Source organism: Myxacorys chilensis (assembly GCF_059505265.1).
Window position 1 is genome coordinate 1 of record NZ_JCACKG010000197.1, and the last position, 57,671, is coordinate 57,671.

General features: G+C 49.2%; 51 protein-coding genes, 2 tRNA genes and 1 pseudogene (1 of these 54 running past the window's edge). 30 read left to right on the forward strand and 24 right to left on the reverse strand.

Translation table 11 applies throughout. The features are described 5' to 3' along the window. The 3 genes and pseudogenes from AC5JLB_RS18295 to hisD all read right to left on the reverse strand — a co-directional run. Window positions 1–176, reverse strand: a pseudogene (locus AC5JLB_RS18295) (hypothetical protein); the annotation flags it as partial. A gap of 186 nt (window positions 177–362) precedes the next feature. Further along, window positions 363–497, reverse strand: coding sequence for a hypothetical protein (locus tag AC5JLB_RS18300; RefSeq protein WP_495875259.1), 135 nt, complete (start codon window positions 495–497; stop codon window positions 363–365). A gap of 21 nt (window positions 498–518) precedes the next feature. Continuing rightward, the gene (gene hisD / locus AC5JLB_RS18305; protein WP_495875260.1) at window positions 519–1,832 is read right to left on the reverse strand and encodes a histidinol dehydrogenase; all 1,314 of its coding nucleotides are present in this window, start codon (window positions 1,830–1,832) and stop codon (window positions 519–521) included. Window positions 1,833–2,061: 229 nt separating this feature from the next. Here hisD and rpsT point away from each other — a divergent pair, with 229 nt between their 5' ends. From rpsT to AC5JLB_RS18365, 12 genes are all read left to right on the forward strand, one after another. Further along, window positions 2,062–2,361, forward strand: a complete 300-nt coding sequence (gene rpsT / locus AC5JLB_RS18310; RefSeq protein WP_495695436.1) for a 30S ribosomal protein S20 — start codon at window positions 2,062–2,064, stop codon at window positions 2,359–2,361. A gap of 73 nt (window positions 2,362–2,434) precedes the next feature. Beyond that, window positions 2,435–3,226 carry a TatD family hydrolase gene (locus AC5JLB_RS18315; RefSeq protein ID WP_495875261.1) on the forward strand — a complete coding sequence of 264 codons (792 nt, stop codon included), beginning with the start codon at window positions 2,435–2,437 and terminating at the stop codon, window positions 3,224–3,226. Window positions 3,227–3,617: 391 nt separating this feature from the next. After that, window positions 3,618–6,941: a DNA-directed RNA polymerase subunit beta gene (rpoB, locus tag AC5JLB_RS18320; protein ID WP_495875262.1), complete on the forward strand. Its 3,324-nt coding sequence runs from the start codon at window positions 3,618–3,620 to the stop codon at window positions 6,939–6,941. An 88-nt stretch (window positions 6,942–7,029) separates the two neighbouring features. Further along, window positions 7,030–8,904 (forward strand): DNA-directed RNA polymerase subunit gamma, encoded by a 1,875-nt coding sequence (locus AC5JLB_RS18325; RefSeq protein WP_495875263.1) that lies wholly within the window; start codon window positions 7,030–7,032, stop codon window positions 8,902–8,904. Between the two features lie 76 nt (window positions 8,905–8,980). After that, a complete protein-coding gene (locus AC5JLB_RS18330; RefSeq protein ID WP_495875264.1) occupies window positions 8,981–12,970 on the forward strand; it encodes a DNA-directed RNA polymerase subunit beta' in 3,990 nt (1,329 codons plus the stop codon). Window positions 12,971–13,137: 167 nt separating this feature from the next. Further along, a complete protein-coding gene (locus AC5JLB_RS18335; RefSeq protein WP_495875265.1) occupies window positions 13,138–14,775 on the forward strand; it encodes an alpha/beta hydrolase in 1,638 nt (545 codons plus the stop codon). 92 nt (window positions 14,776–14,867) lie between these two features. Continuing rightward, the gene (locus AC5JLB_RS18340) at window positions 14,868–15,602 is read left to right on the forward strand and encodes an ABC transporter ATP-binding protein (RefSeq protein WP_495875266.1); all 735 of its coding nucleotides are present in this window, start codon (window positions 14,868–14,870) and stop codon (window positions 15,600–15,602) included. A gap of 45 nt (window positions 15,603–15,647) precedes the next feature. Further along, window positions 15,648–16,274, forward strand: a complete 627-nt coding sequence (locus AC5JLB_RS18345) for an ABC transporter permease (protein ID WP_495875267.1) — start codon at window positions 15,648–15,650, stop codon at window positions 16,272–16,274. Beyond that, window positions 16,271–17,170 carry a glycine betaine ABC transporter substrate-binding protein gene (locus AC5JLB_RS18350; protein ID WP_495875268.1) on the forward strand — a complete coding sequence of 300 codons (900 nt, stop codon included), beginning with the start codon at window positions 16,271–16,273 and terminating at the stop codon, window positions 17,168–17,170. Before AC5JLB_RS18345 ends, AC5JLB_RS18350 begins: the two co-directional genes overlap by 4 nt. A gap of 370 nt (window positions 17,171–17,540) precedes the next feature. After that, the gene (locus AC5JLB_RS18355) at window positions 17,541–17,819 is read left to right on the forward strand and encodes a hypothetical protein (protein WP_495875269.1); all 279 of its coding nucleotides are present in this window, start codon (window positions 17,541–17,543) and stop codon (window positions 17,817–17,819) included. A gap of 35 nt (window positions 17,820–17,854) precedes the next feature. Next, complete coding sequence (locus tag AC5JLB_RS18360; RefSeq protein WP_495875270.1) at window positions 17,855–18,145, forward strand: hypothetical protein; 291 nt, start codon at window positions 17,855–17,857, stop codon at window positions 18,143–18,145. A 9-nt stretch (window positions 18,146–18,154) separates the two neighbouring features. Further along, window positions 18,155–19,474, forward strand: a complete 1,320-nt coding sequence (locus tag AC5JLB_RS18365; protein WP_495875271.1) for a hybrid sensor histidine kinase/response regulator — start codon at window positions 18,155–18,157, stop codon at window positions 19,472–19,474. A gap of 244 nt (window positions 19,475–19,718) precedes the next feature. Here the strand turns inward: AC5JLB_RS18365 and AC5JLB_RS18370 are convergent, their stop codons facing one another. The 5 genes from AC5JLB_RS18370 to AC5JLB_RS18390 all read right to left on the reverse strand — a co-directional run bounded on the left by AC5JLB_RS18370 (window position 19,719) and on the right by AC5JLB_RS18390 (window position 24,460). Next, window positions 19,719–22,190: an ATP-binding protein gene (locus tag AC5JLB_RS18370; RefSeq protein WP_495875272.1), complete on the reverse strand. Its 2,472-nt coding sequence runs from the start codon at window positions 22,188–22,190 to the stop codon at window positions 19,719–19,721. 438 nt (window positions 22,191–22,628) lie between these two features. Next, a tRNA-Arg gene (locus AC5JLB_RS18375) sits at window positions 22,629–22,702 on the reverse strand. Window positions 22,703–22,797: 95 nt separating this feature from the next. Further along, window positions 22,798–23,049, reverse strand: coding sequence for a hypothetical protein (locus tag AC5JLB_RS18380; protein WP_495875273.1), 252 nt, complete (start codon window positions 23,047–23,049; stop codon window positions 22,798–22,800). Between the two features lie 15 nt (window positions 23,050–23,064). Beyond that, complete coding sequence (locus AC5JLB_RS18385) at window positions 23,065–24,177, reverse strand: tocopherol cyclase family protein (protein ID WP_495875274.1); 1,113 nt, start codon at window positions 24,175–24,177, stop codon at window positions 23,065–23,067. Beyond that, window positions 24,152–24,460, reverse strand: a complete 309-nt coding sequence (locus tag AC5JLB_RS18390; RefSeq protein ID WP_495875275.1) for a DUF6464 family protein — start codon at window positions 24,458–24,460, stop codon at window positions 24,152–24,154. Before AC5JLB_RS18390 ends, AC5JLB_RS18385 begins: the two co-directional genes overlap by 26 nt. A gap of 294 nt (window positions 24,461–24,754) precedes the next feature. On the opposite strand from AC5JLB_RS18390, the gene AC5JLB_RS18395 reads away from it, so the two are divergent. The 3 genes from AC5JLB_RS18395 to AC5JLB_RS18405 all read left to right on the forward strand — a co-directional run bounded on the left by AC5JLB_RS18395 (window position 24,755) and on the right by AC5JLB_RS18405 (window position 27,754). After that, window positions 24,755–25,144, forward strand: coding sequence for a hypothetical protein (locus AC5JLB_RS18395; protein WP_495875276.1), 390 nt, complete (start codon window positions 24,755–24,757; stop codon window positions 25,142–25,144). A 188-nt stretch (window positions 25,145–25,332) separates the two neighbouring features. Beyond that, window positions 25,333–26,730 (forward strand): radical SAM protein, encoded by a 1,398-nt coding sequence (locus AC5JLB_RS18400; RefSeq protein ID WP_495875277.1) that lies wholly within the window; start codon window positions 25,333–25,335, stop codon window positions 26,728–26,730. Beyond that, window positions 26,723–27,754 (forward strand): hypothetical protein, encoded by a 1,032-nt coding sequence (locus AC5JLB_RS18405; RefSeq protein WP_495875278.1) that lies wholly within the window; start codon window positions 26,723–26,725, stop codon window positions 27,752–27,754. Before AC5JLB_RS18400 ends, AC5JLB_RS18405 begins: the two co-directional genes overlap by 8 nt. Window positions 27,755–27,785: 31 nt before the next feature. Here AC5JLB_RS18405 and aspS read toward each other — a convergent pair whose 3' ends face one another. Continuing rightward, complete coding sequence (gene aspS / locus AC5JLB_RS18410) at window positions 27,786–29,573, reverse strand: aspartate--tRNA ligase (protein ID WP_495875279.1); 1,788 nt, start codon at window positions 29,571–29,573, stop codon at window positions 27,786–27,788. A gap of 153 nt (window positions 29,574–29,726) precedes the next feature. Between aspS and AC5JLB_RS18415 the strand changes: the two genes are divergently transcribed. Further along, window positions 29,727–30,776 carry a cysteine peptidase family C39 domain-containing protein gene (locus tag AC5JLB_RS18415; protein WP_495875280.1) on the forward strand — a complete coding sequence of 350 codons (1,050 nt, stop codon included), beginning with the start codon at window positions 29,727–29,729 and terminating at the stop codon, window positions 30,774–30,776. A gap of 17 nt (window positions 30,777–30,793) precedes the next feature. Here AC5JLB_RS18415 and AC5JLB_RS18420 read toward each other — a convergent pair whose 3' ends face one another. Beyond that, the gene (locus tag AC5JLB_RS18420) at window positions 30,794–31,186 is read right to left on the reverse strand and encodes a DUF4359 domain-containing protein (RefSeq protein WP_495875281.1); all 393 of its coding nucleotides are present in this window, start codon (window positions 31,184–31,186) and stop codon (window positions 30,794–30,796) included. A gap of 114 nt (window positions 31,187–31,300) precedes the next feature. Between AC5JLB_RS18420 and AC5JLB_RS18425 the strand changes: the two genes are divergently transcribed. Then, a tRNA-His gene (locus tag AC5JLB_RS18425) sits at window positions 31,301–31,373 on the forward strand. 64 nt (window positions 31,374–31,437) lie between these two features. Here AC5JLB_RS18425 and AC5JLB_RS18430 read toward each other — a convergent pair. From AC5JLB_RS18430 to AC5JLB_RS18455, 6 genes are all read right to left on the reverse strand, one after another. Beyond that, window positions 31,438–32,349: a pentapeptide repeat-containing protein gene (locus AC5JLB_RS18430; RefSeq protein WP_495875282.1), complete on the reverse strand. Its 912-nt coding sequence runs from the start codon at window positions 32,347–32,349 to the stop codon at window positions 31,438–31,440. A gap of 9 nt (window positions 32,350–32,358) precedes the next feature. Beyond that, window positions 32,359–33,000 (reverse strand): beta-carboxysome protein CcmP, encoded by a 642-nt coding sequence (gene ccmP / locus AC5JLB_RS18435; protein WP_495875283.1) that lies wholly within the window; start codon window positions 32,998–33,000, stop codon window positions 32,359–32,361. Window positions 33,001–33,103: 103 nt separating this feature from the next. Beyond that, entirely contained in the window at window positions 33,104–33,535 is a 432-nt protein-coding gene (locus tag AC5JLB_RS18440; RefSeq protein ID WP_495875284.1) for a hypothetical protein, read from the reverse strand. A 91-nt stretch (window positions 33,536–33,626) separates the two neighbouring features. Then, a complete protein-coding gene (locus AC5JLB_RS18445; RefSeq protein WP_495875285.1) occupies window positions 33,627–35,012 on the reverse strand; it encodes a TIGR03279 family radical SAM protein in 1,386 nt (461 codons plus the stop codon). A gap of 72 nt (window positions 35,013–35,084) precedes the next feature. Continuing rightward, entirely contained in the window at window positions 35,085–35,363 is a 279-nt protein-coding gene (locus AC5JLB_RS18450) for a hypothetical protein (protein WP_495875286.1), read from the reverse strand. Window positions 35,364–35,387: 24 nt separating this feature from the next. After that, window positions 35,388–36,266: an undecaprenyl-diphosphate phosphatase gene (locus AC5JLB_RS18455; protein ID WP_495875287.1), complete on the reverse strand. Its 879-nt coding sequence runs from the start codon at window positions 36,264–36,266 to the stop codon at window positions 35,388–35,390. A 226-nt stretch (window positions 36,267–36,492) separates the two neighbouring features. Between AC5JLB_RS18455 and AC5JLB_RS18460 the strand changes: the two genes are divergently transcribed. The 4 genes from AC5JLB_RS18460 (at window position 36,493) to nadB (ending at window position 40,812) form a co-directional block, all read left to right on the forward strand. Continuing rightward, window positions 36,493–37,233: a DUF3120 domain-containing protein gene (locus AC5JLB_RS18460; RefSeq protein WP_495875288.1), complete on the forward strand. Its 741-nt coding sequence runs from the start codon at window positions 36,493–36,495 to the stop codon at window positions 37,231–37,233. A gap of 168 nt (window positions 37,234–37,401) precedes the next feature. After that, window positions 37,402–38,403 (forward strand): FHA domain-containing protein, encoded by a 1,002-nt coding sequence (locus AC5JLB_RS18465; RefSeq protein WP_495875289.1) that lies wholly within the window; start codon window positions 37,402–37,404, stop codon window positions 38,401–38,403. 163 nt (window positions 38,404–38,566) lie between these two features. After that, window positions 38,567–39,007, forward strand: a complete 441-nt coding sequence (gene psbU / locus AC5JLB_RS18470; protein ID WP_495875290.1) for a photosystem II complex extrinsic protein PsbU — start codon at window positions 38,567–38,569, stop codon at window positions 39,005–39,007. Between the two features lie 149 nt (window positions 39,008–39,156). After that, a complete protein-coding gene (gene nadB / locus AC5JLB_RS18475; RefSeq protein WP_495875291.1) occupies window positions 39,157–40,812 on the forward strand; it encodes an L-aspartate oxidase in 1,656 nt (551 codons plus the stop codon). Here the strand turns inward: nadB and AC5JLB_RS18480 are convergent. Both AC5JLB_RS18480 and AC5JLB_RS18485 read right to left on the reverse strand, forming a co-directional pair. Further along, the gene (locus AC5JLB_RS18480) at window positions 40,809–41,234 is read right to left on the reverse strand and encodes a DUF4079 domain-containing protein (protein ID WP_495875292.1); all 426 of its coding nucleotides are present in this window, start codon (window positions 41,232–41,234) and stop codon (window positions 40,809–40,811) included. The genes nadB and AC5JLB_RS18480 overlap by 4 nt on opposite strands. Before the next feature lie 217 nt (window positions 41,235–41,451). Next, window positions 41,452–41,763, reverse strand: a complete 312-nt coding sequence (locus tag AC5JLB_RS18485) for a DUF1830 domain-containing protein (RefSeq protein WP_495875293.1) — start codon at window positions 41,761–41,763, stop codon at window positions 41,452–41,454. A 496-nt stretch (window positions 41,764–42,259) separates the two neighbouring features. On the opposite strand from AC5JLB_RS18485, the gene AC5JLB_RS18490 reads away from it, so the two are divergent. The 3 genes from AC5JLB_RS18490 to AC5JLB_RS18500 are packed head-to-tail and all read left to right on the forward strand — an operon-like array spanning window position 42,260 to window position 45,989. Then, the gene (locus AC5JLB_RS18490; RefSeq protein ID WP_495875294.1) at window positions 42,260–43,825 is read left to right on the forward strand and encodes a photosystem II high light acclimation radical SAM protein; all 1,566 of its coding nucleotides are present in this window, start codon (window positions 42,260–42,262) and stop codon (window positions 43,823–43,825) included. A 51-nt stretch (window positions 43,826–43,876) separates the two neighbouring features. Next, window positions 43,877–45,280 (forward strand): DICT sensory domain-containing protein, encoded by a 1,404-nt coding sequence (locus AC5JLB_RS18495; protein ID WP_495875295.1) that lies wholly within the window; start codon window positions 43,877–43,879, stop codon window positions 45,278–45,280. Window positions 45,281–45,323: 43 nt separating this feature from the next. After that, window positions 45,324–45,989 carry a pentapeptide repeat-containing protein gene (locus AC5JLB_RS18500; RefSeq protein ID WP_495875296.1) on the forward strand — a complete coding sequence of 222 codons (666 nt, stop codon included), beginning with the start codon at window positions 45,324–45,326 and terminating at the stop codon, window positions 45,987–45,989. A gap of 29 nt (window positions 45,990–46,018) precedes the next feature. On the opposite strand, the gene AC5JLB_RS18505 is transcribed toward AC5JLB_RS18500, so the two are convergent. The 3 genes from AC5JLB_RS18505 to AC5JLB_RS18515 are packed head-to-tail and all read right to left on the reverse strand — an operon-like array spanning window position 46,019 to window position 49,261. Continuing rightward, complete coding sequence (locus AC5JLB_RS18505; protein ID WP_495875297.1) at window positions 46,019–46,444, reverse strand: acyl-CoA thioesterase; 426 nt, start codon at window positions 46,442–46,444, stop codon at window positions 46,019–46,021. Then, entirely contained in the window at window positions 46,444–47,730 is a 1,287-nt protein-coding gene (locus tag AC5JLB_RS18510; RefSeq protein WP_495875298.1) for an ATP-binding protein, read from the reverse strand. Before AC5JLB_RS18510 ends, AC5JLB_RS18505 begins: the two co-directional genes overlap by 1 nt. Window positions 47,731–47,746: 16 nt before the next feature. Continuing rightward, window positions 47,747–49,261: a site-2 protease family protein gene (locus AC5JLB_RS18515; protein ID WP_495875299.1), complete on the reverse strand. Its 1,515-nt coding sequence runs from the start codon at window positions 49,259–49,261 to the stop codon at window positions 47,747–47,749. A 393-nt stretch (window positions 49,262–49,654) separates the two neighbouring features. Between AC5JLB_RS18515 and AC5JLB_RS18520 the strand changes: the two genes are divergently transcribed. Continuing rightward, entirely contained in the window at window positions 49,655–50,344 is a 690-nt protein-coding gene (locus AC5JLB_RS18520) for an MBL fold metallo-hydrolase (protein WP_495875300.1), read from the forward strand. Here AC5JLB_RS18520 and AC5JLB_RS18525 read toward each other — a convergent pair. Next, on the reverse strand, window positions 50,341–51,009 hold the full coding sequence (locus tag AC5JLB_RS18525; RefSeq protein WP_495875301.1) for a Crp/Fnr family transcriptional regulator: 669 nt from the start codon (window positions 51,007–51,009) through the stop codon (window positions 50,341–50,343). The two genes, AC5JLB_RS18520 and AC5JLB_RS18525, sit on opposite strands and share 4 nt — an antisense overlap. A gap of 425 nt (window positions 51,010–51,434) precedes the next feature. Between AC5JLB_RS18525 and AC5JLB_RS18530 the strand changes: the two genes are divergently transcribed. From AC5JLB_RS18530 to pgsA, 3 genes are all read left to right on the forward strand, one after another. Beyond that, window positions 51,435–52,667: a hypothetical protein gene (locus AC5JLB_RS18530; RefSeq protein WP_495875302.1), complete on the forward strand. Its 1,233-nt coding sequence runs from the start codon at window positions 51,435–51,437 to the stop codon at window positions 52,665–52,667. Window positions 52,668–52,872: 205 nt separating this feature from the next. Then, window positions 52,873–53,577, forward strand: coding sequence for a sugar transferase (locus AC5JLB_RS18535; protein WP_495875303.1), 705 nt, complete (start codon window positions 52,873–52,875; stop codon window positions 53,575–53,577). A gap of 49 nt (window positions 53,578–53,626) precedes the next feature. Next, window positions 53,627–54,214: a CDP-diacylglycerol--glycerol-3-phosphate 3-phosphatidyltransferase gene (pgsA, locus tag AC5JLB_RS18540; protein WP_495875304.1), complete on the forward strand. Its 588-nt coding sequence runs from the start codon at window positions 53,627–53,629 to the stop codon at window positions 54,212–54,214. Here pgsA and AC5JLB_RS18545 read toward each other — a convergent pair. Next, window positions 54,205–55,149 carry a ChaN family lipoprotein gene (locus AC5JLB_RS18545; protein ID WP_495875305.1) on the reverse strand — a complete coding sequence of 315 codons (945 nt, stop codon included), beginning with the start codon at window positions 55,147–55,149 and terminating at the stop codon, window positions 54,205–54,207. The genes pgsA and AC5JLB_RS18545 overlap by 10 nt on opposite strands. A gap of 115 nt (window positions 55,150–55,264) precedes the next feature. Here AC5JLB_RS18545 and AC5JLB_RS18550 point away from each other — a divergent pair, with 115 nt between their 5' ends. Both AC5JLB_RS18550 and AC5JLB_RS18555 read left to right on the forward strand, forming a co-directional pair. Further along, window positions 55,265–55,567 (forward strand): hypothetical protein, encoded by a 303-nt coding sequence (locus tag AC5JLB_RS18550; protein ID WP_495875306.1) that lies wholly within the window; start codon window positions 55,265–55,267, stop codon window positions 55,565–55,567. A 143-nt stretch (window positions 55,568–55,710) separates the two neighbouring features. After that, window positions 55,711–57,024: a homoserine dehydrogenase gene (locus AC5JLB_RS18555; RefSeq protein ID WP_495875307.1), complete on the forward strand. Its 1,314-nt coding sequence runs from the start codon at window positions 55,711–55,713 to the stop codon at window positions 57,022–57,024. Between the two features lie 24 nt (window positions 57,025–57,048). Here AC5JLB_RS18555 and AC5JLB_RS18560 read toward each other — a convergent pair whose 3' ends face one another. Further along, window positions 57,049–57,671 carry the 3' portion of a UbiD family decarboxylase gene (locus AC5JLB_RS18560; RefSeq protein WP_495875308.1) on the reverse strand. Its footprint extends 889 nt past the window's final position, so only the last 623 of its 1,512 coding nucleotides appear in the window; its start codon lies off the right edge, out of view — the gene reads right to left on this strand; its stop codon occupies window positions 57,049–57,051.

Genomic DNA, 57,671 nt, shown 5'->3' on the forward strand with positions numbered 1-57,671 from the left:
TTTATTTCACTGCCTTGCTGATTGAACTTCGCTGAAATGTCAACACAACCTAGTGTCTCAGGATGGAACCAAAAATATTCTGGGGTACGGAACGTGTTTTGGTAAAGCAGTTTCTTAGCAGTACGGTCAACATCCTGAGTGCTGTCAGACAGCATCTCAATAATGACGTTCGGATATTTTCCGTCTTCACCCTACACGACCCAACTCTTGCGAGGATGTGGATCACTATCTAGTACTACAAAGAAATCAGGGCCGCGAAAATCACGAGACTTGATCTGGTTTTCGTTGTAGTAAATCGTTAGATTACCAGAGACATAGAAATCGTTGCGCGATCGCCACCACCATTTAAGACAAGAAATCAATCATTCAATTTGTTCGCGATGAAAATCAGTTTCTACAGGAGGCTCGTCGCTGTACAAATCGGTTGGCGGAAAAGCAATCACCTCCCCAGCAGACGTCGTCATCAGGGTACTCGGCGGGATATTCATTAAAGACATGGCAACGACCACTCCAATGAGTTAGGCTTCAGGGTTCAAATTGCCCCGCATCCGAATCCGCACAGAATTAGCGTGAGAGTGCAGTCCTTCTGCCGTTGCCAGCGTATCAATGGCGTTCGCCACCTTCTGCAAAGCCGTCGGAGAGTATTGAATCAAACTAGAGTGCTTCAGGAATGTTTCGACACCGAGCGGAGATGCATAGCGAGCAGACCCAGACGTGGGTAACGTGTGATTAGGTCCGGCTAAATAATCTCCCACCGCTTCAGGCGTCGAATCTCCCAAGAAAATTGCCCCAGCGTGGCGAATATCTTGAAGCAAACTCCACGGATCTTCCACTTCGAGTTCTAAATGTTCGGGAGCAAAATCATTCGATAGCTCCGCCGCCGCCTTGAGTGAATCAACGGTGATGATCAGGCCATAGTGCGCGATTGCTTTCTCGGTCAGCAGTTTTCGGGGATGATCAATTAGCTGCCGCTCCACTTCATCCACCACCTTCCGAGCGATCGTGGCATCTGTTGTAATTAAAATTGCCGCTGCCATCGTATCATGCTCGGCTTGGGCTAATAGATCCGCCGCCACATGACTTGGCTCTGCCGTATGGTCAGCAATCACCAAAACTTCAGAAGGACCTGCTAGAGAGTCAATGCCAACTGTTCCGTAGACTAATTTTTTTGCCAACGTGACGTAAATGTTTCCTGGGCCTGTAATCACGTCCACTTTAGGAATCGATTCCGTTCCATAGGCAAGGGCAGCTACCGCTTGCGCCCCGCCGACTCGATAGATCTCACTAATTCCTGCTTCTTGTGCCGCAACCAAAACGGCGGGATTAACCGTTTTATCTTTTCCTGGAGGCGTCACCATGACAATTCTTGGAACCTGAGCAACCTTAGCCGGAACTGCATTCATCAGAACCGTACTGGGATACGCCGCTTTTCCGCCTGGAACGTATAAGCCTGCTCGATCCACAGGTGTGTAACGCTTTCCTAAAACAATTTCATCATCCCCAAAATGAACCCAACTTTTGGGCACACGCTGCTTATGAAACGCTTCGATTTGCTGTTTTGCTAGCCGAATTGCCTCAACAAACTCCTGAGACACCTGCTGATAAGCGGCATCGATTTCAGCAGAACCCACCCGCAAATCTTCAGGCGCGAGTTGCTGCTGGTCAAACTCTAGGGTGTACTCTAGCACTGCCCGATCGCCTTGCCGCTTCACAGCTTGCAGCACCTCTCGGACAGTCGCTTCCTTGTGCATAACTTGATCGTCATGAGTGCGATCGCAAATCCGTCGCAGTTCGGCTTTCGCCTCAGTCCACTGAGTAATGATTCGCAGCATGGAGTTTTGCAATGTCCGTCTTGAGAAAAAACTCGTCTGAAGAATTAAGCGGTCTTGATTGTGCCCTGAGTTAGCCCACAGCTACTATTGTATCTAGCTTTATCTGGATATGCTGTCTAGCCTAACTCGGATTTTTAAGGGATCACACGATCGCTTGCGCCAGATGTTATAGTATTTTATCTGACGATTTTGTATCCACCTACATTTTAAGTAGAGTTCTGAGATAACCGTGGCTAATATTAAGTCTGCAAAAAAACGTGTCCTGATTGCGGAACGCAATCGCTTACGCAACAAGGCGTACAAGTCGGCTGTCAGAACGCTGACAAAGAAATATCTGACGGCAGTGAGTCAATACTCCGCTCAACCGTCTCCTGAAGCGATGCAGGAAGTTCAGTCTACGATGTCTGCGGCTTTCTCCAAGATTGATAAAGCTGTGAAGCGTGGTGTGCTGCACACGAATAATGGTGCGCGCAAAAAGTCGCGTTTGGCCAGCGTATTGAAGCAGCACGAAGCGACAACCGCTTCCTAAGTTTTGATAGGGTTGGGTTTCAAGCGCCCGTCTCCACACTTTGCTTCTTGACACCCGTTTCTAATGCACTTGAATGCACTTGATTGACACCCACGTTCACATTAATTTCGAGGCGTTTCAGCCGGATTTAGACGCGATCGCGTCTCGTTGGCGTGAGGCAGGCGTTGTCCGGTTGATTCATTCTTGTGTTGAGCCGTCTGAATTTTCTACCATTCAGAGTCTTGCCGATCGCTTCTCCGAACTCTCGTTTGCGGTGGGATTGCATCCACTCGATGTCGAGGAAAAGTGGTCGCCCGACTCAACAAAGGAAGAAATTCTGACGTTGGCTCAATCTGATATGCGGGTTGTTGCTCTTGGCGAAACGGGGCTGGACTTCTTTAAAGCGGAGAACCGAGACCAGCAAATTGAATCCTTTCAAGCCCACCTTGCGATCGCGCATCAACTGAACTTGCCTGTCATTATTCACTGTCGCGATGCTGCTGAAACTATGGCAGAGGTGTTGCGGCAATGGTGGCAGGATCATGGATCGGTGAATGGCGTCATGCACTGCTGGGGCGGCACGCCAACCGAAACTCAGTGGTTTCTCGATCTGGGGCTGTATGTCAGTTTTAGCGGGACGGTCACCTTTAAAAATGCTAAGCAGATTCACCAGTCGGCTAGGATTGTTCCGAGCGATCGCATCTTGATCGAAACGGACTGTCCCTTCCTCTCGCCAGTGCCAAAACGAGGGGAAAAGCGAAATGAACCATCTTACGTTCAGTACGTGGCTCAACAAGTGGCAGCGTTGCGCGACGTTCCCCTAGAACAACTTGCAGAACAGACCACTCAAAATGCCTGCGCTCTGTTTGGACTAGCCGCTCCCTAAAATTGCAGCATCTTGTTCTAGATTTTGAACACTCTGATCACATAAGTTTCCTGATTCGTCAACCCACAAATTGTAAATTCTGCGCCATAATGGGAGGAGTGCAGCCAAATGTCCGAATGCCAACCGTTTTTTTAGCTTTATCTCTTCCATCAAAGCTTGATCTTCCAAAGCGATTAGCTTCGCAAGTGCCAGTGGCAACGATGCTCAACTCACATTTTTCTTCCAAACTTGTTGGAAATCTTGGAGGCTCACCTGGCTACTGACCACCTGAAATTGAATATTTCGTAAATTTGGAATTCATTAGGAACTCCAAACTTTTTGCATTGACATATTTTTGCAAATACCGTAAAATCTGGGATTCGCGCTGGGCGTGACCCTTCAGAGGAGACGCATGACTGAGCAGACCTACACCACCCCCGCTTTTGTTCTACCTGACTTGGTTGAAATTCAACGGGAGAGTTTCCGTTGGTTTCTTGAAGAAGGCTTGATCGAAGAACTCGATAGTTTTTCACCCATTACAGACTACACCGGGAAGCTAGAGCTTCACTTTATTGGAAAAGACTATAAGCTGAAGCGCCCGAAATACGACGTTGATGAAGCGAAACGCCGGGATAGCACCTATGCGGTACAGATGTATGTGCCCACTCGCCTGATCAATAAAGAAACTGGAGAAATTAAAGAGCAAGAGGTCTTCATTGGCGATCTGCCGCTGATGACCGATCGCGGTACGTTTATTATCAACGGTGCTGAGCGAGTCATCGTCAACCAAATTGTTCGTAGTCCTGGCGTATACTACAAATCGGAGACAGACAAGAACGGACGCCGCACCTACAACGCGAGTCTGATTCCCAACCGTGGCGCATGGCTAAAGTTTGAAACTGACAAGAATGATCTCGTTTGGGTGCGGATTGACAAAACTCGTAAGCTGTCAGCTCAGGTGTTGCTCAAAGCTCTAGGTCTAAGCGATAACGAAATCTTTGACTCACTGCGTCACCCTGAATATTTTCAGAAGACAATTGAGAAAGAAGGTCAGTACGGTGAAGAAGAAGCGCTACTAGAGCTTTACCGAAAACTGCGTCCGGGTGAACCTCCAACGGTCAATGGCGGTGCTCAGTTATTAGAGTCTCGATTCTTTGATCCGAAACGGTACGACTTAGGCAAAGTTGGGCGCTACAAGCTGAATAAGAAGCTTCGTCTAAACGTGGCGGAAGCTATTCGCGTTCTGACGCCGCAAGATATTCTCACCTCGATCGACTATTTGATCAACTTAGAGTTTGACATCGGCATGATCGACGACATCGATCATTTGGGCAACCGTCGCGTCCGCTCAGTCGGTGAACTGCTACAAAACCAAGTCCGGGTTGGTCTCAACCGTTTAGAGCGGATCATTCGCGAACGAATGACCGTTTCGGATTCTGACTCACTAACACCTGCTTCGTTGGTAAACCCAAAGCCGCTAGTGGCAGCGATCAAAGAATTCTTTGGATCTTCGCAGTTGTCGCAGTTCATGGATCAAACCAATCCATTAGCCGAGTTGACACACAAGCGACGCATTAGCGCTTTAGGTCCGGGTGGTCTGACTCGTGAACGGGCAGGATTTGCCGTTCGAGACATTCACCCGTCCCACTACGGACGCATTTGCCCGATCGAAACGCCTGAAGGCCCAAACGCAGGTCTAATCGGTTCATTGGCAACTCACGCTCGCGTAAATGCCTACGGATTCATTGAGACTCCCTTCTACAAAGTCGAAAACGGGTGTGTGCTAAAAGATCAAGCCCCGGCTTATATGACAGCGGATGAAGAAGATGATCTGCGGGTGGCAGCAGGGGATATCACCACCGATGAAAACAATAAAATTCTTGGTGACTCGATCGCTGTTCGCTATCGCCAGGACTTTACGACAGCATCTCCCGAAGAGGTAGACTATGTCGCTGTCTCACCCGTACAGATTATTTCTGTTGCGACGTCACTGATTCCGTTCTTAGAGCACGATGACGCAAACCGTGCCTTAATGGGGTCGAACATGCAGCGTCAGGCAGTTCCTTTGCTCCGCCCTGAGCGCCCTCTTGTGGGAACGGGACTAGAAGCACAAGCAGCGCGTGACTCTGGCATGGTCATTGTGAGTCGCTCTAATGGAGAAGTGACTTATGTAGACGCTAACACTATCAAAGTTCGTAGTGCGGATTCGGGCAAAGAACTGAGCTACTCGCTTCAAAAATATCAGCGATCGAACCAAGATACTTGTCTCAACCAGCGCCCGATCGTCTTTGTCGGTGACAAGGTTGTTGCAGGAGAAATCTTGGCAGATGGTTCTGCTACTGAGCGAGGTGAACTCGCCCTTGGTCAGAACATTCTTGTGGCCTACATGCCGTGGGAAGGCTACAACTACGAGGACGCCATTCTGATTAGCGAACGGTTGGTTTATAACGATGTTTATACTTCCATCCACGTTGAGAAGTTTGAGATCGAGGCTCGTCAAACCAAACTTGGCCCTGAAGAGATTACGCGCGAAATTCCGAACGTTGGGGAAGACTCCCTACGCCAGTTGGATGAGAATGGCATTATTCGGATTGGAGCGTTTGTCGAATCAGGCGATATTCTCGTCGGTAAAGTGACTCCGAAAGGAGAATCGGATCAGCCGCCAGAAGAAAAGCTGTTGCGTGCCATCTTTGGTGAAAAAGCACGAGATGTGCGAGACAATTCGTTGCGCGTTCCCAACGGTGAGAAAGGTCGCATTGTCGACGTACGGGTGTTTACTCGTGAGCAAGGTGATGAATTGCCGCCAGGAGCTAACATGGTCGTCCGCGTCTATGTGGCTCAGAAACGGAAGATTCAAGTCGGCGATAAGATGGCAGGTCGTCACGGCAATAAAGGGATTATTTCCCGGATTCTGCCGATCGAAGACATGCCTTACTTGCCCGACGGCACGCCGATCGACATTGTATTGAATCCTCTTGGTGTACCGAGCCGGATGAACGTCGGTCAGGTCTACGAGTGCTTGCTGGGGTGGGCAGCAGAATGTCTCGATTCTCGCTTCAAGGTTATCCCTTTCGATGAGATGCACGGAGAGCAAAAATCGAGAGAAACCGTTCACGGCAAGCTGCAAGAATCACGGGATTCTCGGCTTGCGACGAGTGAAGGGCGGGATGGAGAGTGGCTCTACAACCCTGACAACGCAGGCAAGATCCAGGTGTATGACGGACGAACCGGCGATCCGTTTGATCGTCCTGTCACCGTGGGTAAAGCCTACATGCTGAAGCTGGTTCACCTGGTAGACGACAAGATTCATGCTCGCTCGACAGGCCCTTACTCGCTCGTGACTCAACAGCCGCTTGGTGGTAAGGCTCAGCAAGGCGGGCAGCGCTTTGGAGAAATGGAAGTGTGGGCACTCGAAGCCTTCGGTGCGGCCTATACGTTGCAAGAATTGCTTACAGTGAAGTCTGATGACATGCAGGGACGAAACGAGGCACTCAATGCGATCGTGAAAGGCAAAGCGATTCCCCGCCCTGGCACACCGGAATCGTTCAAGGTACTGATGCGAGAGTTGCAGTCCCTCTGTCTCGACGTTGCTGTTCACAAAGTTGAAACCAAGGACGATGGTAGCAGCAGCGACATGGAAGTTGATCTGATGGCAGATGTCAACAATCGCCGCGCACCGTCTCGCCCAACTTATGAGTCGATCTCTAGGGAATCTTTAGAAGACGACGAAGACTAGGAAGGGATGAGGGATGAAGTTTTTTCTCCCTCGCCTTTTCTTCTCACTCCCCTTTTTCGCTGCACTCGGAATATAAGGAAACGACGCGATGCCAAAGCTAGAGCAACGGTTTGACTATGTAAAAATCGGTCTGGCATCTCCCGAACGAATTCGTCAATGGGGAGAACGGACTTTACCTAACGGGCAGGTTGTAGGCGAAGTTACCAAGCCAGAAACGATCAACTATCGCACCCTCAAGCCTGAGATGGATGGCTTGTTTTGCGAGCGCATTTTTGGACCTGCAAAAGATTGGGAATGTCACTGTGGTAAGTACAAGCGCGTACGCCATCGGGGGATTGTGTGTGAACGATGCGGCGTAGAAGTGACCGAATCGCGGGTTCGCCGCCATCGCATGGGCTTTATCAAACTGGCAGCTCCAGTGGCGCACGTTTGGTATCTCAAGGGAATTCCCAGCTACATGGCAATTTTGCTCGATATGCCATTGCGCGATGTGGAGCAAATTGTCTACTTCAACGCTTATGTCGTACTGAATGCGGGCAACGCTGAGAATTTGACCTACAAACAACTGCTGACGGAAGATCAGTGGATTGAAATTGAGGACGAACTCTATAGCGAAGATTCTCAACTGACTGGAGTCGAGGTCGGAATTGGAGCAGAAGCGCTGAAGCAGTTGTTGCAGGACATCAACTTAGACGAAGAAGCAGAGCGACTGCGTGAAGAAATCGCGGTATCTAAAGGGCAGAAGCGAGCCAAGTTAATCAAACGGCTGCGGGTTTTGGATAACTTTATTGCCACCGGATCGCTGCCGGAGTGGATGGTATTGGATGTGATTCCGGTGATTCCGCCCGATTTGCGTCCGATGGTACAGCTTGATGGTGGACGATTTGCCACCTCTGACTTGAACGATTTGTATCGTCGAGTAATTAACCGCAACAATCGTCTAGCTCGGTTGCAAGAGATTCTTGCGCCTGAAATCATTGTGCGAAACGAAAAGCGGATGCTGCAAGAAGCGGTGGATGCGCTGATTGATAACGGTCGTCGCGGTCGAACCGTGGTGGGTGCAAACAATCGTCCGCTCAAATCGCTCTCTGACATTATTGAAGGAAAGCAGGGCCGCTTCCGTCAAAACCTCTTAGGTAAGCGGGTTGACTACTCGGGTCGTTCCGTCATCGTGGTCGGTCCGAAACTCAAAATTCACCAGTGCGGGCTGCCTAAGGAAATGGCGATCGAGCTATTCCAGCCGTTCGTGATTCACCGTTTGATTCGTCAAGGCTTGGTCAATAACATCAAAGCTGCGAAGAAGCTGATTCAGCGCAACGATCCGACCGTGTGGGATGTCCTCCAAGAGGTGATTGAAGGACATCCGGTGATGCTCAACCGTGCGCCAACGCTGCACCGTCTCGGTATTCAAGCCTTTGAGCCAATTTTAGTCGATGGGCGTGCTATTCAACTCCACCCCTTAGTTTGTCCTGCGTTTAACGCGGACTTTGACGGTGATCAAATGGCGGTTCACGTGCCGCTCTCGATTGAGTCCCAGTCGGAAGCGCGACTGTTGATGTTGGCATCGAATAACATTCTCTCACCGGCAACAGGTCGTCCGATTATCACGCCTAGCCAAGATATGGTGCTGGGCTGCTACTATCTCACCGCTGAAAATCCTAAAGCGACCAAGGGCGTGGGTCGTTACTTCGGGAGTTTGGATGATGCGATCAATGCGTATGAGCAAAATATCGTTGATCTGCACGCTTATGTCTGGGTGCGCTTTGACGGCAAAGTCGAAATGGACGTTGACGATAACGAGGTGATTGAGGAAGAGCGATCGCCCGATGGTATCGTGACCAAACTCTATAACTATCGTCGGGTGCGGGAAGACCAAGACGGCAATCTCATTTCTCAATATGTCAAGACTACGCCAGGACGCATCATTTATAACAAGACAGTTCTGGATGCGGTAGTGGGTTAGAGCGAATTGGGATTTTGGATAGAGTATAGAGCCAAAATTCCAACTCCAAAATCATAAATCTAGAGGCGGGCAACCGATGGCAGAGCAAACAGAAAAGCAAGTGTTTCGCAATCAGGTAATCAACAAGAAGCAGTTGACCAACCTGATTTCATGGTCATTCACGCAATATGGAACGGCGCGAACGGCTCAAATGGCGGATTTGATCAAAGAATTGGGCTTCCGATATGCGACGAAAGCAGGCGTATCGATTAGCGTTGATGACTTGCAAATTCCTCCCAGTAAGCGCAAATTGTTAGATGCCGCCGAGGAAACGATTCGGGAAACAGAAGAAAAGTACACGCGCGGCGAGATTACAGAAGTCGAGCGTTTCCAGAAAGTTATCGATACATGGAACGGAACGAGCGAAGACCTAAAAGATGAAGTGGTGCGTCACTTCCAGTCAAACGACCCCTTGAACTCGGTTTACATGATGGCGTTCTCTGGAGCGCGGGGTAATATCTCTCAAGTTCGTCAGTTAGTCGGAATGCGCGGTTTGATGGCAAACCCGCAAGGGGAAATTATTGACCTACCGATTAAGACCAACTTCCGGGAAGGCTTGACCGTTACTGAGTACATCATCTCCTCGTATGGGGCGCGGAAGGGTCTTGTGGATACGGCCCTCCGAACAGCAGACTCTGGCTATCTCACTCGTCGATTGGTCGATGTCTCTCAGGACGTGATCATCCGTGAGGTGGATTGTGGCACTGAGCGCGGCATTCCGGTTCGTCCAATGATGGACGGCGATCGCACCCTTATTCCCCTCAAAGATCGGCTGTTGGGACGGGTTGCGGCGGCTGATGTGCTACATCCTGAAACTGGCGAAGTCATTGTGGCTCGCAACGAAGCGATCTCCAACGAGATTACTCAGCAGATCGGCAAAGCCAAAGTGAAAGAGGTAGTGGCGCGATCGCCGCTGACCTGCGAAGCGGCGCGATCGGTCTGTCAGCACTGCTATGGCTGGAGCTTGGCACACAATCAGATGGTTGACATCGGCGAAGCGGTGGGCATCATCGCGGCGCAGTCGATTGGTGAACCGGGAACCCAGCTTACGATGCGGACATTCCACACGGGTGGTGTGTTTACCGGAGAAATGGCGCGTCAAGAAAAAGCTAGCTTTGCGGGCACCATTAAATTACCGAAGAAATTGAGAACTCGTCCGCTCCGCACCCGTCACGGAGAAGATGCGCTGATCGTTGAAAGCGTCGGATCTGACCTCAAGATTTTGCTCGACAGTAAAGACGGACAGCAGCAAACTTTCACGGTTGCTCAAGGTGCAACCCTGCTGGTTAGAGACGGACAGCATGTGAAAGTCGGTCAAATCTTGGCCGAAGTGCCATTGACGGGTCGAGGTCGCAAGACGACTGAGAAAGCAGCAAAAGACGTTGCCTCTGACCTAGCAGGGGAAGTCCGATTTGCAGATGTTGTGCCCGAAGAGAAAAAAGACCGTCAGGGCAACACCACCCGGATTGCTCAGCGGGGTGGCTTAATGTGGGTTCTCTCTGGAGAAGTCTACAACTTGCCGCCGGGAGCTGAGCCGATCGTGAAGAACGGCGATCGCGTGGTGGCAGGCGGGACGATCGCCGAAACAAAGGTTGTGACCGAAAACGGCGGTATCGTTCGACTGCCGGAAACGAGCGAAAACAGCAAAGGTGGACGGGAAATTGAAATCATTACCGCTTCAGTGATGCTCGATCAAGCCAAGGTGCGCGTGGATAGCAACCAAGGACGCGATCAGTATTTCCTCGAAACGACCAACAACCAAATCTTCTTGCTGAAAGCCACGCCCGGAACCGAGGTCACAAGCGGTCAGGTGGTCGCCGAGTTAGTTGACGATCGCTACCATACTCAAACGGGTGGCATCATCAAATACTCTGGAGTTGAAATTGGCAAAAAAGGCAAAGCCAAGCAAGGGTACGAAGTCGTCAAAGGCGGTACGCTGCTGTGGATTCCAGAAGAAGCGCATGAGGTCAACAAAGACATTTCCTTGCTGATGGTCGAAGACGGTCAGTATGTGGAAGCTGGCACAGAAGTGGTAAAAGATATCTTCTGCCAGAGCAATGGGGTCGTCGAAGTGACCCAGAAGAACGACATTCTGCGGGAAATCGTAGTTAAACCTGGCGATCTGCACATGATCGATAACCTCGATGATGTGATTACTAAGGGAGAAGCCGTTCTGGTTAATCCTGGTCAGCAGGTGATGCCCGGATTGATCTCCGAAGAACTGCGCTACGCAGAGTACATTGAGACACCTGAAGGTCCGGCAATTTTGCTGCGCCCAGTAATGGAATTTGCCGTACCCGATGAGCCATCTGTGCCGAGTCAAGAATCGAGCGCTGAGGAATCTGGACGGGCAATTCGCCTGCGGGCCGTCCAGCGTTTGCCTTACAAAGACGGTGAGCGCGTCAAGTCGGTCGAAGGACATGACCTGCTACGGACTCAACTGGTGCTAGAGATCGATCAGGATTCTGCTTTGGCCGCCGACATCGAAGTGGTAACCGATACCGACGATCCGGATGTTAATCGCTTACAGTTGGTGATTCTTGAATCGTTAGTGATTCGTCGGGACATCTCAGCGGATACTACGCAGGGCAGAACCAGCACACAGATCTTGGTACAAGACGGTGACCAAATTGCACCGGGAGCTGTCGTCGCTCGAACTGAAATTCAGTGTAAGGAAGCTGGGGAAGTTCAGGGGATTCGCCAAGGGGCGGAAGCGATTCGTCGCATTCTCGTGGTGCGTGAAGCAGATACGGTCACGCTAGAAGCCAAAGGCACACCGTCCGTCAGTCCAGGTGATCTGATGGTTGCTGGCATGGATCTCTCGCCTAAGCAACCGCTCGAAGACTCGGGTCAAGTGCTGCAAGTGGACGGAAATCAGGTGACGCTGCGAGTGGCACGTCCATATCGAGTGTCTCCAGGAGCCGTGTTGCACGTAGACGATGGCGACTTGGTACAGCGGGGTGACAACCTGGTACTGCTGATTTTTGAGCGCACCAAGACCGGAGACATCATTCAAGGTTTACCGAGAATTGAAGAACTGCTAGAAGGTCGCAAGCCGAAGGAAGCGTGCGTCCTGGCAAAACGACCTGGAACCGCACAAGTGGTTTATGGAGAGGATGATTCGGTTGAAGTGAAGATTATCGATCGCGATGGTCTGATCACCGAGTATCCCTTGGGGCCGGGCCAGAACGTGATCGTGTCTGACGAACAAAAAGTGCTGGCGGGAGAGCGCCTCACCGACGGCCCAGCGAATCCGCACGAATTGCTGGAAGTGCTCTTCCAAGCTAAGAGTGAGGAATTGGGCAGTCTTGATGCCTCCGCCTTTAGTTTGCGCGAGGTGCAGACCTTCCTGGTGAACGAAGTGCAAGCGGTGTATCAATCTCAAGGGATTGACATCTCGGATAAGCATATCGAAGTCGTTGTGCGTCAGATGACCTCGAAGGGGCGGGTAGATGACGGTGGTGACACCACCATGCTGCCTGGAGAATTGGTCGAGCTGTACCAAATCGATCAGGTGAATGAAGCCATGTCGATTACGGGTGGTGCGCCTGCCCAATATACTCCGGTACTGTTGGGAATCACGAAGGCATCGCTCAACACCGATAGCTTCATCTCGGCGGCGAGTTTCCAAGAGACGACTCGCGTCTTGACTGAAGCGGCGATCGAGGGCAAGTCCGACTGGCTGCGCGGTCTCAAAGAGAACGTGATCATTGGTCGCCTAATTCCGGCTGGAACGGGATTCAATGCTTACGAAGAAGTGGGTAGCCCGGATCTCGATCCGGTGTACGACCCGACGATCTTTGATGACGATACCGATTTTTCGGAAATGGTACTCGACGATCGCACCGCTCGTACTTACGGCTTAGATAGCATCGAGGATCGCCCCAGCTTTAGCTTCGAGAGCTTTGGAGCGGCGGAGACGCCAGATGTATTAGAGGATGAAGGTGCCCCCAGTCCATCGTTCTCACCGGTTTTGGATGATGATGATGACGATTTGATTGATGACACTCTAGATGACGATCTGTAATCGTTAGTTTCTCTACGGCTATCTGTCTTTATGATCAACCCTCTCAGTTTTGCGTAAACTGAGAGGATTTTTTGTATGTATTGTTAACGCAAGTTTAGTGTTGTCCGAGAGCCACGTTATGATTGCGACGCACTATTCACTGTTCTTTTAGCCCCCTAGAACAAGCCATGAGTCATCATCTACTAAATATTCGTCCCCTATACGTGCAGGACGCTGTTTGTCCAGGGTATTTCGTCATGAGTACGGCTCCGCTCAATGTTGAGGATCGGATCGAAGAAGATGTGTCGGGGGAACCTAATACATCAATGAGCGATATTGCTCGATATCTTAGAGAACACGAGAGTGATGCACAAGTTTTAGTTCTGACTCATGGTTACAACACCGATCGTAACGGGGCAAATACCTGGTATACAACCGCGTGTGAATATTTGCGCGATCAGTATCGCGATCGCGTTCCGAAAGGATTGGTCGTGATTGGGTATCGATGGTCATCGGAGAAATTTAACAACGATGAATCGGGCAGCTTTTGGGACAAACTGCGTTATACGTTGAACTCAATTCCATTGCTAATGGGAATCTTTCTGGCAGTTAGCATTTTCGTTAGCCTGTGCAGCTTATTTGTCGCTTCTCTGAAAATTTTTTTGTTTTTGACCGTTCCAATTATTCTGTTTATTGCAACACTCATTGTGTTGAGACTCACGGTTTATTTCAGAGATACGTGGCGAGCAAATCATTACGGTGTGCCTGACTTGGTTGAGCTTGTGCGTCAACTCGATCGCGCGATCGTTGAGTCGGCATCACCTCAGCCGGACGCAGGAGCGAACTACTGGAAGAACAAGCGCATTCGGCTTTCGTTTATTGGTCACAGTATGGGCGCATTTGTTGTCACCCAGGCCGTACGCATTCTATCGGATGTGTTTGATCGAGAGTCGATTGGCAGCCTTAGCATGAACGCGCAAAATAAGACTCCCTCGCCCGACATCGGCAACGTTTTTCGGTTGAGCAAACTGGTGTTAGTTGCGCCTGATATTCCAGCCGATACAATTATTTCAGGTCGCGCAAATACCTTGCGATCGTCCCTGCGTCGATTTGAGGAAGCTTACTTGTTTGTCAACAAACACGACACTGTTCTCAAACTGGCTTCAACGATCGCCAACTACTTTAGTTTTCCGGCTAGAACGCGGGAAGGGGGCTATCGGCTCGGCAATGTTTTTGTATGTGCTCAGACTGTTCAGAACAATTTAGGAAAGCGCTACAAGATGAGGTTTGGCATTGTCAACCTGGAAACAGCGTGCAGCGTTGATCTTAAGCGTCCCAATTATCTAGATTATTTGTCAATTAGTAGAAACATTCCGCTCTCGCATCGGCAAGAGATGGTGAATGCGGGCGGCAAATCGATCGCAGAACTATTTACCTGTTTTGACTGCACAGACTACACCGAGATTAACAAGAAAACAGGTAAAGAAGTGGGCATTGTGAGCTACGCCAAGGGTAAGCCCAACAAGCGAGTTGGCGACTACTTTTCTCGAATCGTTTCGACTAAAAATTTAGACACGCACGGCGGCTGCATTTATAACGAACATGCTGATTTAAGCAAACGGCTGATTTATGGGTTAGCGTGCTTAGGGTTTAAGGGATGTTTAGATGCATTGCATCCCGAACTAGATTCCTCAAGCGCCGCAACTGTTGCCCAAGTTGCAGCCTTGTCCCAACGCTGTCAAGAACGAGGCATTCAAGTGCTATTAGCGGCAGAGCGTTATGAAGTGGATATTTTAGGTCAGGAGCGCGATCGCAACGGATATTAGCCACGACTCATCTAGAAGCTGTGTCAATCGGTTTGCTCACTCCATCTAATATCCGACATCGGCTTACCTTCACGAATCATGAATGACAGATTATGGTTGTTGAGTTCCGTCACGTCTACTACTCTCTAGAACGCCGCCCCTTACTCTCTGACCTCAGTTTTAGCATTGGTCAAGGTGAGACATTAGTATTATTGGGACGAAGCGGCTGCGGCAAAACAACAACCTTGCGATTAATCAATCATTTGCTAACCCCAACCGCAGGCGAAATCCAAGTTGAAGGCGTTTCCACCCAAACGTGGAATCCGATTCACCTACGGCGGCGAATTGGATATGTGATTCAGGAGGTCGGTCTATTTCCTCATTTGACTATTGAGCGCAACGTTGGTGTTGTTCCGGCACTAGAGAAATGGCCTTCCCAGCGCATCAAATCGAGAGTAGACGAATTACTTCATCTTGTTGGGTTAGATCCGGCTCAATTTGCCCGTCGTTATCCTCACGAGCTTTCTGGGGGGCAGCGCCAGCGCGTGGGAGTTGCCAGAGCCTTAGCGGCCGATCCGCCGCTCCTGCTAATGGACGAGCCATTCGGCGCGCTTGATCCGATTACGCGAGTCGAACTTCAACGGGAGTTCAAACGCTTGCAGCAACAGTTAGGCAAAACCGTTGTCTTCGTTACTCACGATATTGGAGAAGCCTTTACTCTCGGTTCTCAGATCGGCTTAATGCAGGCGGGGCAACTGGTAGAACTGGCAACCCCTCAAGACTTTGCGCGATCGCAGCATCCCGAAGCCCAAGCTTTTCTCAGCACTCGCAAATCAGAGTACCCTTAGGCTCACGTCTAGGTTTAATGGATTTAAGTTCAATGGATTAGCCGAATGAATTTTCTCACTCGTTACGCCAACGAAATTTTGCAATCTACTGGAGAACATTTAACGTTAGTGTTAGTGGCGACTGCGATCGCCATCCTAATCGGCATTCCGCTGGGCATTTTGATCACGCGTAAACCTCAACTGAGAACGCCAATTTTAGGATTCGCAAACGTGATGCAAACCATTCCAAGTTTGGCACTGTTTGGATTTCTATTACCGATTCCCATCATTGGTGGCATCGGAGCGCGAACCGCGATCGTCGCGCTCATTCTTTACTCTCTACTGCCGATTATTCGCAACACATACGTTGGGATTATGAGCGTCGATCCAGCCATTCGAGAAGCGGGACGAGGGCTAGGCATGACCGACAGACAACTCCTGCTACAGGTCGAACTGCCGTTGGCTCTGGGCGTGATTTTGGCAGGCGTGCGCGTAGCAACCGTGATTAGTATCGGACTCGCAACGATCGCGGCGGCTGTAGGGGCAGGAGGGTTAGGGACGTTTATTTTTCGGGGGGTCGCCGTGGTGGATAATCAACTTATCCTCGCGGGAGCGGTTCCGGCGGCGATTTTAGCACTCGTCGCTGATTTTATTCTGGGTTGGGTTGAACGTCGTCTTACGGTGAAGAAATGAAGGTTAAGAAGTTTGTAGCGTTGTTCTTGCTGATGGTGGGATTACTCAGTGCGATCGCGGCTTGCCAACCGACACAAGACAAAGTTGTTATCGGTACTAAGAATTTCACTGAACAAATTATTTTAGGAGAAATCCTAGCGCAGCAGATTGAGAGCAAAACAAAGTTACAAGTCGAGCGAAAGTTTAATCTCGGTGGAACCTTTGTCTGTCACAACGGCATCGTGAATGGACAGATTGATCTGTACCCAGAATATTCTGGAACGGCTTATACAACGATTCTGAAGCTACCTGTCATCACAGATCCAAAGCAGGTTTTTGAAACCGTAAAAGATGAATATGTTCGACGGTTTCAACTGGCATGGAGCGCACCCTTTGGCTTCAACAATGGATTTGCGATGGTAATTCGTGGTGCAGATGCCCGTCAATACAAATTAAAAACGCTTTCTCAGGCGGCAGCACAAACCCCAAAATGGACGGCTGGATTTGGATTTGAATTTCTCAATCGCGAAGATGGCTTTCCGGGTCTATCAAAAACATACAATCTAAAATTTTCAGGACAACCCAAGGTGTTAGATCTCGGTCTGCTCTATCGGGCGCTTCAAGACAAACAAGTAGACCTCGTTGCAGGCAATACAACAGATGGATTGCTGTCGGCGCAAGATCTAGTAGTGCTTGAAGACGATAAGCGCTATTTTCCGCCTTACCAAGCTGCCGCCGTGGTGCGTCAAGACCTGTTTCAAAAACATTCCGACTTGCGTCAAGTTCTCGATCAACTCGGTGGCAAAATTTCTGAACAGAAAATGCGCGAGTTGAATTATCGCGTGGATGGCAAAAAAGAAGATGTGAAACAAGTGGTGAAAGAGTTTTTGCAATCAAATTCGGGTAGTGCCATTTAGGATTTGCTTTCCGTAGCGAGTCGTAGCACTATTCTCTCAAACTGATCAATCTTCTCCGATTGAGTCACCTCGACTGAACAGCGCTCCTTCCGTTGATCGCATTCCTCTCAGCAACCGAATCTTTGCAGTACCGTCAATGCAGCAGGCATCCCAGCCCTCTTCCTACAAATCCATTCCCGCTAGCTTCCTGTGAGACTAGCGGGGCATTTTTTGGGTTGTGGCGCAGGTGGAGAAGAACGAGAAGCTTCATCACATTTTTTTTAGCTCCACGGTTGACACACAGATTGCTCTCGCGAGATTGCCTGTAGATCTACTGAGATTATTAAAAGCAGGTACGGGAATTCTGACATGTGACGATCAGCAAACCACCATGCCTCTCATGAAGAATCATTCTACTGAGCAGCAGTCTTGCCCTCCGGAAAACCCTTCGCGCAAGATTCCTTTGCACCTCATCCTCGTCGTTCCCTTCGTTATGCAAGTCTTTACAGCCGTTGGGTTGACTGGATATTTATTGCTGCGCAATGGGCAGCAAGCGGTAAGTGATTCGGCATCTCAACTGCGGGGCGAAGTGAGCGATCGCGTTGATCAGCAGTTGGATAGCTATACGGCTGCCTCACGCAACTTGGTAGAAATAAATCGTCAACTCTAGCGAAGCCTGTCCAAGCCGATCAATTACTAGAACTATTGCAAGATCATTTGGGCTTAGAGTGGAGCTACAAAAAAGATGACGTAAAAGCAAATGCTGGAATAGATGTAAATGAAGTAAATTCAGCAACGCTTATTCCGCCCGACCTGAAAATTCTGTTACGGCTTCAAGATCTCATTAAACGCGGCAACCTCAATGCTGTTGCTAAAGAAGCGGAAACGCTGAGGCAGAATCCTCAATTTGTTCTCTTTGCACAAACATTAACCCGGTTTGCAAAAGATTTTGAAGTCAAGCAACTCGAAATTTTATCCAAAAATTTATTTAGTTAAGTAGAAAAGATGAATCACTATCAGGATGAGGAATTTGTTCTAATTGTAGATGACAGTCGGACGAATTTGGCTATTCTAGCTCAAACTTTAGGAAGCATAGGACTAAAGATTCGAGTCGCTGTTGATGGCCAAAGTGCTCTTGAAGCGGTGGAGTGTGAATTGCCTGCTTTAATTTTGTTAGATGTAGAAATGCCTGGAATCAATGGCTTTGAAACCTGTTCTCGTCTTAAGGCAAATTCTGCAACGCAACACATTCCAATCATCTTCATGACGGCCCTTTCAGATACTGCTAATAAAGTTAAAGGCTTGTCTCTCGGCGCGATCGATTACATTACCAGGCCATTTGAGCAAGAAGAAGTTTTAGCACGAGTTCGAGTCCATTTACAACTCCACCACTTGACTAAAACATTGGAGGAGAAAAGCAAAGTTCTACAGCAACAAAATCATTTACTGGAACAGCTTACGGATCAGTTAGAACAACGAGTAGAAGAGCGCACAGCTGCCCTGCAAAGCACGCAAGTGCAAATGGTTCAACAAGAAAAACTATCAATGCTAGGGCAATTGGTCGCCGGGATTGCTCATGAAATGAATAATCCAATCGCCTGCATTGTCAGCAATATTACTCCTGCAAAACAATACATTGCAGACTTAGGTAAAATTATTCAACTGTATCAGCAGCATTACCCTCAGCCTGCGCTTGCGATTCGACAAGCGCTAGAGGATCTAGAAATTGAGTTTGTTCTAGAGGACTTGCCAAAGCTACTCGATTCGATGCGGTTGAGTAGCGATCGCATTAAAGATATCTCTGTTTCGCTCCGAAACTTTTCTCGTTCTGACTCAATTAGCAAAGTTGCAGTTAATCTGCATGATGGACTCAACAGTACGCTAGTGATTCTTGGGCATCGTCTGAAAGCGAATAGCGATCGCCCCGCTGTCACCATTGTGAAAGCCTACGGAGAATTGCCTCAAGTTGAATGCTATCCGGGTCCGCTCAATCAGGTGTTTATGAATATTCTTGCCAATGCCATAGATGCGATCGAGGAAACTGCACCACCAGCCCCCCAAATTCAGATTCAAACAGAACTTGTCGAGAACACTGCGATCATTCGCATCAGTGACAATGCGGGTGGCATTCCAGAAGCAGTTCAGGCAAGAGTGTTTGACCCTTTGTTTACCACGAAGCCTGTGGGCAAAGGAACAGGGCTAGGACTCTCGATCGCGCGTCAGATTGTTCAAGATCAGCATGGCGGAACCTTGCGGGTTGTCACAGAAATTGGCAGTGGCACTGTATTTGAAATTGCTTTGCCAACCAGCGCAATCTTCACCTAAATGTTCGGACTGCAATTCTCTTGCTCGCCTTTAGCCTTTGTTCAGAGGTCAGGCTAAATCCTAGAAATATCGCAGAGACGATTGCCACTAATAAACCGCCTACACTCCGTCTAGACTTCTGAATTCACGGTCTTCTGAATTTGCGTCAGCGTCCCATTGCCTATAACTGAGCCAGCCATGGCAGAGTGATAGCTGAACTCCTATACATCTCGCTGACCGCTGAGCCTTGATCAAAGCTTATTTTTTAGCGGGCACTCTCGCACACGGGTTGCCGAACTGGAATTTGAATCACGAACTCGGCTCCAGCCCCAAGACTAGAGATGCACTTCAGCTTACCGCCATGTTTTTCGGTAATAATTTGATGGCTAATAGACATTCCCATACCTGTTCCCTTGCCTACGGGTTTAGTTGTAAAGAATGGGTTGAAAATGCGTTGTTGAATCGTTTCGGGCATGCCCGATCCATTGTCGGCGATCGCAACTTCTATCCACTCAGCATTCTGCACTGATGATGTACGAACCGTAATCTGGTTAGGCTTTGATTCAATCTCCTGATAAGTTCGTTTCGCGTTACTCTCCTCCAATGCGTCGATCGCATTTGCCAGAATGTTCATCAACACCTGATTCAACTGTCCGGGATAGCATTCTACTTGCGGTAAATCACTGTAGTTTTTAATGATCTGAATCTCTGGACGATCTGATCGCGCTTTCAAACGATGTTGCAAGATTAACAAGGTACTGTCAATGCCTTCGTGGACATTGACTTCTTTGAATTCAGCTTCATCCGTGCGGGAGAAGTTGCGTAAGCTCAGCACGATTTGACGGATGCGATCGGTACCAATTTTCATGGAATCGAGCGTTTTGATCAAATCATCTTGCAAAAATTCTAAATCGACCGCTTCAGCTTCGGCTTGAATTTCGGGTGCGGGGTTTGGATAGTACTTCTCATAAAGTTGAATCAGATTGAGCAGATCTTGAGAATACGCTCGCACATGGATTAGGTTGCCGTGAATGAAGTTGACCGGATTGTTGATTTCGTGAGCAACGCCTGCAACCAATTGTCCTAAACTCGACATTTTCTCCGCCTGCACCAGTTGCGTTTGCGTCCGCTGTAAATCACTCAAGGTACGTTCGACTTCTTCTCGCGCTTCAGTAATGGCAGCGATTTGGGGCAGGCTTGTCCAGCACGCGATCGCCACACCCACAAAGGCAACAATGATCAGCAAAATGCTAAATAACGCCATGTGGCTCCCCACGCCTTGGCGTTCCAATCCAGCTCTAACTAACCAGCCTACACTGACCGCACCACACACTAAGATGATGAGAATTGTCACTTGCAAGGCAACCCAATCAGCTTTAAGCGTGCGGAGTGGCTCGCGATCGCGTTGTTGCCACCAAGCGAGATGGAACGGTGCAACGTGCAGACGAGGCAGCCACACTGCTGCTGACCCAACCGCTAAAGGCAGCAGTAAGCCAATCAATAAATCTAGCCAGCCCCATGCCAACCCGCCGACCACTAAAACAACAGCCTCTAGACTCAAGCAGCCGAGCGAGAACCAAGACCACCGAGTTTCTGGCTGCTTGCGGCAGACCCATAACCCCCAATGCATTGCCATCATCGACGTTAAGTAGCCTGTTCCCGTAACCATGACCACACGGGAAATGTCGCCCCACCCAAGGCAAAGCAGACTCAGCAATAGTATGAAAATCAAGCTGGGTTCAAGCACACCCCGACGGGAAACGGCAGAGAATAGGGGCGGCAGGTATCCATCTTTTGCCAATTGATACAAAATGCGGGGACAGTTAGAAACGGCTGTTGTAGAACTCAGTAGACAACCAGACGTAATCAAGAAGGTTACCAGCGCGGGGGCTAACCCACCCCAGAATGGCTGGGCGGCTGCAATCAGGTTGAGATAAGCACTATCCCCTAATCCAGATGCAGTCGCTAACCGCATGACGACCCAAGACCCTGCGAAATAAACGATCGGAATGATCCCAGCCGTTACACTTAAACAACGGAGAGTAGCCGTCGGTTGGCGGCTATCGGCCACAAACGAAGAAGCAGTCTCGCAGCCATAAACGGCATAAATGGCAATAAAGAACCACTTCATCCAATCGATCGCGGCAACGCCCGACCATGTATCTGGCAGCAAACCGGGGCTAGTAGGGGCAAAACTGAGCCAGCCGATGCCTTGCAGACAGAAGGTAACGAGAAAACCGATCGCTGGAAACACAAAGAAGGTATGCAAAATCCCCAACGTCCGCGTACCGCTAAACGCAACAATAAAGGGCAAAATAGCAAAGCCAATGCGGAACAGCAGTACTGGACAAGCAATTCCCAAGGGTTCCAGATTGGCCTTGATCAGGTCAGTCAGGATGATGGCATTCATTGGCGGCACAGAGACCCAGCCCAACAGGTAGCCGATCGCGCCATACCGAGCTACTGCTGGAAAGCGCTGAAGCAGGCGGGTCATGTAGTTGGGTGTACCACCAGCAACGCTCGGAAAATACGTCCCCAAACGTTTGACTTGCAGATTCAGTAAAATTCCAACGATCGTTCCAGGTAACCAAACCCAGATGGCTTGAGGCCCCAAAGCGGCGTGCATTGCAGGTGCAGTGCCTAACCACAAAAGCAAACCGCTAAAACCAAACCCCCAAGTTTCGACTGAAGTTAAACTGCGGGGGAGTGAGGCAGCAGGAAGCGATGGCTGATTCATTTTTGCCTAGAGAAAGGGAGCTATTGTCTCTGTCAATGTTCCCTAAGACATAACTTGATACTCGCTCTTCTATAATGAAGTCTTTAGCCCTGCTAATACAGGATGCCTAGCGCGATCGCTTCAGAATGCAGAAAAGATTTTAGAGCAAAACATCATTGGTACATAATCAAAAATCAACTTCACGCCTTTGCATCGTCAGACGTGCGATCGCAGTAATTGACTTTCATGCCGTTCCTATTTGACTGAGCTACGCCAATAGTGCACTAGTCTTGACCCAGGAAAGCACAGGGAGAAACTCGCGATCGCCAACGTGTACTCAATCTTTGACTTTGTGCTTAAAACTCTGGAAACTTATAACCATTTTCGGCTATTTCAGAGTTTGCCAGAGTTTGCTGCACATTTGCTTCAACCTTTGATACTGCTTGCCTTCAGAGGCTACGGGACTGGCGGGATTCGAACCCTCGACCTACCGCTTAGGAGGCGGTCGCTCTATCCAACTGAGCTACAGCCCCAAACGTATCGAAATTATGATAGCAAACTATCGAAATTATGATAGCAAACTTAGAACGAAGGATCGCTCTTTCAGTTAGTGATGAAAGAGGTGTAGTTAGTGATGAAAGAGGTGAGCAATTGCACTCACAACATATTCACCCACCTGACCAAAGAAATGCTCAGGCTGCCCCCCGTGTTCGCCCATGCCTGACAATCCACTTGCCGTCGCATCAATGACGCCGCTATAGTCCACAGGCTCAACTTGATCAGGTTGACGAGGTTTGAACCCGCGAACAACCATCTCTCCTAGAGTAATAACGCCTAACATCATCAGTGTAATGACCGTGAGCGCAAATAAGGTCTGCATAAGCCTCCACTCAATCTAATAACTCCCACCGCACCCAGATGCCCAAATTTCGTTCCACGGTCCGCCACCAGTCTCTAGGCCGCAGAGTGAACTTTTCGCTTGAAGGATCAGTTGGTAGCTGCGATCGCGCACTTCTACCATAACGTCTCCTCGCATCGTATCGCGACAGGCAAACGCTAATCCTTCTAACGTTGGCGCACGTAAAGAAGTTCCCGGTAGCTCAGTTGTGCCTCTCACAATCACCGTGTACTCATCACTTTTAGCCGTCATTTCCCAGAATCCCCATGGCTGCATGACCCAATTAATTTCAGAATTCCAGGGAACAAACTCATAGAATTTGCCCCGGTAATGAATACCAATCATAGCGACCGATTCCATCCACCACAACACTCCTCGCCGTCCACCGCCTGCGGTCAATGCTAAATCTGGTTCATTGTCAAAGGCATTGCAATTTAACCAAAACCATTTTGTCGGAAATGCTCCACCCCAATTCTTCTCGCCGTAAGCAGGAGCGTTGGTAAATTCATATCGTTTGCCATTCCAATCAATGTAACCTGTAGCGTGTCCGTGCGCCATCAGAACCTGCCAGCCGGGTTCAAAAATCTGTAAAGACGAGAGAAAACCAGCCGTGGATTGCTGAGGCTTGTTCGCATCACCCCACCCATAAATCGGTTGAATTGAGTACTGCCATTCTGCAACGTTGCCGTTCGGTTCTCTTAATTTGCCTTGATGCCAAGTTGCGGTAGCTTGGTATCCTTCATCAACCGTGCGATCGAAGTCTTCGGGCGATAACAGGTGCGGAATGCGGGAATCAGTAGAACGCCAATGCCCTAATGCTAGTGTGTCTTTTGCTGCCCAAAATCGTGAAACATCGGGAAAGGTGCGGCAGAGGTATTCATCATCTGCCCCAAGAATCTGAGCCGCGCCGCCACTGTGAGATTGACCGCCGATCGGATCTTCGATCGAATACATGAAGGCGAATGTTTGACCGCAATTGGTTTGATCACAGTCGGGTAGAGTGACGCGATAGTACCAGCCCTCGAAAAAGCGGCGGTTTGACCCATCCCAGTGATAGCCACTGTGGGGAGTTTGCAAAGAAAAATTAGGAGATTTGAATAGTCGATTCATAGTAGCGGCAGGAATCACAGGGACCCATAGGATTGGTCGCACAACGAATATAAGGGGAGCGGGCATTGTAGCGGCAGGAGAAATCGCCAATGAGTGCGCCAATGCCCTCGACGTATTGGTAATCACGAGGAAGAGCAAGCAAGCGTTGCACTTGACGCCTTTCAGCCGCCGCGATCGCGGCGCGAAGCTGACGTTGTGCCCTAAGTTCCATCCGGTGGCGGAGAAAGAACGTCAGCAGTGAGGGAAGGAGTCCGATCGCAAGAATTAAAAGAACTTCCAGCATAAATTCACTTTCAGCATAGATTCATTGTGCTAGATCCGTGCGATCGCTGCCATGTTCCTTTCGTTTATTTTTGAATCAAAAATTTTCTTCCCTGACAAACTACCCGTCTGGGTATCCCTACGATCGCAGTTTGTCTTCAACAATAAGTTATCAGAGAAACGATACTCAACCACCTATAACTCGCTCCTAAACTGCCTTTCATCGCTTAATGAAGGCCGCTCAAGAGGGAGTAAAGATGGACGGTTGGATGACAGTGATCTGTTTAGTAAGCACTCATCTTCTAAGGAGAAATTCATGGCTACGAACAAATTAGGTCAGGTCAAATTTGTACTCGGTCTGATTGCAATGACTGGGTTTGCTGCGATCGCGCCCTCTGCTCAATCCGCCCCTGTTCCGGGTGCAATGAGCAACCTCCTCAGCCAAGCCAACCTTAACCTGGATGCTCCCTCCAAAACAATGATCGCTCCAGTTGCGCCAGGCAACTTTCAAGCCCGTCCTTTGGGTGGAACTCGCGTGTTAGAACAACTGCCAGGAATCAAAAAAAATCCAATTACAGGAGCCGCTGATAATGGGGTCTGTAACGGGGGAGGATGCGCGGCTGATTCGCTACCGTTAACCGATAAACTTATCAACCCTGCAATCAAGCAGCTTCCCGTCATTCGCCCTGTGAGTCGTCCGCAGTAAAGGTAGAAAGACAGTAGTGCAGAAGACAGAACTCGTGAATCAGTAAGCTGTGGGAGAGAGGAGCAAAGCTCTTAGGACTTTTCCTCTCTCACGACGACTCAGACGTTTCGCCGGTTCGTCTTCTTTATTCGCTTACTTCATGCGATCGAGTTGTTAAATTGTGCAATCCGCAAAATTGGGAAAACCATATGGATATTAAACTGTCTCGTTATCACGTCGTCACACAGCCCTTTTTTGATGAAATCGCAACGCAGTTTAAGCGAGTTTTGTTTGCAACTCGGACTGCGAATGTCCGAGTAATTGATGATTCAAGCTGGACTCTATTGGAAAGCGGTGCATTAGAGCAACTGCCGAAAAATATGCTCCTTGATCTCGTTGATATGGAACTTCTAGTTCCAAGCGATGAGGATGAATTGGCAACGATTCTCGATCGCAATGATGCTGCTACATTAGACGATGACACGCTCTTCTTCAGCATCCAACCTACTGCCTATTGTCAACTCGGCTGTCATTACTGCGGACAAGAACACCGCAATAAGCAAATGAGTGAGGAAGATCAGCAGCAATTGCTGAAACGTGCCCGCACAAAGCTGGCCACTAAAGCATTTCGGACCTTTGAAATTGGCTGGTTTGGGGCTGAACCATTGGTTGGTTTGCCCGTTATGAGACAACTTGCACCTCAGTTTCAAGCGTTAGCCGAGGAGTTTGGCTGTCGCTACGGATCAAAAATTGTCACTAACGGGCTGGCGTTAACGGATCGGGTCGCAACCGAGCTTTTCTATGATTTGGGGGTCAGAACGGTTGAAATTACGTTGGATGGCTTGGCAGAATTTCATGATGTTCGCCGGATGCAAAAAAGCGGATTACCGACTTTTGACAAAATTTTCGCGAATGTTATCTCATTAGCTCACCGTGCTGATCTCAATGATATTCACATTATTATTCGCTGCAATGTTGATGCTCAGAATTACGAATCTGTATCTTCGCTGATGATTAAATTAGCAGAAGAAGGCGTTCAGGAGCGGATTCAGTTCTATGTTGCTCCAATTCATTCTTGGGGTAATGATGCTCACAAGCGATCGCTCTCTGCCGATGAGTTTGCCGCTTGGGAAATTAAATGGCTCAGCGAGAAAGTGCAGTTAGGATTTCCGACCAGCTTTATTCCCTCACGCAAAGCCATCACCTGCATGGCAACCCGCCCCCATGCTGAATTAATCGATGCAGATGGCTTGGTGTATAACTGCACCGAAGTGTCGTATGTCCCGACCTATGGCACTCCCAATGAGTATGCGATCGAACACCTTTCTGGTCAGCCAATGGCAGGAAAGCGCGATCGCCTAGGTGACTTCAACAGTCGAGTGCGCCGGGGTGAGTATGGGTGTCCATCCTGCCCGATGTTGCCCGTGTGTGGTGGCTCGTGTCCGAAGGCATGGCAGGAGGGGTTAGATCCGTGCCCCAGTACGAAGCGCAATATTGAGCAGCGATTGCTGTTAAGCTATGCCGTCTCGCGGATTCAACAGCAACAGGCAATGAGTGCTACAGATGCAGCTATCCCTGATACAGAGGAGGCTCTATCCTATGTCTGAGATCTACGATGATTTGCTAGAAAACGTGTTGCATCAATATCAGAAAAGTTGTATTCAGCCTGCGGTGGTTCGTCAAGGAGACGCTTTCAGTGATGAACTGTACGCCCGGATTGAGAACCGATTATCACTGTCGGAGCAGTTGTTGCTGCATCGAGCTTTGAGCGATCGCGATGCTGCACTGTTAGCGGTGCGGAGTGGACAATTGGCAATGGCAGGCCAATTATTTACCGAGGCACGGCGGGTATTAAGCTCTTCAGCGCTATCGCAGGAAGGAAAACTGTTGCATCAATCGCTGTTGTACCAGTCAGAGACTTACCTCGATTACTGTCAGGGTGAGTTTGCGCTGGTGCGAAGCAAAACGGAGAACGCTCTCTCGATCGACATTGTTCTAGAAGATCAATATGGATACGATCTGTTTCATCTTCATCGAATTCAGCTTTTACATAATTTGGTTCGCACCGATGCCCGTTGTCAAAACTATGATCACGCCCTTGAGTTAGCCAGTCAAATTCTGAGCTATCTCGAAGGACAAAGAGAGGCGCTGCCGATTGGCACAGCTTGGGGGTTCGAGCGAATGGCGCGTCAGCCTATAGAACTAGTGAGGATGATGATTGCTCAAATTACCAGTGAGATCGCTGTGATTTTGGCGGCTCAAGATTTTGATAAGGCGTATGCCTTATTTCAGGTAGCAACCTGTGATCCGTTGGAGCGCGCCAGTATCCAATGTGTGCCGATTGATCAGCACTCCCGTGAGTGGCTCTATCTCAAGCAGTCATTTTTGAGCCGCGATCGCAGTACTTTCTTGAAGCAAACTTGCAGTTTCTTAGAAATTGGGCGAAGTCAGCTTTCTTTGTTATGGTACGCCGTGGTAGTCGATCTACTGCGACTGTGTGATGAATTAGAGTGCCCAGCGGCTAAGCGTCTTCAGCAAGCAATTGTCAGGGATACCCTAGAGCAAGAGCAGATGATTCCGTTTAAGTTCCGCTCGTTGCTCCTTGCCAGCTATCAGCCAGTCGCCGTTTAGAACTTTTGGATAAGCCTGTCTTCTAAAAATCTTAGGTTTTCGGCTTGTACGTCGAGGCAACCTGCAATTCTTTAAGCTGCTTGTCATCCACACCAGCGGGTGCCCCTGTGAGCAAACACCGCGCCTGCTGTGTCTTCGGAAACGCAATTACATCGCGGATCGAGTCTTCGCCAGAGAGCAGCATCACCCAGCGATCGATGCCATAGGCAATGCCTCCATGCGGCGGCGCACCATACTCGAAGGCTTCAATTAAGAATCCGAATTTGTTTTGGGCCTCTTCGTCTGAAATGCCGATCGTTGAGAACACCTTTGCCTGTAAGTCTGGCTGATGAATGCGGACGCTGCCGCCACCGACTTCAAAGCCGTTGAACACTAAATCGTAGGCCTGGGCACGAGCAGTTTTCAGGTCATCAACATCTTCTGGATGAGGCGCAGTGAAAGGATGATGTAAGGCTTCTAGGCGCTTCTCATCGGCATTCCACTCGAACATCGGAAAATCTGTCACCCACAGCAAATTGATCTTGTCCGGGTCAATCATGCCGAGTTCGTGACCCACGTATTGCCGCAAGCGATCGAGGGTTTTGTGCACCGTTGCCGAATCGCCTGCACCAAACAATAGCAAGTGTCCTGGCTTGGCATTAGTACGCTTGAGGAGTTCTTGTTTCTGCTCTTCACTCAGGTTGTCTTTGATTGCACCGATCGTATCAATATCGCCATCATCCCGCACTCGAATGTAAGCCAGTCCTCGCGCTCCGGCTTCCGAGGCTTCTTTAAATAGGTCTCCACCCGGCTTAATCCGCACGTTAGAAATAGCGGCGTTGCCGTTGGGAATCGGCAGAATTTTTACGATTCCGCCTTTAGAAACGGCGTCTGCAAACACCTTGAAGCCAGAATCTTTCAGAACATCTGACACATCGACTAGCTCTAGCCCAAACCGGGTATCTGGCTTATCGCTCCCGTAACGCGCCATCGCCTCGGCATAGGTCAGGCGAGGAAACGGACGTGGGATCTCGATGCCTTTTACGGTTTTGAAAATATTACAAACTAGATTTTCGTTCAGTTCCAAAATTTCTTCTTGAGACATGAAACTCATTTCCATGTCCAACTGAGTAAATTCTGGCTGACGTTCTGCCCGCAAATCTTCATCGCGAAAACAGCGAGCAACCTGATAGTAGCGATCGCACCCTGACACCATCAACAGTTGCTTAAATAACTGCGGCGATTGCGGCAAGGCATACCATTCCCCTGGATTCACCCGCGACGGAACCAGATAATCCCGCGCGCCTTCCGGTGTAGATTTTGTCAGAATGGGTGTTTCAACTTCTATAAAGCCTTCTGCATCTTCTAGATAGCGCCGCATGGATTTAATAAGGCGATGGCGCAATTGCAGATTTTGACTCATGCGATCGCGCCGCAGATCCAAATAGCGATACTTCAACCGTAACTCTTCTCGCACAGGTTCTGCGTCCGCCGATGAGACCTGAAATGGAAGCTGCTTCCGCACCGGATTGAGAATCTCAATTTCATCGGCGTAAATCTCAATTTCACCTGTCGGAATTTTTGTATTGAGCGATTCATCCGGGCGCTTCGTGACCCGTCCCACAATTTTAATGACATACTCATTTCGCAGATCACCCGCTTGATCATGCGATTGTGGCGTCCGTTCAGGATCGCTGACCACCTGCACCGTGCCAGAGCGATCGCGCAAATCCACAAAAATTACATACCCATGATCTCGCCGCCGATCCACCCATCCAAACAAAGTGACCGTTTCTCCAATGTGGCTGGCTCGAACTTGACCGCAGTAGTGGGTACGCATAGCAGAACGTGAGAGTAAAAGGGGACTTCTAGATTTAAGTCTAGCGATGGTCAGAACAATTGCGACATCCTTCCAACAAATCGCGAAAACTTCCCCATTATGCCAGCAATTGCGCGGGGAATCATAGAGAAGACGTGTCGGGAAACCAAGTTCATGATGTTAGAGGTATTGGCGACTCTCGTGCTGGGAGGATTGTGCTTTTGGGGAGGAACAAAGATTGGGCGATCTTTAGGCGATCGCGGCGTTACTGCTGAAAACATTTTTCAAGGTAAAAATGCGGTTTCTCTCCTATTTTTGGGACTCTACATTCTGCTCATTGTGTTCGCGCTCAATATTCCTCAACTCCAACTCTTTCCGCAAGACTGGCGCGTCTACGGGCTGCAAACAAGCTGGACGTTCATTCGGATCAGCTTTCTAGGCTTTTGCGGCATTGCCTATGCAATCACTCAAAAGTCAGCGCGTCGTCAACTCCTCAGCATTGTTGCCCTCACTATTGTGGGAATTGGCGGATTCAGCAGTGCTGAAAGTTATATTTTGTCTCCCATCTACGGAGAATTAGCCAACAATTTGCAGCCCAATGGAGTATTTAAACAAACCTCTATGACAAGCTGTGCACCGTCAGCACTGGCGACCGTCCTGCGTCGTTGGAAAATTCAAGACGCGACAGAAGTGAGTGTGGCCCAATACGCCAGAACCAGTCGCTTAGGAACAACCATGCCTCAAGTGATCGAAGCGGCACAGCACTTTGGGTTAGAGGGCATCGAGCTATCGCCCACGTGGGAGCAGATGCAACTGATCAATCGTCCGGGGGTACTAGCGGTTTGGCTGATGGATGGCGATCGCAAATTGCCTCATGCGGTTGCTTTACTAGGCATGGATGCAGAACGCGCGGCGATCGGCGATCCGTCGAGTGGAAAAATCTATTTGCTCAATCGCTTAGAATTTGGCAAAATTTGGCGTCATCAATACGTGCCGATCTATCGTCCGCAAGAAGTGATGTTGTTGAGCGATACTCAGGCGGGCGACTACCTCAAACGATTGGGGTATGAGGAACAGGACTTCAAACTTGCTGTGAAAGCGTTTCAGCGATCGCACAATATTACCCCTACCGGGACTTTAAATCCTTACACATCGTTACTGCTGATCGGAGGATTTTTGAAAGACGTGCCAACTCTGCAAGATTTAGAACTGCCGCCCGCCTGAACCACGCAAAACGGCTCTTACCGAGCCTCCTGTTTCTCCGCATCATAGATATAAAACTTGCCAAACATGCCAACCGTCTCTAGCTGAAACGAGGGCAACTTGATAAAGAACGGGACACCTGGAAACAGAGAACGGGCAGATAAATTAGTGCTGTAAATGCTGAAAAAGAAATAATTCTGGCGATCGCTATTGCGAGTAATCAGTTTCTTAATCTCCGCTTTATTCGTCTCCACAAATCCCGGACACTGCTCCCGCAGCATCGACGGAATCTCTTTACAGCCGTCTGTTTTTAGCTTACGCACGGCAAATTCCTCAAACGCGGCTTCTTTGGGATTCAGGAGTGCCATCACTGCTCCCAAACCCGCCAGTCCGGCTCCCAACACACCTAAACAGATTTGAAATGGTTTCATATCACAACCGAACACGTCTCATTTCTAACGTTCTTCCCATCTTAGGCACCCAACAAAATCTGGCTACATTTTGGATCAAATTGTTAGCAAGATGCTATGATCACTAAGGTGATGGCGAGCGTAGCCAAGTGGTTAAGGCAGTGGTTTGTGGTACCACCATCCGGGGGTTCGAGTCCCCTCGTTCGCCCTTTTAGCGATTACAGTTTGGATTGAAACGCTCTATTCCAAAGGATAGAGCGTTTCTGTTCTGTTTAAGGATGAATGCTACCATCGGGCATAAGCGCCCCTCGAAGAATAGCTTGGCTGAAATTGACCTCTTTTAACTCGACTTCAGTTAATGTTGTGTAGCTCAAATCTGCGCGAGTTAAGACAGCACCCCTCAGACAAGCTTTGCTTAAGTTTGCACCTACGAGGTTTGCCCCAGCTAGATTTGCGCCTCTAAAGTTTGTGCCTGTGAGGTTTGCGCCTGCAAAATTTGCTTTGCTGAAATTTGCCCAAGTGCAATCTGCCTTAGAAAGATTAGCTTCGCTCAAGTCAGCGCCAACTAGATAGGCAGCGCCCAGATGAGCTTGAACTAAATTTGCTTTTTGCAACTGCGATCGATATAAGTGCGCTTGAGCCAGTTCCGCTTCATATAATGTTGCTGCCGAAAAATTGGCTTGGGCCAAATTTGCTTCAGTTAGATTGGCATGGCTCAAATCGGCTCGTCTCAAATCAGCATCACTCAGGTCAGCTTTTCGAAATGTTGCGCCTCTCAGCTCAGTTCCAATCAAATTGACATGGCTTAAGTCAGCGTGGTTGAACGTTGCACCCTTTAGATCTGCGCCAATAAAGTTTGCAAAACTCAAATCTGCGCCGCGAAAGTCAGCGCCAATTAAACTCGCATCTATGAATTCTGCATAGGCAAGCTTGGCGTCAATGAGTTCAGCTTTGTGCAACATGGCTTGGTTTAACGTGGCATAACTGAGATTTGCAGCAATCAGCTTTGTCCAACTGAGATTGGCTCGACGTAAGTTAGCGTAGCTTAAATTTGCACCCCGAAAATTTGAGCCATCAAGTTCGGCATCACTGAGGTTAGGCTGAAGCTTGGAATGCTGCGATCGCCACTTCAGCCACGCCACCGCTCCTTGTTGCAGCAGCATCAGATGCATTGGATCTGCCATTGCTGCCTCTTATTCGTTGCGAACGGTTGTCAGATCATCACGCCCCGGCAGGCTTTCCATCACTTCAACCACGGCTCTTGATGCAGCCACTATATCTCGCTCTTCTCCGCCTAGATACAATCGCCCAAAGCTGCCGACAGCGGAGATTTGTAGAATGTTGATTAACGCTGCTTTTTCTGCTTCATTGGCTGCTAATGCCGCGTATGCCGCAGGCTCAACCTCAAACACATAGAGGGTTTGCCCTGCCAAAATCATATTGCCGCGACGCGTCCGATTAATAAGCTGTGTGTGATGGGCGTCAATATTGCGAATAATTTGGCTCGAAATCACCCGTGGCTTTAAGCAATCCTGCTGACGCACATCCAATGCGCTGAGAACCGCTTTTCCGGCGGCCTGCACTTCACCTTGATTGCTGGCATGAATCTCTAACAAACCATACAGCCGTTCTACAATCTGCACACCAGGACGCACGACGGCTGACTTCATCGCCACGTCCATAATGCGATTGATTTCAATGCCTGGAGAAATTTCTAGCCAAAGCGAGGCATCTCCTGGTAAAGGTAGAAATCCTAAGGACTCAGTGCCCAGATAGGCGGCGTGCTGAGACTGGAGGCGATCGATATAAACGTAACTGCGAAGATCAATACCCAAGGTGCGCTCACAAATCTGAAGGCATTCTTAAGTATACGATTTTGTAACACTTTGAATCGCTTGAGAATGTAATTCTCGTGATAACCCACTGTTATGAATCCTGTTATGAATCGCTGAGTTGAAAGACAGCAAGATTGGACTGCGGTTCTGGTTTACGCTGCTCTTGTTTGTTGTACCGAAGCCGTTTCGGTAAGAAATAGAGCCAGTTTTTTGACTTCGTTAAATAGCGCAGCACCGTGCCAAAGCATTGAAGTCGCTCAAGGGGAGTAATAGGTGCTTTGAGCAGAGCTTTCACGAATCCGACCGAGCCACGTTCCCAAAATAGGTTTCGTTTGCGATCTCCACTTTGCCACAGTTGACGAGCTTTTGCCGAGGGAAGACAGGTTGATTGCTTGAGGTGAAATCGTCGAAAGAACAGCGTTTCAGGAATTTGCATAAAGCGTCCCTGTAAACTTAGCTCGGCTAGCATCACGCGATCGCTGCCATAGTTACTCCGTTGAGGCTGGATATTGCAAAGATTTTCCGAACGCATCAAGCCAAAGATCTCATAGCACCAGAACGTTTGCAGCACAATTCCCGCAAAGCGCTCCGGCGCGCTCCAATCATCTAGACACTGAGTAAATTACTCAGTAGTTACTTGCAGTGCAGACTTGCTGAGGCGCGGCATAGCTAGCTTCAGCGCTTGGGTCACAACAGGTTTCAATCAACTGATCCACGTCTTGAACAATCCAAATCTTAGTATTTAGCTGTTGTGCAAGCTCTTCTACCTTCATATCGTCCAGAAAGACCGTGGCATCATGTTTGAGCATCACCGAAGGTAATAAAATCCCGTCTCCTAAATTCTCTCCTTGCAATGCTTGTAGAATATCTTGACCCGTTAACAACCCAGTGACAGTCATGGTTTGTCCCCAATATTCGCTGTTAATGGCGATCATGTTGACGGTTAGATTCTCAACTTGATTGAGACGTTGAACGAGCGGCTCAAAAGCCAACTCGACCGCATTTCCAACAATCCAACTAAATTGATAGGACTGCTCAATTTTTTGAGGCAACCGTTCTGCCGCTCTCCCAAACTCCTTCAAGAACAGCCGAATTGAGCCAACTCCATTCCCAATTTGGGGATAATCTTCGTAGTGCGATTCAGGAGGAACCTCTTGACCCGCAATCAAAAACCACTCATCGGCAAGCCAGGCGAAGGTCGAGCCAAAGCTCTGACGAAACTGGGCTTGCAAGGCTTCAATTTGCGCGATCGCTTCTCGGGCTTTCTCACGAGTCACCGGAACTAACTCATCTTCGGTCGGGCGAAAGCGCGTCAGACCCACCGGAACGACAGCCACTGATGTTACAGTCGGCACGTCACCTTGATGAAACTGAGCTAAATCGAGCAATGTGCGGGTCAAGTGGTCACCGTCATTAATGCCAGGGCAAAGAACCACTTGAGCATGAATTTGCAACCGCCGCGATTGAAACCATTCCAACTGCTGCATCAGGTGTCCAGCCCGAGGATTTTTGAGCAGACGGCTTCTGACCTCTGGTTCTGTAGCATGAACCGAAACATACAGCGGAGAGAGGCGCATCTGCTCAATTCGATCCCATTCGTGCTGGGGCAAATTTGTCAGAGTCAGATAACTGCCGTAGAGAAAGCTGAGGCGATAGTCATCGTCTTTGAAATAGAGACTTTCTCGTTTGCCTGGAGGCTGCTGATCAATAAAACAGAACGGACAGCGATTGGTACACTGAATCAGTCCGTCAAACAGCGCGTTTTCAAACTCTAGTCCTAAGTCTTCGTCGTAGTCTTTCTCAATTTCGACCTGATGCACGTTGCCTTTCGTGTCTAGCACTTCCAAGTCTAAAATTTCGTCTGCACACAAGAATTGGTAGTCAATTAAATCGCGGGGCTTTTGACCGTTGATGGAAACGACGCGATCGCCTGCCTCAAAGCCGATTTCTTCTGCAATCGACCCTGGCAAAACGGCAGTAATTAAGGCAGGACGAATCGAAGCTTCACTCATGAATTGGAACGGGCTAAGGAATTGAACCTCCAGTCTATCAAGGGGGAAGTAGGTTAGGTGCGCTTCACGCTGTTATCGCAGCAAATCACCCAGATCATCCACGATGACTGAGTTACGAATGACGAACAAATTACTATCGAGCCGTTTGAACCGTTGCTGAACTTCTTCGATCGGAACCTCAGAATTTCTGAGAGCATCTCTTAATTCAGCCACTCGGGTTGCAACGTGCAGCCGAGCGCTTTCGGTCATAAATTCGTTCATGCTCGGCAACAGCGAGGCGTATCGCTCAAACAGCCATTCCGCTCGCCACTTCAAATTTTCTAGCGCCTGCCCTCTCGGATCGTCAGTCATTAAACAGGTGGTAATTTCAGTGTCCTACTTCAATGTATGAGATGCGATCGCAATCAACAACGTCACGCCCAACGCGAGTCGATACCAGACAAACACCCAAGTACTCTGACGCTGCAAGAATTTGAGCAACCACGCGATCGAGAGATAGGAAAACACAAAGGCAGAGGCTGTTCCGACTAACAGAGGAATCAACATTGCTGGCTGAGCTAACGCATCTTTGCCCTGAATTAACGTGGCGATGGTTAGTGCTGGAATGCCAAGTAAGAATGAAAACCGAGCCGCAGTACTGCGTTCTAGTCCTAAAAACAAGGCGGCTGTCAAGGTCGAGCCCGATCGCGAGGCTCCCGGAAGTAGGGCCACCATCTGACCGAGACCCACTAAAAATCCATCGCTCACCTGAAGATTGTCAAAGCCACGCTTGCGGCTGCCTATTTTCTCTGCCAAAGCCAATAAGAGCGACATAACAATCGACATAATCGCAATCAGCAGCGGACTCTCAAACGATACATTGAGAACTTTCTTAATGAATAATCCTGCTGCTAGGGCGGGAATCGTTCCAACAATAATGCCGACTAAAATCTTCCACTCTTCGCGCTGCCAATCTTTGGTTTGAAACGCCACGATCGCGCCTGTCAAAATCTGCTGGATGTCTTTCCGAAAATACATCACAACCGCGATCACACTGCCAAACTGGATTGCATCCGTTGCTTCTTTTGTCCAAACCGCTTTCCAACCGAAAATATCGCTAAAAATCAATAGGTGAGCCGTACTGCTAATTGGAAGAAACTCAGTAATCCCTTGTACAAGACCGAGAATCACACCCTGAATGATGGCTATAAGTCCAGTCGTCGGCTCTGTCTGAGCGATGAGATCCGGCAGGGGAGCGAGTTGAAGCCAGTTCATGAATGATCGTCCTTTGGGTTAGCTGCTTGCTCTTGAGTACCTTAACACTTTGTTTTTCTAGAGAATGCGATCGCGCTCAGGAATTTCCGCTAGGATAAATTATGATGCCCAGGGGGGGGATACCCTGCCTTAAGCATGATTTACGATTTCTTAGCCCCAGCCCTCTAAATTGATGTGGTAATGTTAAGTAACGTAAATAAAATTAATCAGAATTAAGAATCCATTGTTGTCATCGCCACCCAATTCTGCCTTTTATCCAGATACCGAGATAGCTCAACGCTCGGTGTCTAGCCCTTTAGTTCTAGAAACCCCCGTTTCGCCAGCGTCTCAGCTCTCTGCTGCTCTCTCCATGTTTGGCGGGGCGGCGTTCCTGGTATCTGTTCCAGTCTTCTTTGAAGCGCCGCTGGTGCGATCGCTGCCCTTTCTGAGCTTAGCGCTGACCGGATTCTGGGTGTGGCTTAGCATCACGCTTGCCTCCCAGCCTAAGACGCGGATGTGGGGCGACTTGCTGACAGGCTTTACCTGGACATGGTTAGCCGGATCGCTCTACTGGGGATGGTTTCGCTGGGAACCAGGACTTCATCTGCCGATCGAAGCGATCGCGCTACCGATCGCCTTGTGGGGCATCACTCAGAATTGGTGCAAAATTGGCAACTTCTTTTACCTCGGCTCACTCTTTGGTACGGTCGTCACTGACATCTACTTCTATATTGCTGATTTGATTCCCTACTGGAAACAACTAATGCAGGTCGAACCAGAGGCAGTGCGACCCATTTTTCAGCAGGCTTTAGTACAAATGAATACTCCCTGGGGGCTTACTTGGGTGATTGCCCTAGCGACTGTACTACTGAGCGTGGGTATCTTTTCATTCAGGCTCAGAACTCTGCATTGGTTTGCATTTAGCGGTGCCGTCCTAGCCACTATTTTTGTAGATAGCCTCTTCTGGGTTGCCGCGCTATTTGCCTAGAACGCGATTAAGGCGGGGGATTTCCCGGAGACAAAATTAAAGTCTTTGCTAAAAACTCGGACATTACTGAGCAACAAACATTTCTTGTTGTAGAATTCCAAGCGCTACCACTGAAACCTTTTAGTGTGTCAATATGCATCATAGAAACGAATGATGTGTGCCCCTTGAATGCCTGTGGTGACTCTACAACCCGCTCCCCATTTAGTTCTGCATACCGATGCTGAAGTCCGCCGACTGCCGTTGGTCAACGGCAACTGCTGGACGTTTGGACGAAGCGAAGATAATAATTTCGTGATTAGCGATCGCTGGATCTCGCGCAATCACGCCATGTTGCAATCGATGGAAACAGGCGAGTTTTACTTAATCGATCTTGGCAGTCGCAATGGATCGTTTGTGAATGGTCGCAGAGTCAGCATTCCGGTCACGCTTCGCAACAGCGATCGTATTACCTTTGGGCAAACCGAACTAGAATTTCATTGTCCAGTCAGTCCTTCGCATTCTTCTCTAGAAACTGACTCTAAGGATTTTACAGCAACCGCCACTTTGCATGTACGGAGCCTTATTTCCGTTTTAGTAGTCGATATCCGCGATTTTACAGGGCTGACACGTCAGCTAGACGAGAAAATTCTATCGGAAGTGATCGGAACGTGGTTTCGTCGTGCGGGAGACATTATTCGAGAGTACGGAAGTTGGGTCGATAAATATATCGGCGATGCAGTAATGGCCGTGTGGACGCATGGCACCGAAGGCGTGAGTCGTGACGAAACGCTGCAAATTTTCCAAGCGGTCAATGCACTACACAAAATGACCAACAGCTTATACGGTCAATATCCCCTGCCTTTTCCGCTCAGAATTGGGGCCGGAATCAACACCGGGTTTGCCATGGTTGGCAACACTGGCAGTGGAGACCGTCCCGATTACACAGCGTTGGGCGACACGGTGAATGCGGCGTTTCGCTTAGAGTCGGCAACTAAACAAATTGGGATGGATATTGCGATCGGAGAAACGACCTATCAGCATGCCTCCCGTCTCGTCGGTGGCTGCGATATTTTCGATCCTTACACCGTGGAGCTTAAAGGCTACGACACGCCCACGCCCACTTACGCCTGCTCCTTCATGGATTTGGACGGCTTTCTTGGCGGCAAAGCTGACATAACCGAATACAGCTGATGCATTCTGGTGAGCGATCGTACAACTCGTAGCAGTGATTCTCTTTGCTCCCCTCTTACCGCATTTCCCGAACTTCTTCATCCGAGTGGAACCCGAAAATGCTAGTCTCTAATAAAAGCTGTGTAGCGCGTTTGCTCGATTGAATTGGGAGGGAAACATTAACATGAAAGGTTTGATTCGCTTTTTTGCCACTCTAGCGGTAATGGTTAGCTGTTTAGGATGGGTTTCACAGAGCGCAATGGCAGCAAATCTCGGTCATCCTGGCGTGATGTTGCACTCTTCGACGTTGTTGGCAGCCCCAACCGCCGAAGAACTGAGAAATGTGGTGTCTGATAAACTATCCACCTCGTTTGGACGGAAGCTTGATCTGAACAACACCAATGTTCGCTACTTCCGCCAGTATAAGGGCTTGTATCCAACGATCGCAGGACTGATCGTTAAGAATGCTCCCTACGAAAGTGTAGAAGATGTTCTCGATATCCCTGGTTTGACGGCTCAACAGAAAGCCGTTTTGGAAGACAATCTAGACAATTTCACCGTCACAGAAGTTACGAAGGAACTAGTTGAAGGTCAAGACCGCATTAACAACGGTGTATACCGTTAAGGTGCTAGGTATTCTGAACTAAATAAACATTACGTGTTCTTCGTCTGTAAATTTTCGCTCTCCATCTAAAGGTTTGATCCAAGCCGCAATGCTGGCTCAACCGTGGGGAGCGTTTTTTATCTCTAATTCTTTACATGACGGTCTCTCCTGTGAACTCCCTTCCTCAGTTTGATGTTCTTGTCGTAGGAGCGGGTGCGGCTGGGCTTTACACCGCACTGTGTTTGCCGCAACAGTATCGAGTCGGGTTAATTACGAAAGATGAAGTATCTCGATCTGCTAGCGATTGGGCACAAGGCGGCATTGCGGCGGTCATCGATCCTCAAGACTCAACGGAATTGCATGTTCAAGACACGCTGAAAGCAGGGGTTGGACTGTGTGACTATGATGCGGTGAAGTTTTTGGTGGAGAACGCGTCGGAGTGTATTCATGACTTAGTTGCTCTAGGCGTGGGATTTGATCGGCGTGGACCTGACCTGGCTTTGACGCTAGAAGCTGCGCATTCGCGCCGCCGAGTGCTCCATGCGGCAGATACTACAGGTCGAGCGGTGGTGAGTCGGCTTGCCGAACAGGTTCTTAGCCGGAAAAACATTCAGGTTTTATCGCAAGCGTTTGTGCTGGATCTGTGGCTAGACGGTCAGGTGTGTCAGGGGGTGAGCGTGTTCTATGGAGAACGGCTGCACTGGGTGCGATCGCGGGCTGTCATTCTTGCGACAGGCGGCGGCGGACAGGTGTTCGCACAAACGACCAATCCTGCGGTTAGTACGGGCGATGGGGTAGCGATCGCTCATCGGGCCGGAGCCATTCTCCGCGATTTAGAATTTGTTCAATTTCACCCAACGGCACTTACTCAACCCAGTGCGCCTCGGTTTCTCATTAGTGAAGCCGTTCGAGGCGAAGGAGCGCATCTCGTTGATCGCGTCGGACATCGCTTTGCGTTTGATTATCATCCTGCTGGAGAGCTAGCGCCTAGAGATGTAGTCAGTCGTGCCATCTTTAGCCATTTGCAGAAGACAGAACCCGATCCAGCGTCGGCAAATGTTTGGTTAGATTTGCGTCCGATTCCAGCCAAAACGATTCAGCACCGTTTCCCCAATATTATTGGGATGTGTCAACGCTGGGGCATCGATGTCTTTCAAGACCCGATTCCAGTAGCTCCGGCAGCACACTACTGGATGGGCGGTATCAATGCCGATTTGACCAATCAAACGTCGATCGCTCGGCTATACGCGGTTGGTGAAACGGCAAGTACCGGAGTGCATGGCGCGAATCGGCTGGCGAGTAATTCACTGTTGGAATGCTTGGTATTTGGCGCGCAATTTGCTCAACTAGCGTTGGAAGACTTGCCTGAACTAGGCGATCAGTCCTGCGATGAATCGGTTCAACCGCCAAAATCCTCTGACCTTGAGAAAATTCAGGCGATGCGGCTAGAGTTGCCGCGCGTCGTATGGCAAGGGGCCGGAATTTGTCGTGATGAAAAAAACTTAGACGCTGCGATCGCGCAAGTTCAGGCTTGGCAAACTGACTTTCGCGCCCTTGCTCTGAGTCAAACTTTACTCAATCTCACTCCGCATCACTCTTTTCGGTTCGAGGTGCCCGATGCGGATCAGATCTGCCGTGATTGGGGTGAGCTGCACAACTTATTAGAAATTGCAGATTTAATTCTGAGAAGCGCAAAGTTCCGCACCGAAAGCCGAGGCGGGCATTATCGATCAGACTATCCTGACACCATTTCAGAGTGGCAAGTGCATACGATCGTCCAATTTGGATCTTGGCGAACGTCGTCTGTTACTTCAGAAATTTTCTAGAGGTACTTCTGAACCACTTCCCAACCGGTGATCGACGCCCAGACTAAGCCAATGCAGAGCAGAACATTCGCGATGAGATGAACGGATCGCGCCCACGGACGAGTGCGAATTTGGGCAGCACTCCAAGCCGATAGAAAGACCAGTTCAACCACGGTTAAGCCTGAGAACAAGTGAGACGAATGCCCTAAGCTGCCGTAGTGCCCTAATGTACCAACAACGCCAATTGCGAGCAGCACCAAAATCAGCAGTGCGATCGCAACACCGGTGACAACATGTAGCGGGCGTAGCCACTGGGGCTGAATAGACGGACGGAAGATAAGAAAGCTGAATCCGGTGACCGCTTGAAGAAGGTAGGCTGCGATCGCGAGTCCCATGGCCCAAGCCGCAATTTTCCACAGCCAAAGAAATGATGGCAAGTCCAAAATGTTAATCCCAAAGCAAAGCCTTATTTTAGTGTTTTAGAAAAAAGAGCAGCAACTTTCCCCTCGTGGCTGCTCTTCACCCTTAACACTTGTTCTTTATACATGGCTTGGATGCTTTTGTTGCGACAGAAACAGATGCTTTTGCACTAAATCATTTCGCGGTAATATCAAGCGTTTTATTTATTTTTTCTTAGTATTTTCGGCTCAAAACTATGCGTTACTCAGCAGAGCTTAAGACAGTAGAAGACGCTGCTTCAGCCTCAATCTCTTGAACGCTTTGCAAACACAAGGTCGAGCATGGAATGGTATCAGACAGAATCGCACTTGCCATCATACCGGAGTGAATCTCTAGATGAGCTTCAGGCAGGGCTTCAAACATCAGCCGTTGCCCCGGAAAAACAACTCGCTCGAAATACCAGTTTGCGATATTTGTAATTCGAGCGATCTGAATTTGGCTCGTTGCATTTACATAGCAACAGACCACGTAATCCGAGCTATCAGAAGGAATTGGGTCAAGAATCTGAGCCATGATCAAAATGACACCTTTTGTGTATGGAGTGAGTTTAGTAATCGAACACTAACACTCTGGGATTTTGGACAACTGTAAACACGATTACCAACCGATTTTCCTATTCAAAAATCTTTCTCAGGATAGAGCCGTACGCCTTGTCCTATCGAAGGATAGATTTCTGTTTATTTAGATTAAGAATTCGTGCATTAACTAATGTATCTTTCTGTTTACATTTGGTGCAAGCCGCCCAGAAAAGCACTTTATTGAGGCCTAGAACGCTAAAAAAGCAATGAACGGCACACCTTGCACGTCAGGCGCAAAAGACCTCCACCTACTAAATTCGACCTCCAAAGTCGCAAGTTTCCCAAAAAACGATGCAGAGTTCTGGTGTGAATGATATCGTAAAGTTATGTGAAAAAGCTTTCAGAATCGTGAGATACAAGCGGGCTTTACAACTGCCGATCCAAGGTTAGGCGGTTTGGAGACGCAAGCATTTTTATTTGGTAACGCTGTCATGGAAACTCGGATTCTCTACGTTCGCCTGCCCTGCAACCCCATCTTCCCAATTGGCGCAGTTTATCTTGCCGACCACGTTCATAAACAGTTTCCAAACGTCGCGCAGCAAATCCTTGATTTGGGCACAATTCCGCCGTTAGATTATGCCTCGGCACTCGATGCCTGTATTGATGACTTTAAGCCGACGCTGCTGGTTTACTCTTGGCGAGATATTCAAATCTATGCGCCAGTCGGTGGTCGGGGTGGAAATCCGCTTCAGTATACGTTTGAGTATTATTACGCTCGTAATCCTCTGCTCAAAATTCGAGGGGCACTGGGTTTGCTTCGCATTGCGTCAGGGTACTACGGAGAACTATGGCGGAATCTAGGCTTGATTAAGCGGGGCGTTAAGCGAGCCAAGCGCTACCGTCCTGAAGCGCGAGTCGTTGTGGGCGGCGGTGCAGTTAGTGTGTTCTATGAGCAAATTAGCAGAACGCTGCCTAAAGGCACGATCGTTTCAGTGGGTGAAGGGGAGACGCTGCTAGAGAAGCTGCTGCGGGGACAAAGTTTTCTAGATGAGCGCTGCTATGTTGTGGGTGAGACGAAACCGCGCGATCGCATGATTCACGAGTTTCCGACTCCGATTGAGAAAAGCGCCTGCGACTACAATTACATCCAGTCGATCTGGAGGGACTTCGAGTACTACTTTCAGTCGGAAGACTTTTACATTGGGGTTCAGACAAAACGCGGCTGTCCGCACAACTGCTGCTACTGCATCTACACCGTCATTGAAGGCAAGCAAGTGCGGATTAACCCCGCCGATGAAGTCGTGAAGGAAATGCAGCAACTCTACGATCGCGGCATTCGGAATTTTTGGTTTACAGACGCTCAATTTATTCCAGCGAAACGATATATTGACGACGCAGTAGAACTACTGCAAAAGGTTCTAGATGCAGGAATGAAGGATATTCATTGGGCAGCCTATATTCGCGCTGACAATCTGACGCCAGAACTGTGCGATCTGATGGTCAAGACCGGGATGAACTACTTTGAAATCGGTATCACGAGCGGTTCCCAAGAGCTTGTCCGCAAAATGCGGATGGGGTACAATCTGCGGACAGTTTTAGAGAACTGTCGCGACTTGAAGGCGGCTGGATTTAATGATGTGGTATCGGTGAACTATTCGTTTAACGTGATTGATGAGCGACCGGAAACTATTCGTCAAACGATCGCTTACCACCGTGAGCTAGAGCGCATTTTTGGGGCAGATAAAGTAGAGCCTGCCATTTTCTTCATCGGATTGCAGCCCCACACGCATCTGGAAGAGTATGCTTTCAAAAACGATATTCTTCAGCCCGGATACGACCCGATGAACGTAAAACCGTGGACGGTCAGAAAACTGCTGTGGAATCCAGAACCGCTAGGCTCCTTTTTTGGGCGAGTTTGCCTAGAAGCTTGGCAACGCAACCCCAACGATTTTGGGCGCGAAGTGATGAGCATTCTAGAAGCAAAACTAGGGCAAGCTGATTTAGAAGAAGCCTTAACTGCGCCGATCGCAAAAGCTGAACTCGTCGGTGCCAGTTAAATTTAGCAAGACCCAAGATTTCCGTTTTGAACTCTTACCTATATCGCTCTTATGTTGGAAGGCTCAATTCTGCAAGATCTGAAACTCGCTCACCAGCCCGAACACGGAGGGAAGCGTCCCTTAAATTTTGGGGTGTATTACAAAAATACACTTGTTTCGCTGTGTCATGCCCTTGAGGACTGCATTCTGACGTGCAGTAGTGCGCCGCTTGTAGTCACCGCCTTTCAGCGAGGGAAATGGTATCTCGAAGAAGCTGATCGCTATGCCGAACTCGCCGATCAGGCTCAGCACGTCGCGATTTTGGCATCGCCTGATACGGGCTTTGCTGAACATCCGACCAGCCAAAAAGCGAATGTGGATTTGGTTGCGCTAGAAAAGAGCGATCCAGTCGCGCAAGAATGGCATCTGATCATCTTTGGGCCAACCTATACCGCAATGGTGCTCTGTCAGGAGATTTCCGAGGAAGATTACGGCGCTCAGGGAGTGCCCGACGACGATTTAGAGCGTAAGTTTTACGGGTTCTGGACGTTTGAGGCAGAACTGGTTCGGGAAACGGTCGAGATTGCGATCGCTCACATTGATTCCTACAACTCCGACCTAGCCAACTCGTTGCGGTCACAGGTGAAGGCCATTACCGCGGAAGCTCAAACGCGCGATCGCGACGAAGTCTATACTGCTGTCTCTAAAGTTGTCGATTATCTGCAAACGGGTCAACAGCATCTCGATCGCTATCAGGAAGGATTAGATAACAACTTAGTCTCAAATGAGCTTCAAGCCTTTTTGAGATTGGCGCAGCTAATCGACCAAACCGACATCAGCAATCCAATGGCCGCCGCCGAAGTCGCGACCCTCGCCGAGGCGATGGGACAGGTATTGGATCTTCCCGTGTGGCAGATGAATCGACTGCGGTTAGCGGGGCTATTGCATCGGTTGGGCTTCTTGCAATCTGATAGCGTTCTTAGTCCAGGGAGTTTTGGTCATTATTCTGACGACCAGCCTGCGCCTTGTTGCCCGATCGTGCCGGGAGCGCAAATTCTGCGAACCATGCAGCGACTGAAAGCGATCGCAACCATTATTACTCACGAGTCGGAATGGTGGAACGGTCAGGGACTGCCTGCTGGACTTGCGGGAGACGAAATTCCGTTAGAGTCCAGAATTTTAGGGCTGTTAGTAGCATTTCAGCAACGGGTCGCGGATGCTCGCTCAAGCGAAGATCATGCTCGCCCTGAAGCAGCGTTGTCCGATGCGTTTGCGGCTTGTCAAGCCGAAGCGAGCGATCGCTGGGATCCAAAGCTCGTTGAAGCGCTGTCGCTACTGGTCAGCGCGATGCAACAAGGGATGAATCTTTCTGTCAATCTGCCAAAAATTGCGGCGGGCATGTGGCTGCTAGATTCCCATTCCAATGACGATTTGCTGGACTTAGCCAGTTTAGATGCAACTCAGGTCGTGTCCTAACCCTCACCCATTCCCCTTCTCAACCCTTCACCCTCAATGATTTATGGATCTCCAAGCAATTCGCTCAGGTAAGCTCAGACAGTTAGCAGGCGCAGACTTACAGGATGAGGATTTATCGAACGCTGATCTCACTGGCGTTAATTTCGCGGGTGCTAGGCTATCGGGCGCAGATTTATCGGGCGCAAAATTATCAGGAGCTTCGCTCGAGGGGTCTAACCTCATTGGCTGTCAATGTGTTGGGGCTGACCTGCGATCCTCCCTGATTGGTGCAAATCTCATGCAAGCGAACCTGACTGAAGCAGACCTGCGCGGCAGTAACTTACGAGGTGCAAATCTCATGCGTGCCCGCTTGACCCGTGCAACCTTAGCGGGTGCATTTTTAAGCGGCGCGAACCTGATTGGCGTTAGTCTTCAAGGGGTTGACTTGCGCGGAGCCGACTTGCGCGGAGCAAATCTAACTGGTGTCAACCTCCACGGCGCAAATTTATCCCAAGCCGATTTACAAGGCGCAGTGCTGAGTGAAGCTAATTTGGAGGAAGCCGATTTGCAAGGCGCAAACTTGGCAGGCGCAAACTTGGCAGGCGCAAATCTTCTCTGTGCTGAGTTACAAGACGCGAATCTTGAAGGAGTAAATCTTTCAAGCGCGTGTCTAGTCGGAACCGTTTTAGATCAGGCACAAAGACCCGTAACTTCCAAATCGATCGGCTGATCCTTCTCTAAAGTCTGTTGAGGACTAGTCTATTGAGAACGTGTCTGCTCTAACCAGTTTAAAAGCTCAGAGGAAAGGGCTTTTCGAGTTTTGGTTTGGGGATCGATACAAACATGCCGCGTTAGAGCTTTACTCACGAGACGATTCTCATTCAATTCTGAAGCCGCGAAGAACACGTTATACCGAATTTCAAACGTGGAATCATTGATCTGAGTAGGCGTGAGTTGGAGTGAGATGCGATCGCCGCAGTACATCGGCTTTAGAAAATCTACATTGGCATGAACAATTGGCACAGCCACTTCACTTTTGCCAAAAAATCGTCGCGCCTCAATGCCTGACTCGATGAGAGACGCTTCATAGGCTTCATGACAAATCGACAACAGATTTGCAAAGTAGACGACTCCTGCCGCATCGGTTTCTTGAAATCGAATGGTCCGAGGGTACGTAAAAGACATTAGGAATGACTCAGCGTTAAATCTGCTTTGAGAAAGTCAATAAACTGTCGAGCCGTTCTCCCCGATCGCCCGTTGTGCCGTGTTGCCCACTGCAACGCCTGAAATTCTAACTCTTCCGAACTGATTAAAACCTGGGCTTGCTCGGCCAGATGGCGAACAATGTTCAGATAAGTGGTTTGATCAGCAGGTTCAAAGGTGAGCGTTAGCCCAAAGCGATCGCTAAACGACAATTTCTCCTGAACTGTATCCCAATGGTGAATTTCATCGGCGTCTTTAGGGCGAGGACGCTCATCGAAAAATTCTCGAATCAAGTGGCGGCGATTGGAAGTGGCATACACCACGACATTCTGAGGTCTTGCGGTGAGGTTGCCCTCTAATACAACTTTTAGCGCTTTATAGGCGTCGTTATCTTCTTCAAACGATAAGTCATCGACGAAGATAATAAATTTCTGAGGCAAATTGCGCAACTGCTCGACGATCATCGACAAATCCTTCAGTTCAGATTTGCCAACTTCGATCAACCGCAGGTTGTCATACTGGTGTAGCAACGACTTCACAAGCGATGATTTCCCTGATCCACGGCTTCCATATAGCAGAATATGTAGCGCAGGCAACCCAGCCAATAGAAATTCTGTGTTTTTGACCAGCGTATCTCGCTGAGTTTCGTAGCCAACGAGAGAATCAATCAAGAGAGGATCAGGATGCGCGATCGCGTTCAATTGCCCGTTCTGCCATCGAAACGCCGAGTACTGAGCCACCATTCCCGTTCCAAAGGTCTGATAAAACTCTGCCAAGTCAGGAATGGCGGCCGCCCAATCAATCAGCAACTCTAAGTCAGTGCTAAATTGAACAATTCTCCTCTGCCGTGAAGCTTTTGGGTAGAGGAGATGATCCGACCAAGCAGGCGTCTGATCGCTGACCCATTGCGCCATTTGAGCCGTCGAACACTGATAGATTTGTTGCAAAATTCGCAGATCATGCGCGATCGCATCAACCAAAGCGGGCGGCAACGCTTCTGGAGGTGTGGTTTGAATGGTTCGACTAAACGCATTTGCGACACTTACCATTCGATTGAGCAAATAATCTTGCCAGCCTTGACCCGTGTGAGCGATCGCAGAAAACCAATTGCCATACGCTTGAACAACCTCTAGCTGGTCTTGCTGCGAGGCCGCTTTTAGCAACGCTAGAAACGCTTGCCCGACTTCATCATGAAACACCTCCCGATAAATTAGCAGCGACAGACAACGAGCATACAAGTCTTGGGCTGAACCCGTCTTTTTAGTCATGAAATCCTTCGCTCAATTAAATTTGCAACCAGTTCATCAGAAATTTGGGAGTTGGCAAAATAATCAAAATTAAGACCGTCAGTAAGGCCAGTCCAACGGCATCCCGAAAGCTATCGATTTCTGTAACATCATTCAGCGCGGGTTCATCCATAGCAGGCAGCAACAGCAAGAGAATCGCCCACACCAGTAGATGAGGCTGCACAACCGAGAACGCCAGCAGCAAAAAACGCGCAATTTGACCGATAAACGCTCCGGTGCGCTGCCCAAACATAGCGTGAATCATGCGTCCGCCATCAAGCTGTCCGACTGGCATGAGATTAAAAGCTGTGAACAGTAAGCCGATCCAGCCCGCGATCGCAAATGGATGAGGCTTGATCGCTGTCTGCGCGACAAAATCACTGCCAAAGGCAAGCTTACTCAAGAGCGAAAACACGATCGAAAACCGAGGATTGAGCGCGTAGAAGTCAAAGATGCCAGCGCGTTGTGAGAGTCCCACAACTTCCGATTGCGTCAATCCCCACGCCAAAAGTGGAATGCTGACACATAATCCCAGCATCGCACCAACGGCTCCAACATCAAACAATGCCTTGCGATCTGGAATCGGCGATCGAATCTGAATGAATGCCCCAACGGTTCCGAGTGGAAAAAACGACAATGGAATCACGGGAATAAAATACGGCAATGTGGCAGCAATTTTATACTTCCGAGTCGTCAGAAAGTACCCGATTCCTCGCAGGGCAAAAAACGTCATCACGGGTATGGCATAGGGCAACCCATCGATCAACACCAATGGGCTAGAAATCACGCGACCTGCCATTTGCAGCCCCGCTAAGACGGTTGTAATCAGCGTTACCACTGCCAATCCAGAAGCAATGCCAGGACGTACCAGCTTTCTTCTAGCGCCAGACAAGAACGGATCGGTTTGAGGCTTTTTAACTTGGGAGTAGGGATTGGGAACGAGAGCAAAAAACGGATCGGTGCGATGCCCTTCTTGAAAAACGACGTAGAAGCGATCGCTAAACTGAGCCTCAATGTTCTCCCGAACGGTTCGATAGGCAATTTCTGGCGACGCCCGGAGCTTGCCCCGACAGATCACCGCTTGGGGCCGATATTCAATATGCTGCAGATAATATATTGACCATAGAAAACACCCTTGCAGCCGATCTTCTTCATCTTGGGTAATCGGGCGTAACGGTTGCTCTGCTTGAATTTCTGGCGTTGGTTCGGGAAGGTTTAACGGTTGCGGGGTGATCGGATCGAGGGCAGAATCACTCCGAGGCGTTTGCACAGGCTTTGCAATTCGTCCCCATCGAATTAAAAATACGTAGAGCACCAGGCAGCCAACGAACAGCGCGATCACGAGTTCTCTTGGCATCATGCCTTGACCTCGATGCGCGATCGCCCACGCTCCCAGGATCAGCGCAGGCATCATCGCTACTAGCCACAAGAGCCAAACGGGAGTGCGAGTGATACCACTCACCCGCTGCACAACAAAATAGGTGATTAACCCAAGTAGCAGTAACCAGATCATGCGCTTAGGAGGCAGTGAATTTGCTGAACATGCGCCGTGTTAGAAAAGACTGCACGAACCTCAGAAAAACTTAAACATATCATCAACGAGTTAACGATGGAATGAAATAGCCAAGCCAATTAAAACAGACGCTTTTCACATCTTTGCGAAACAATCTGGCACAATCAGCAAGGGCACTTCTCAGGATCTAATCCAATGTGCGACTTCTTGGATGTCTGTTAGAGCTACCCTCACCTTAGCCTTCTCCCACAGGAGAGAGAACCAGAACGTATCTGAAAGCCCTTCTCCTCCGGCAAAAGGGTTGGGATGAGGGCAAATTAGTTGCACCTCTCACGGATCTAGCTTGATCGCCTCACTGAAACGCCAGTCCTTTCTTTATACTTCTGAGCTGCTGTGCCTTCCCTAAAGCAACCCCGCCGTGTGCTGGATGACTTCGAGCTATCCTGTCCTCACACTACTATTTACGCCTTTCCTCCTAATCGTGACACACTGGGAGGAACCGCTTATCTCATTGTAGAAAAAGAGGGAAACATTCTGATTGATTGTCCTGCCTGGGATGAGGCAAATCAGCAGTTTTTGAATGCTCAAGGCGGCGTACGATCGCTCTTTCTCACTCACCGCGGCGGCATCGGCAAAGTGAGCGAAATTCAGCACGCCTTGCAGTGTGAAGTGTTCATTCAAGAACAGGAAGCTTACTTGCTGCCAGGGTTAGCTCTAACACCGTTTCAGCAAGAACTTGCTCTAAGCTCTGATACTCGCGCCCTCTGGACTCCCGGACATTCTCCAGGATCCTCTTGCCTATACCTCAATGCTTGTAGTGGCGTGCTATTTTCGGGGCGACACTTGCTGAGCGATCGCCAAGGCCATCCCGCGCCTCTTAGAACCGCAAAAACGTTTCATTGGAAGCGCCAAATTCGTCACGTGCGATCGCTATTGGATCAATTCACGCCGGAAACGCTGAATTTTATCTGCCCTGGTGCAAGCATCGGATTTTTGCGAGGAAAATCTGCGATCGACCAAGCCTACGTGAAACTGGCGCACCTCGATTTAGACGCCTGCCTCACGACTGTGCCGCTGCTCTAGATCATCATTCGTTCTAAGGCGTGCGTGTCGGGGATGCAGAGAATGTCACGATCGCGCACAATCAAGCCTTTCTTTTCTAGCTTGCTTAACACCCGCGTCACCGTTTCTCGTGCCAATCCACTAAGGCTGCTGAGTTCCCGGTGAGGCAGATTTGGAATCTCAGTTCCGTTCTCGCTGCGCTTCCCCTGACCATCGGCGAGAAACAGCAAAATGTCAGCAACTCGTGATGTGCTATCTGACTCCCGCAACCGGAGCCGACGATTGACCTGCCTCAGCCGTCGAGCCATCAACTGAGATAATCGGATTCCAGACTGGGGTTCTGTGTTGAGAAGCTGCACAAAATCTTGAGCGGGCATATTGCCAATCACTGTTGGAGCAAGCGTGATCACATCCGTCGAGCGCGGTACTTCATCTAAAGGAGCCATTTCTCCAAATAGCTCTCCCTTACCCAAAATATTGAGCGTGACTTCTTTGCCGTCTAGGTTGTACGTCCGAATCTTCACCCACCCACTCAAAATAAAATAAACTGAGCTACCCCAATCGTTTTCGAGCAAAATCACCTGATTAGCGGGATGCGCCCGCATCACTACATGCGCGATCGCTTTGTCCACCACCCCATCAGACAACCCTTCAAAGAAGGGAGCCGTGCGAATCGATGCACTCATACTAGTGTCGCGAAAGTTATGCCAATCTTCCATTGGGACGCTGTTCTAAACGATGCAGTCATTTCAAACAAGCAGAGGTTCTATCCGGCCTGAGCTGACCTTGAACATTACTATGTATTTTCAGCATTCCCTGATTCAGGGAAAACCGCAACGCGAGCAGGAACCTTGTTGCCTTAATCTGGTGATATTTTAGACGTTCTCTAGAATTGAGAACGAGTTTGAGGACTAGGGTTTACGTAACGACATGTTTACCCAAGCAATTCACCCAGAATCAAGACTTTTCCAATAAAGACTTTGTATTTTAGAAACAATCCAGTATTTGTTTTACGTAGGTGAGGTAAAAATTATTCTAGGTCAAGTCAGAGGTGGCGGTTTGTAGCTGAATCACCTCGTGTTTTATCAACTTTTTATCAAGGATTTTTGCTGTGACTGCTCAGAAAGACCAGATTCAAGCGCTGATACGTGACATCGATCGGGTTCTCCAACAGCCCAGTCCAAAATTCTCTTGGGGGTCTAGCTCTCAGACTGACCAACTTCGTCAAGCCTTGAAACGGGTACGCCATTTTTTGCATCAATGTTTGGTCAAGCCCATTCCCACCTTAAATTTACCACCCGCTTTAGTCTCAACTGAGAATGCCCAAGACGTGATGCAGTCTGTGGTGCAGGAAATGCAAGAAATGAGATTAAGCGTGCTGCGACCGTTGCACAATGAAGTTTCTACCTTGATGCAGCAACGCACAGCATTACTTCGCGAAATTCGGCAGCTTGAAGCGCGGCGAGATGACTATCTTCAAGAGCAAACGATCGCTTCACGGTCTGCTCCTGAAACGATCGCCCAATTGGACTTGGTTCACGACCGAGCAGATCAAGTGATTACTAATTTAGACACGACTCTGCGTGTCGTGTTTGATTCGCTACAACGCGATATGCAAGCCTATCAAGATTCCCTCTCTCACGGTCTCGATAACCTTCATACCCTAGGACGGCAAAGTGAAGTGATGTTTTCGGGGCTACTCGGGCGTTTAGCCGAGCAGTTGGGTCGAGACGCCTCATCTTACCTGCGTCCTGGCGAGTTTCCTGACTCAGACGATCTGAGTTCTTTAGCAGAAGCAAGCGCGGCGTTAGATGAGGAGGCTCAGGCAGAAACGCTTGAAGCATCAGATCCGGCTCCAGTCCAGCCGCATTCTCAAGAACGCGCGATCGCGTTGCCCTATGCCGGAATGGAGCTCCAGCCTGCAACCGGAACAGAGCAGGAGTCTGCCAGGGAACCAAACACCAGTGAGCCAGACACAATCCACACCTTAACTGAGCTACTCGATCGGCTGACCGTCAGCCCAGAAGCCCTTTCTCGCGCTCAGCCTAGTGCTACGTTGGGCGACCCCGCGACCCTATCAGAGCGTCAAAAAACGCAGACAAATAGCACAGAGCGCAATTCTATAGAAACCGTACCCCGCATTGCTCTTCCGAAGTTACCGTCACCATCTCAGTCCGCCAATCTTCCAGAGTCCTCGCTCAAAGCATCCTATCCGCCCAAAGCAGGGTCGTCACCCGAATCAGCGCAACCACCTTCCATCGCAAAAGAGGCTCAATCTATTTTCAGCCTAGAAGGAATAGACAACCTGTTTGTAGAAGAAGAGCGCTCTGAGTCAGAACAATAGCGCTTATATCAAATAGACGGAAAATTGTCGTAATCCAATAGATAGAAAAGCGTCGTACATCCTTGTAAAACACCTGAACTTTACACAACTTAGAGGCAGTTCAAAGATTAGGCAAAAGACGCCCGTTCGTCTAGCACAGACCCACAGGAGCCGAATATATTAGCGGATAGAGATCAAGATTGAATGCAAGTAGCAGCGTAATTCTGTGATTACTATCGATATCCCCTCCGTTCATCCTCCTACCGTGCGCGAACCTGCCCAGGACGCAAGCCTAAATTCACAATTGTTGGTGGCTGAAGATCTCCATCCTTCAGTTCAGAGCAAGTTAAAGCGGCTGATTGATATTACAGGCGCTCTCGTTGGACTCACAATCACTGCCATTATTGCTGTTCCAATTGCGATCGCAATTCAACTCGACAATCCCGGTTCAATTTTCTACTGTCAAACCCGGTGTGGGGTGGGAGGTCAACCCTTTCGCATCTGGAAGTTTCGCTCAATGATCACCAATGCTGAACAGTTGAAGCATACGGTCAAAAACGAAGCCAAGGGCAACATTTTTAAGAGCAAAGACGACCCGCGCATTACCCGCGTTGGCAAGATTTTGCGGCGAACCAGTCTAGATGAATTGCCACAATTCTGGAATGTTTTGAGAGGAGAAATGAGTTTAGTTGGAACTCGTCCTCCCACAGTAGATGAGGTCAGTCGGTACAGTGCTTACCATTGGCAGCGCTTAAATGTTAAACCAGGCATTACAGGCGAGTGGCAAGCAAACGGACGCTCGAACGTATCCGATTTTGAAGATATTGTTGAGATGGATTTAGATTATCAGCGCAAATGGTCAGTTGTTTATGACCTAAAGTTGATTCTGAAGACAATTCAGGTTGTCCTCAATAAGCATGGGGCTTGTTAACTAGAGTTTCTTTTTGCTGTTATTTGTAGTACTCCTTGAGCTTTCTAAAATGGGATTATCCTTTCAGGACTATCCCATTTTTTTTATGCTGGAGGGCGATGCTATTGGCGCTAAGTTTATGAATCTGCCGACTTGGATTACTGTGTCTCGTCTCCTTGGTGTCCCAATTTTGCTATATGGGCTGCAGGCTCCAAGCTTAGAAGAGCGTTGGATTATGGTTGGCGTGTTCCTCCTGGCAGCCGGGACAGACTGGCTCGATGGCTATTTGGCGCGACGGCTCAATCAAATAACTGATTTAGGAAAATTTCTCGATCCGTTGGTCGATAAGCTGCTGGTTTTAGCGCCGCTAGTCGCTTTAGTCCAGTTGGGGCAGATCCCCGCATGGGGCGTGTTTTTGATTTTGGCGCGGGAATTGACGATCGCAGGGTGGCGAGTTGATCCTAACCTCCAGCAGTCGGTGCAAGGTGCGAATTTTTGGGGTAAGCTGAAGACCGTTAGCCAGATTGTCGCGATCGCGCTCCTCATTGCACCGCTACCTGCGTCTTGGCAACTCTCAAGTCTGATCGCCTTTTGGATTTCTGTTGCCTTAACTTGGATTTCTGGCGCAATTTACTTATTGCCCCAAAATCACGGCTGATTCCAAAAATAATCAGCAGCAGGTGGATTAGTTTCGCTTTGGAGGTCTTCGGGTGGATTAATTAGAACGACCGATTGTTTCAAATCCTTTCCTTGCCGTCGAGCTACCCGACTAGGAATTCCGTCGCCGTATATCAAATGCCCTTGCCCAACCAAAACAATGATTTGGGCAGTGGGGTTGTCATTCAGAAAGTGACTAATTCGATCTGCCATCGTTTCATCCCACAGCACTTGCGCCTGAAAAAATGTCTCAAACTGACGACTATTCGTTTTACTGTGGTGAATTTCTTCGTAAATTTGCCGCATCCGCTCACGATAAGCATTCGAGTCAGTCCGAATTTCAGAGAGGGGAGGGATGTACTGGCGCTCAGCAGGCGTCAAACTTTGAAGCCCCAATCGCGCGACTTTGCGAGTCACTTCTGACGGAGTATTCAGCGCAATAAGGGGCAGAGACTGCTCTTTCGCAAAGCGCAAGATTGGGGCGTAATAGTCCCAAGGGTAGCCCCATCGTTTTTCGTATTCGCTTAGACGCTGGAGATCTGGCTCGCTGATGCTTCCAGCAAGATAGCGATCGAGAGCCACCTGGTAGGGGCGCTGAAACATCTCTAGCGCGATCGCTTGCTTTCTAGAACCAGACGATCGCTTCTGTAACGCCTGAAGAATGTCTAGCTGAGCGCGATGGTCTGCTGCGCGATCGTGGGTTTCTCCCAAATACACAACATCTTGCTGGGCTAAAGTGTCAAGAACAGATTGGGGAGCGAGTTTTTTTGCATCAGGAGTACTAACCGACACTTGAGCCGATCCAGAAGTCAGCAGAACAGGTTCTGCAGCAGCCGGAGAACTCCACAGCAGCAGTAATCCGAGTGACCATGCCCAAAGTATTAAAGATGCTCGTGTCTTATGTACTGGGGAGTTCGAGAAGTTGTACTTTGACATGTCCAGCGTTTTCTACCTTGTGGTGACTGATCCTATGTCTCATGAAGGAATCATGGATCGCTGCGTCCACGCTACTGTCATAAACATTAAATCGCTACAAACCAGGGAAATACTTATGAGTGAAAATTCTGATCCCAAAGCTGCACAGCCAGGAAAAGGAGCCGCAGGCGATCAATGGGCTGTGCAAACTGCACAAACGACAGATGTGAATCCGGCAGATGAACGAATTCCGTCGGGAGTCGACGTTGAGCAGAACGAGCATGAGCTTATAGCTGCTGCTGCCCAAGAAGAAGACACCGATCTTAAAACAACAGATGGTTACGTAATTACCGAATCGGGGCAAATCGACAACTTTGCAGTCGAGCCACCCATGTATTACGAAGGCAAAGACGGGGAGCGAGTTGACCTTCCAAAATAACTGACTAATCCTATGAGTTTGAGTTTGAGCGGTTTGCAAAGGCAGATCGCTTTTTTATTGGCGTACTTCGTTCTAGAGGATCACTCAGAGTTGAGGGGCGAAAGTCCAATAGAATTGAAGAGCAGTCATGATGAGGAAAAGCCGTGACGTTTAAGGTCGGTTTATTGGGATTGGGAACAGTGGGCGCGGGAACGGTCGAGATTTTGCAAAATCCGGCTCAGCGTCATTCGTTGCTGCAAGATTTGGTGATTCACAAAGTCGGCGTACGATCGCTAGATAAACTCCGCAACGTTACGCTTCCTACCGACATTCTGACTACTGATTTAGAATCAATCGTCACCGATCCCGAAATCGACATTGTTGTAGAAGTGATTGGCGGGTTAGAGCCTGCGCGATCGCTGATTCTCAGAGCGATCCAGCATGGCAAGCATGTTGTTACGGCTAATAAAGCCGCGATCGCCCGGTTTGGTGATGAAATTTTTACGGCGGCTGCCGAAGCAGGTGTCTATGTTCTGCTAGAAGCAGCAGTCGGCGGCGGCATTCCTGTCATTGAGCCGTTAAAGCAGTCGTTGTGCGCCAATCGGCTGAATACCGTCATTGGCATCGTCAACGGCACAACAAATTATATTCTGACCCGAATGCAGCTTGAAGGCGGCGATTTTGCTGACATTTTGGCAGACGCACAGAATCTTGGCTATGCCGAAGCAGACCCCACTGCCGATATTGATGGATTGGATGCTGCTGACAAAATTGCGATTTTGGCGTCTCTTGCGTTTGGGGGACGAATCAAGCTGCCCGAAGTGCATTGTGAAGGCATTCGACATGTTAGCGCTGTGGACATTGCGTATGCCGAGAAACTGGGGTTTGTGATTAAGCTACTTGCGATCGCAAAACGAGCTTCTGAAACAACTGACGAGCTAGAAGTGCGAGTCCATCCGACGTTAGTACCCAAGGCTCATCCGCTTGCGAGCGTAAATGATGTCTACAACGCGATTTTGATTGAGGGTGACCCGATCGGACAGGTGATGTTTTATGGACGCGGGGCGGGGGCAGGTCCGACAGCAAGCGCCGTGGTATCTGACGTTTTGAATATTGCCGCCTTGCTAAAAGTTGGACATGGAGACATAAAGGCAGATGGCAAGCCGTTACTCGATCCGCTGCTTGCCTGTTCGCATCAGTACTATTGCGAGATCGCGCCAATGGAGGATTTGGTGACTCGCTTCTATGCTCGCTTTCTCACTAAAGATTATCCTGGCGTAATCGGCAAGCTGGGCACCTGCTTTGGAGATCATGAAGTGAGTCTTGAATCGGTTGTGCAAGCGGGCATGAGAGATGACTTTGCAGAAATTGTCGTCGTTACCCATGATGTGCAAGAAGGCAACTTCCGCAAAGCGTTAGAGGAAATTCGCGCCATGCCTGCGATCGCGACCGTTGCTAGTGTCTTGCGAGTTCTGTAGCAGAGCTGATTCTACAGGAGTGCTTTATTTCACGTCATAACCAAACAGATTTGGATCGACCTCACCGAGTTGGAGATCCGCGAGTCCGTATTCTGCCCATCGCCGCTCGACTAAGGCGGCTGTGTCTGGATCAGACACTAACGGTTCACCCCAGACGCGATCGGTTTCGGGATAGACTTTTGTCGTCGCATCAATGCCCATGCGACTGCCTAACCCCTGTTTTTCAGTGGCAAAGTCCAAAGAATCAAACGGATTATCGGGCAGAATGAACACATCTCGTGCCGGATCGACTTTTGAAGTAATTGCCCACACAACCGCTCGCGGATCGCGGATACTAATATCTTTATCAACCACAATCACGAACTTCGTGTAGGTAAACTGCGGCAATGCACTCCAAAAGGCGAGGGCGGCGCGGCGGGCTTGTCCGGGATAGGCTTTGTCGATCGCAATCACCGCTGCCTTATAGCTGAGCGCTTCCATCGGCAAGAAAAAATCGATAATCTCTGGAACTTGTTGTCTGAGAATGGGGGTGTAAATGCGGTTGAGCGCGATCGCCATCATCGCATCTTCTTTCGGCGGACGACCACTAAACGTGGTGAGATAAATTGGATTTTTGCGATGGGTGAGGCAGTGAAACCGAATCAGGG

What these genes read in the sequence shown, in the direction of transcription:
- AC5JLB_RS18545 (WP_495875305.1), bottom strand. Translation starts at nt 55,149, where the DNA reads ATGTCAAAGTACAACTTCTCGAACTCCCCAGTACATAAGACACGAGCA.
- AC5JLB_RS18350 (WP_495875268.1), top strand. Translation starts at nt 16,271, where the DNA reads ATGAAGGTTAAGAAGTTTGTAGCGTTGTTCTTGCTGATGGTGGGATTA.
- AC5JLB_RS18380 (WP_495875273.1), bottom strand. Translation starts at nt 23,049, where the DNA reads ATGCAGACCTTATTTGCGCTCACGGTCATTACACTGATGATGTTAGGC.
- AC5JLB_RS18500 (WP_495875296.1), top strand. Translation starts at nt 45,324, where the DNA reads ATGGATCTCCAAGCAATTCGCTCAGGTAAGCTCAGACAGTTAGCAGGC.
- AC5JLB_RS18465 (WP_495875289.1), top strand. Translation starts at nt 37,402, where the DNA reads ATGCCTGTGGTGACTCTACAACCCGCTCCCCATTTAGTTCTGCATACC.
- AC5JLB_RS18490 (WP_495875294.1), top strand. Translation starts at nt 42,260, where the DNA reads ATGGAAACTCGGATTCTCTACGTTCGCCTGCCCTGCAACCCCATCTTC.
- AC5JLB_RS18505 (WP_495875297.1), bottom strand. Translation starts at nt 46,444, where the DNA reads ATGTCTTTTACGTACCCTCGGACCATTCGATTTCAAGAAACCGATGCG.
- pgsA (WP_495875304.1), top strand. Translation starts at nt 53,627, where the DNA reads ATGGGATTATCCTTTCAGGACTATCCCATTTTTTTTATGCTGGAGGGC.
- AC5JLB_RS18515 (WP_495875299.1), bottom strand. Translation starts at nt 49,261, where the DNA reads ATGATCTGGTTACTGCTACTTGGGTTAATCACCTATTTTGTTGTGCAG.
- AC5JLB_RS18300 (WP_495875259.1), bottom strand. Translation starts at nt 497, where the DNA reads ATGTCTTTAATGAATATCCCGCCGAGTACCCTGATGACGACGTCTGCT.
- AC5JLB_RS18370 (WP_495875272.1), bottom strand. Translation starts at nt 22,190, where the DNA reads ATGAATCAGCCATCGCTTCCTGCTGCCTCACTCCCCCGCAGTTTAACT.
- AC5JLB_RS18365 (WP_495875271.1), top strand. Translation starts at nt 18,155, where the DNA reads ATGAATCACTATCAGGATGAGGAATTTGTTCTAATTGTAGATGACAGT.
- AC5JLB_RS18330 (WP_495875264.1), top strand. Translation starts at nt 8,981, where the DNA reads ATGGCAGAGCAAACAGAAAAGCAAGTGTTTCGCAATCAGGTAATCAAC.
- AC5JLB_RS18455 (WP_495875287.1), bottom strand. Translation starts at nt 36,266, where the DNA reads ATGAACTGGCTTCAACTCGCTCCCCTGCCGGATCTCATCGCTCAGACA.
- AC5JLB_RS18415 (WP_495875280.1), top strand. Translation starts at nt 29,727, where the DNA reads ATGATGTTAGAGGTATTGGCGACTCTCGTGCTGGGAGGATTGTGCTTT.
- AC5JLB_RS18495 (WP_495875295.1), top strand. Translation starts at nt 43,877, where the DNA reads ATGTTGGAAGGCTCAATTCTGCAAGATCTGAAACTCGCTCACCAGCCC.
- AC5JLB_RS18345 (WP_495875267.1), top strand. Translation starts at nt 15,648, where the DNA reads ATGAATTTTCTCACTCGTTACGCCAACGAAATTTTGCAATCTACTGGA.
- AC5JLB_RS18485 (WP_495875293.1), bottom strand. Translation starts at nt 41,763, where the DNA reads ATGGCTCAGATTCTTGACCCAATTCCTTCTGATAGCTCGGATTACGTG.
- AC5JLB_RS18420 (WP_495875281.1), bottom strand. Translation starts at nt 31,186, where the DNA reads ATGAAACCATTTCAAATCTGTTTAGGTGTGTTGGGAGCCGGACTGGCG.
- AC5JLB_RS18405 (WP_495875278.1), top strand. Translation starts at nt 26,723, where the DNA reads ATGTCTGAGATCTACGATGATTTGCTAGAAAACGTGTTGCATCAATAT.
- hisD (WP_495875260.1), bottom strand. Translation starts at nt 1,832, where the DNA reads ATGCTGCGAATCATTACTCAGTGGACTGAGGCGAAAGCCGAACTGCGA.
- AC5JLB_RS18335 (WP_495875265.1), top strand. Translation starts at nt 13,138, where the DNA reads ATGAGTCATCATCTACTAAATATTCGTCCCCTATACGTGCAGGACGCT.
- rpoB (WP_495875262.1), top strand. Translation starts at nt 3,618, where the DNA reads ATGACTGAGCAGACCTACACCACCCCCGCTTTTGTTCTACCTGACTTG.
- AC5JLB_RS18510 (WP_495875298.1), bottom strand. Translation starts at nt 47,730, where the DNA reads ATGACTAAAAAGACGGGTTCAGCCCAAGACTTGTATGCTCGTTGTCTG.
- AC5JLB_RS18550 (WP_495875306.1), top strand. Translation starts at nt 55,265, where the DNA reads ATGAGTGAAAATTCTGATCCCAAAGCTGCACAGCCAGGAAAAGGAGCC.
- AC5JLB_RS18390 (WP_495875275.1), bottom strand. Translation starts at nt 24,460, where the DNA reads ATGCTGGAAGTTCTTTTAATTCTTGCGATCGGACTCCTTCCCTCACTG.
- AC5JLB_RS18340 (WP_495875266.1), top strand. Translation starts at nt 14,868, where the DNA reads ATGGTTGTTGAGTTCCGTCACGTCTACTACTCTCTAGAACGCCGCCCC.
- AC5JLB_RS18430 (WP_495875282.1), bottom strand. Translation starts at nt 32,349, where the DNA reads ATGGCAGATCCAATGCATCTGATGCTGCTGCAACAAGGAGCGGTGGCG.
- psbU (WP_495875290.1), top strand. Translation starts at nt 38,567, where the DNA reads ATGAAAGGTTTGATTCGCTTTTTTGCCACTCTAGCGGTAATGGTTAGC.
- AC5JLB_RS18400 (WP_495875277.1), top strand. Translation starts at nt 25,333, where the DNA reads ATGGATATTAAACTGTCTCGTTATCACGTCGTCACACAGCCCTTTTTT.
- AC5JLB_RS18325 (WP_495875263.1), top strand. Translation starts at nt 7,030, where the DNA reads ATGCCAAAGCTAGAGCAACGGTTTGACTATGTAAAAATCGGTCTGGCA.
- AC5JLB_RS18395 (WP_495875276.1), top strand. Translation starts at nt 24,755, where the DNA reads ATGGCTACGAACAAATTAGGTCAGGTCAAATTTGTACTCGGTCTGATT.
- AC5JLB_RS18315 (WP_495875261.1), top strand. Translation starts at nt 2,435, where the DNA reads ATGCACTTGATTGACACCCACGTTCACATTAATTTCGAGGCGTTTCAG.
- AC5JLB_RS18385 (WP_495875274.1), bottom strand. Translation starts at nt 24,177, where the DNA reads ATGAATCGACTATTCAAATCTCCTAATTTTTCTTTGCAAACTCCCCAC.
- AC5JLB_RS18355 (WP_495875269.1), top strand. Translation starts at nt 17,541, where the DNA reads ATGCCTCTCATGAAGAATCATTCTACTGAGCAGCAGTCTTGCCCTCCG.
- AC5JLB_RS18525 (WP_495875301.1), bottom strand. Translation starts at nt 51,009, where the DNA reads ATGAGTGCATCGATTCGCACGGCTCCCTTCTTTGAAGGGTTGTCTGAT.
- AC5JLB_RS18445 (WP_495875285.1), bottom strand. Translation starts at nt 35,012, where the DNA reads ATGAGTGAAGCTTCGATTCGTCCTGCCTTAATTACTGCCGTTTTGCCA.
- aspS (WP_495875279.1), bottom strand. Translation starts at nt 29,573, where the DNA reads ATGCGTACCCACTACTGCGGTCAAGTTCGAGCCAGCCACATTGGAGAA.
- AC5JLB_RS18450 (WP_495875286.1), bottom strand. Translation starts at nt 35,363, where the DNA reads ATGACTGACGATCCGAGAGGGCAGGCGCTAGAAAATTTGAAGTGGCGA.